At 62.0% G+C, this 55,706-nt stretch carries 57 protein-coding genes and 6 pseudogenes; 32 read left to right on the forward strand and 31 right to left on the reverse strand.

Annotation, left to right across the window (positions count from 1 at the left end; translation table 11 throughout):
• Positions 1–286: pseudogene (locus tag PH551_RS26595) on the forward strand (ArgP/LysG family DNA-binding transcriptional regulator); the annotation flags it as partial.
• A gap of 167 nt (positions 287–453) precedes the next feature.
• Here the strand turns inward: PH551_RS26595 and greA are convergent.
• A complete protein-coding gene (gene greA, locus PH551_RS26600; RefSeq protein WP_285195678.1) occupies positions 454–936 on the reverse strand; it encodes a transcription elongation factor GreA in 483 nt (160 codons plus the stop codon).
• A 239-nt stretch (positions 937–1,175) separates the two neighbouring features.
• Between greA and PH551_RS26605 the strand changes: the two genes are divergently transcribed.
• Positions 1,176–1,895 carry an MgtC/SapB family protein gene (locus tag PH551_RS26605; protein ID WP_285195679.1) on the forward strand — a complete coding sequence of 240 codons (720 nt, stop codon included), beginning with the start codon at positions 1,176–1,178 and terminating at the stop codon, positions 1,893–1,895.
• 21 nt (positions 1,896–1,916) lie between these two features.
• On the opposite strand, the gene PH551_RS26610 is transcribed toward PH551_RS26605, so the two are convergent.
• From PH551_RS26610 to PH551_RS26620, 3 genes and pseudogenes are all read right to left on the reverse strand, one after another.
• The gene (locus PH551_RS26610; RefSeq protein WP_285195680.1) at positions 1,917–2,102 is read right to left on the reverse strand and encodes a DUF3008 family protein; all 186 of its coding nucleotides are present in this window, start codon (positions 2,100–2,102) and stop codon (positions 1,917–1,919) included.
• Positions 2,103–2,181: 79 nt separating this feature from the next.
• Positions 2,182–2,415: a DUF2171 domain-containing protein gene (locus PH551_RS26615; protein ID WP_011425758.1), complete on the reverse strand. Its 234-nt coding sequence runs from the start codon at positions 2,413–2,415 to the stop codon at positions 2,182–2,184.
• Positions 2,416–2,540: 125 nt separating this feature from the next.
• Positions 2,541–2,907 (reverse strand): annotated as a pseudogene (locus PH551_RS26620) (DUF2955 domain-containing protein); the annotation flags it as partial.
• Positions 2,908–3,325: 418 nt separating this feature from the next.
• Here PH551_RS26620 and PH551_RS26625 point away from each other — a divergent pair.
• Positions 3,326–3,526, forward strand: a complete 201-nt coding sequence (locus tag PH551_RS26625; RefSeq protein WP_085778497.1) for a hypothetical protein — start codon at positions 3,326–3,328, stop codon at positions 3,524–3,526.
• Between the two features lie 282 nt (positions 3,527–3,808).
• Positions 3,809–4,828: a GlxA family transcriptional regulator gene (locus PH551_RS26630; RefSeq protein WP_041678677.1), complete on the forward strand. Its 1,020-nt coding sequence runs from the start codon at positions 3,809–3,811 to the stop codon at positions 4,826–4,828.
• Positions 4,829–4,858: 30 nt separating this feature from the next.
• Here PH551_RS26630 and PH551_RS26635 read toward each other — a convergent pair whose 3' ends face one another.
• Both PH551_RS26635 and PH551_RS26640 read right to left on the reverse strand, forming a co-directional pair.
• Positions 4,859–6,190 (reverse strand): GGDEF domain-containing response regulator, encoded by a 1,332-nt coding sequence (locus PH551_RS26635; protein WP_285195681.1) that lies wholly within the window; start codon positions 6,188–6,190, stop codon positions 4,859–4,861.
• A gap of 183 nt (positions 6,191–6,373) precedes the next feature.
• A complete protein-coding gene (locus PH551_RS26640) occupies positions 6,374–7,204 on the reverse strand; it encodes a response regulator (RefSeq protein WP_085778499.1) in 831 nt (276 codons plus the stop codon).
• 455 nt (positions 7,205–7,659) lie between these two features.
• Between PH551_RS26640 and PH551_RS26645 the strand changes: the two genes are divergently transcribed.
• On the forward strand, positions 7,660–8,643 hold the full coding sequence (locus PH551_RS26645) for a squalene cyclase (protein WP_285195682.1): 984 nt from the start codon (positions 7,660–7,662) through the stop codon (positions 8,641–8,643).
• Between the two features lie 164 nt (positions 8,644–8,807).
• On the opposite strand, the pseudogene PH551_RS26650 reads toward PH551_RS26645, so the two are convergent.
• Positions 8,808–9,331 (reverse strand): annotated as a pseudogene (locus tag PH551_RS26650) (DUF6428 family protein).
• A 42-nt stretch (positions 9,332–9,373) separates the two neighbouring features.
• Between PH551_RS26650 and PH551_RS26655 the strand changes: the two are divergent.
• The 4 genes from PH551_RS26655 to arsC are packed head-to-tail and all read left to right on the forward strand — an operon-like array spanning position 9,374 to position 11,374.
• Positions 9,374–9,730 (forward strand): ArsR/SmtB family transcription factor, encoded by a 357-nt coding sequence (locus tag PH551_RS26655; protein WP_285195683.1) that lies wholly within the window; start codon positions 9,374–9,376, stop codon positions 9,728–9,730.
• Positions 9,727–10,257, forward strand: coding sequence for an arsenate reductase ArsC (locus tag PH551_RS26660; protein ID WP_285195684.1), 531 nt, complete (start codon positions 9,727–9,729; stop codon positions 10,255–10,257). The genes PH551_RS26655 and PH551_RS26660 overlap by 4 nt, the downstream gene beginning before the upstream one ends.
• Complete coding sequence (locus PH551_RS26665; protein ID WP_285195685.1) at positions 10,257–10,958, forward strand: MIP/aquaporin family protein; 702 nt, start codon at positions 10,257–10,259, stop codon at positions 10,956–10,958. The genes PH551_RS26660 and PH551_RS26665 overlap by 1 nt, the downstream gene beginning before the upstream one ends.
• A complete protein-coding gene (gene arsC, locus PH551_RS26670; RefSeq protein ID WP_285195686.1) occupies positions 10,955–11,374 on the forward strand; it encodes an arsenate reductase (glutaredoxin) in 420 nt (139 codons plus the stop codon). The genes PH551_RS26665 and arsC overlap by 4 nt, the downstream gene beginning before the upstream one ends.
• A 27-nt stretch (positions 11,375–11,401) precedes the next feature.
• On the opposite strand, the gene PH551_RS26675 is transcribed toward arsC, so the two are convergent.
• From PH551_RS26675 to PH551_RS26695, 5 genes are all read right to left on the reverse strand, one after another.
• Complete coding sequence (locus tag PH551_RS26675) at positions 11,402–11,668, reverse strand: hypothetical protein (RefSeq protein WP_183704473.1); 267 nt, start codon at positions 11,666–11,668, stop codon at positions 11,402–11,404.
• 112 nt (positions 11,669–11,780) lie between these two features.
• Positions 11,781–14,306 (reverse strand): mechanosensitive ion channel family protein, encoded by a 2,526-nt coding sequence (locus PH551_RS26680; RefSeq protein WP_285195687.1) that lies wholly within the window; start codon positions 14,304–14,306, stop codon positions 11,781–11,783.
• Between the two features lie 136 nt (positions 14,307–14,442).
• On the reverse strand, positions 14,443–14,994 hold the full coding sequence (locus tag PH551_RS26685) for a DUF924 family protein (protein ID WP_285195688.1): 552 nt from the start codon (positions 14,992–14,994) through the stop codon (positions 14,443–14,445).
• A 271-nt stretch (positions 14,995–15,265) separates the two neighbouring features.
• Positions 15,266–16,330: a histidine kinase dimerization/phosphoacceptor domain -containing protein gene (locus PH551_RS26690; protein WP_285195689.1), complete on the reverse strand. Its 1,065-nt coding sequence runs from the start codon at positions 16,328–16,330 to the stop codon at positions 15,266–15,268.
• Positions 16,331–16,460: 130 nt separating this feature from the next.
• Complete coding sequence (locus PH551_RS26695) at positions 16,461–17,906, reverse strand: MFS transporter (protein ID WP_285195690.1); 1,446 nt, start codon at positions 17,904–17,906, stop codon at positions 16,461–16,463.
• 523 nt (positions 17,907–18,429) lie between these two features.
• On the opposite strand from PH551_RS26695, the gene PH551_RS26700 reads away from it, so the two are divergent.
• The 15 genes from PH551_RS26700 to PH551_RS26770 all read left to right on the forward strand — a co-directional run bounded on the left by PH551_RS26700 (position 18,430) and on the right by PH551_RS26770 (position 31,356).
• Positions 18,430–19,755 carry an ABC transporter substrate-binding protein gene (locus PH551_RS26700; RefSeq protein WP_285195691.1) on the forward strand — a complete coding sequence of 442 codons (1,326 nt, stop codon included), beginning with the start codon at positions 18,430–18,432 and terminating at the stop codon, positions 19,753–19,755.
• 116 nt (positions 19,756–19,871) lie between these two features.
• Positions 19,872–20,840: a carbohydrate ABC transporter permease gene (locus tag PH551_RS26705; protein ID WP_285195692.1), complete on the forward strand. Its 969-nt coding sequence runs from the start codon at positions 19,872–19,874 to the stop codon at positions 20,838–20,840.
• Positions 20,837–21,790 (forward strand): carbohydrate ABC transporter permease, encoded by a 954-nt coding sequence (locus PH551_RS26710; RefSeq protein WP_085778511.1) that lies wholly within the window; start codon positions 20,837–20,839, stop codon positions 21,788–21,790. Before PH551_RS26705 ends, PH551_RS26710 begins: the two co-directional genes overlap by 4 nt.
• Positions 21,787–22,005 (forward strand): hypothetical protein, encoded by a 219-nt coding sequence (locus PH551_RS26715; protein ID WP_085778512.1) that lies wholly within the window; start codon positions 21,787–21,789, stop codon positions 22,003–22,005. Before PH551_RS26710 ends, PH551_RS26715 begins: the two co-directional genes overlap by 4 nt.
• A 3-nt stretch (positions 22,006–22,008) precedes the next feature.
• Positions 22,009–23,106, forward strand: a complete 1,098-nt coding sequence (locus PH551_RS26720; RefSeq protein WP_285195693.1) for an ABC transporter ATP-binding protein — start codon at positions 22,009–22,011, stop codon at positions 23,104–23,106.
• On the forward strand, positions 23,099–24,127 hold the full coding sequence (locus PH551_RS26725; RefSeq protein ID WP_285195694.1) for an ABC transporter ATP-binding protein: 1,029 nt from the start codon (positions 23,099–23,101) through the stop codon (positions 24,125–24,127). The genes PH551_RS26720 and PH551_RS26725 overlap by 8 nt, the downstream gene beginning before the upstream one ends.
• A 52-nt stretch (positions 24,128–24,179) precedes the next feature.
• On the forward strand, positions 24,180–25,820 hold the full coding sequence (locus PH551_RS26730) for a dihydroxyacetone kinase subunit DhaK (protein ID WP_085778515.1): 1,641 nt from the start codon (positions 24,180–24,182) through the stop codon (positions 25,818–25,820).
• A gap of 50 nt (positions 25,821–25,870) precedes the next feature.
• On the forward strand, positions 25,871–26,488 hold the full coding sequence (dhaL, locus tag PH551_RS26735; RefSeq protein ID WP_085778516.1) for a dihydroxyacetone kinase subunit DhaL: 618 nt from the start codon (positions 25,871–25,873) through the stop codon (positions 26,486–26,488).
• Positions 26,489–26,498: 10 nt separating this feature from the next.
• A complete protein-coding gene (dhaM, locus tag PH551_RS26740) occupies positions 26,499–26,897 on the forward strand; it encodes a dihydroxyacetone kinase phosphoryl donor subunit DhaM (RefSeq protein ID WP_085780099.1) in 399 nt (132 codons plus the stop codon).
• A complete protein-coding gene (locus PH551_RS26745; RefSeq protein WP_285195695.1) occupies positions 26,897–27,241 on the forward strand; it encodes an HPr family phosphocarrier protein in 345 nt (114 codons plus the stop codon). Before dhaM ends, PH551_RS26745 begins: the two co-directional genes overlap by 1 nt.
• Positions 27,225–28,790: a putative PEP-binding protein gene (locus PH551_RS26750; RefSeq protein ID WP_285195696.1), complete on the forward strand. Its 1,566-nt coding sequence runs from the start codon at positions 27,225–27,227 to the stop codon at positions 28,788–28,790. The genes PH551_RS26745 and PH551_RS26750 overlap by 17 nt, the downstream gene beginning before the upstream one ends.
• 1 nt (position 28,791) lies before the next feature.
• Positions 28,792–29,205, forward strand: coding sequence for a hypothetical protein (locus PH551_RS26755; RefSeq protein WP_008535099.1), 414 nt, complete (start codon positions 28,792–28,794; stop codon positions 29,203–29,205).
• Between the two features lie 51 nt (positions 29,206–29,256).
• A complete protein-coding gene (locus PH551_RS26760) occupies positions 29,257–30,249 on the forward strand; it encodes a dihydroxyacetone kinase subunit DhaK (protein ID WP_285195697.1) in 993 nt (330 codons plus the stop codon).
• Positions 30,250–30,405: 156 nt separating this feature from the next.
• Positions 30,406–30,873 (forward strand): MarR family winged helix-turn-helix transcriptional regulator, encoded by a 468-nt coding sequence (locus PH551_RS26765; protein WP_483315447.1) that lies wholly within the window; start codon positions 30,406–30,408, stop codon positions 30,871–30,873.
• Positions 30,874–30,942: 69 nt separating this feature from the next.
• Positions 30,943–31,356 (forward strand): NUDIX hydrolase, encoded by a 414-nt coding sequence (locus tag PH551_RS26770; protein ID WP_285195698.1) that lies wholly within the window; start codon positions 30,943–30,945, stop codon positions 31,354–31,356.
• A gap of 21 nt (positions 31,357–31,377) precedes the next feature.
• Here PH551_RS26770 and PH551_RS26775 read toward each other — a convergent pair.
• The 7 genes and pseudogenes from PH551_RS26775 to PH551_RS26805 all read right to left on the reverse strand — a co-directional run.
• A pseudogene (locus PH551_RS26775) lies at positions 31,378–31,760 on the reverse strand (epoxide hydrolase); the annotation flags it as partial.
• Between the two features lie 8 nt (positions 31,761–31,768).
• Positions 31,769–32,839, reverse strand: a complete 1,071-nt coding sequence (locus tag PH551_RS26780) for a DUF3095 family protein (RefSeq protein ID WP_285195699.1) — start codon at positions 32,837–32,839, stop codon at positions 31,769–31,771.
• 107 nt (positions 32,840–32,946) lie between these two features.
• Complete coding sequence (locus PH551_RS26785) at positions 32,947–33,342, reverse strand: Ohr family peroxiredoxin (RefSeq protein ID WP_285195700.1); 396 nt, start codon at positions 33,340–33,342, stop codon at positions 32,947–32,949.
• 188 nt (positions 33,343–33,530) lie between these two features.
• Entirely contained in the window at positions 33,531–34,151 is a 621-nt protein-coding gene (locus PH551_RS26790) for a hypothetical protein (protein ID WP_085778522.1), read from the reverse strand.
• A 101-nt stretch (positions 34,152–34,252) separates the two neighbouring features.
• Positions 34,253–34,600 carry a CAP-Gly domain protein gene (locus PH551_RS26795; protein ID WP_285195701.1) on the reverse strand — a complete coding sequence of 116 codons (348 nt, stop codon included), beginning with the start codon at positions 34,598–34,600 and terminating at the stop codon, positions 34,253–34,255.
• Between the two features lie 117 nt (positions 34,601–34,717).
• Entirely contained in the window at positions 34,718–36,046 is a 1,329-nt protein-coding gene (locus PH551_RS26800) for an extensin-like domain-containing protein (RefSeq protein ID WP_285195702.1), read from the reverse strand.
• Between the two features lie 151 nt (positions 36,047–36,197).
• On the reverse strand, positions 36,198–38,018 hold the full coding sequence (locus tag PH551_RS26805) for a methyl-accepting chemotaxis protein (protein WP_085778524.1): 1,821 nt from the start codon (positions 38,016–38,018) through the stop codon (positions 36,198–36,200).
• Positions 38,019–38,288: 270 nt separating this feature from the next.
• On the opposite strand from PH551_RS26805, the gene PH551_RS26810 reads away from it, so the two are divergent.
• Together PH551_RS26810 and PH551_RS26815 are read left to right on the forward strand one after the other, a co-directional pair.
• Positions 38,289–38,675, forward strand: a complete 387-nt coding sequence (locus PH551_RS26810) for an acyl-CoA thioesterase (protein WP_085778525.1) — start codon at positions 38,289–38,291, stop codon at positions 38,673–38,675.
• A 26-nt stretch (positions 38,676–38,701) separates the two neighbouring features.
• A complete protein-coding gene (locus PH551_RS26815) occupies positions 38,702–39,289 on the forward strand; it encodes a hypothetical protein (protein ID WP_085778526.1) in 588 nt (195 codons plus the stop codon).
• Positions 39,290–39,379: 90 nt separating this feature from the next.
• Here PH551_RS26815 and PH551_RS26820 read toward each other — a convergent pair whose 3' ends face one another.
• The 4 genes from PH551_RS26820 to PH551_RS26835 form a co-directional block, all read right to left on the reverse strand.
• The gene (locus tag PH551_RS26820; RefSeq protein WP_285195703.1) at positions 39,380–40,552 is read right to left on the reverse strand and encodes a DUF1501 domain-containing protein; all 1,173 of its coding nucleotides are present in this window, start codon (positions 40,550–40,552) and stop codon (positions 39,380–39,382) included.
• A 10-nt stretch (positions 40,553–40,562) separates the two neighbouring features.
• Positions 40,563–42,074, reverse strand: coding sequence for a DUF1800 domain-containing protein (locus PH551_RS26825; protein WP_285195704.1), 1,512 nt, complete (start codon positions 42,072–42,074; stop codon positions 40,563–40,565).
• A 321-nt stretch (positions 42,075–42,395) separates the two neighbouring features.
• Positions 42,396–43,196 (reverse strand): class I SAM-dependent methyltransferase, encoded by an 801-nt coding sequence (locus tag PH551_RS26830; RefSeq protein WP_085778529.1) that lies wholly within the window; start codon positions 43,194–43,196, stop codon positions 42,396–42,398.
• Between the two features lie 146 nt (positions 43,197–43,342).
• Positions 43,343–44,224 (reverse strand): NmrA/HSCARG family protein, encoded by an 882-nt coding sequence (locus PH551_RS26835; RefSeq protein ID WP_285195705.1) that lies wholly within the window; start codon positions 44,222–44,224, stop codon positions 43,343–43,345.
• Between the two features lie 101 nt (positions 44,225–44,325).
• On the opposite strand from PH551_RS26835, the pseudogene PH551_RS26840 reads away from it, so the two are divergent.
• A pseudogene (locus PH551_RS26840) lies at positions 44,326–45,247 on the forward strand (LysR family transcriptional regulator).
• Between the two features lie 54 nt (positions 45,248–45,301).
• Here PH551_RS26840 and PH551_RS26845 read toward each other — a convergent pair.
• The 5 genes from PH551_RS26845 to PH551_RS26865 form a co-directional block, all read right to left on the reverse strand.
• Positions 45,302–45,556: a hypothetical protein gene (locus PH551_RS26845; RefSeq protein ID WP_085778531.1), complete on the reverse strand. Its 255-nt coding sequence runs from the start codon at positions 45,554–45,556 to the stop codon at positions 45,302–45,304.
• 52 nt (positions 45,557–45,608) lie between these two features.
• The gene (locus PH551_RS26850; RefSeq protein ID WP_097600033.1) at positions 45,609–45,986 is read right to left on the reverse strand and encodes a response regulator; all 378 of its coding nucleotides are present in this window, start codon (positions 45,984–45,986) and stop codon (positions 45,609–45,611) included.
• A 138-nt stretch (positions 45,987–46,124) separates the two neighbouring features.
• Complete coding sequence (locus PH551_RS26855) at positions 46,125–46,685, reverse strand: NuoB/complex I 20 kDa subunit family protein (RefSeq protein ID WP_285195706.1); 561 nt, start codon at positions 46,683–46,685, stop codon at positions 46,125–46,127.
• 143 nt (positions 46,686–46,828) lie between these two features.
• Entirely contained in the window at positions 46,829–47,194 is a 366-nt protein-coding gene (locus PH551_RS26860) for a DUF4087 domain-containing protein (protein WP_085778534.1), read from the reverse strand.
• A gap of 126 nt (positions 47,195–47,320) precedes the next feature.
• Positions 47,321–48,106 carry a DUF899 domain-containing protein gene (locus tag PH551_RS26865; protein WP_285195707.1) on the reverse strand — a complete coding sequence of 262 codons (786 nt, stop codon included), beginning with the start codon at positions 48,104–48,106 and terminating at the stop codon, positions 47,321–47,323.
• A gap of 325 nt (positions 48,107–48,431) precedes the next feature.
• Between PH551_RS26865 and PH551_RS26870 the strand changes: the two genes are divergently transcribed.
• Entirely contained in the window at positions 48,432–49,202 is a 771-nt protein-coding gene (locus tag PH551_RS26870) for an adenylate/guanylate cyclase domain-containing protein (RefSeq protein ID WP_285195708.1), read from the forward strand.
• A 160-nt stretch (positions 49,203–49,362) separates the two neighbouring features.
• A complete protein-coding gene (locus PH551_RS26875; RefSeq protein ID WP_285195709.1) occupies positions 49,363–49,818 on the forward strand; it encodes a DUF805 domain-containing protein in 456 nt (151 codons plus the stop codon).
• 259 nt (positions 49,819–50,077) lie between these two features.
• On the opposite strand, the gene PH551_RS26880 is transcribed toward PH551_RS26875, so the two are convergent.
• Together PH551_RS26880 and PH551_RS26885 are read right to left on the reverse strand one after the other, a co-directional pair.
• A complete protein-coding gene (locus PH551_RS26880) occupies positions 50,078–50,467 on the reverse strand; it encodes a hypothetical protein (protein WP_085778537.1) in 390 nt (129 codons plus the stop codon).
• A gap of 129 nt (positions 50,468–50,596) precedes the next feature.
• Complete coding sequence (locus PH551_RS26885) at positions 50,597–50,923, reverse strand: DUF982 domain-containing protein (RefSeq protein ID WP_350223864.1); 327 nt, start codon at positions 50,921–50,923, stop codon at positions 50,597–50,599.
• Between the two features lie 240 nt (positions 50,924–51,163).
• Here PH551_RS26885 and uvrB point away from each other — a divergent pair, with 240 nt between their 5' ends.
• On the forward strand, positions 51,164–54,100 hold the full coding sequence (uvrB, locus tag PH551_RS26890) for an excinuclease ABC subunit UvrB (RefSeq protein WP_285195710.1): 2,937 nt from the start codon (positions 51,164–51,166) through the stop codon (positions 54,098–54,100).
• Positions 54,101–54,162: 62 nt separating this feature from the next.
• A complete protein-coding gene (locus PH551_RS26895; RefSeq protein ID WP_285195711.1) occupies positions 54,163–54,612 on the forward strand; it encodes a hypothetical protein in 450 nt (149 codons plus the stop codon).
• Between the two features lie 20 nt (positions 54,613–54,632).
• Here the strand turns inward: PH551_RS26895 and PH551_RS26900 are convergent.
• A pseudogene (locus PH551_RS26900) lies at positions 54,633–54,926 on the reverse strand (SOS response-associated peptidase family protein); the annotation flags it as partial.
• A 188-nt stretch (positions 54,927–55,114) separates the two neighbouring features.
• Here PH551_RS26900 and PH551_RS26905 point away from each other — a divergent pair.
• Entirely contained in the window at positions 55,115–55,501 is a 387-nt protein-coding gene (locus PH551_RS26905) for a GNAT family N-acetyltransferase (RefSeq protein ID WP_285195712.1), read from the forward strand.
• Positions 55,502–55,706: the final 205 nt, after the last annotated feature.

Genomic DNA, 55,706 nt, shown 5'->3' on the forward strand with positions numbered 1-55,706 from the left:
GCTTCAGAGCAGCTGGGTAAGGCAAACCTTCAGCCAAGATCTGGACTACCCCACACATTGGCTGCCCTCGCCGCAAAGCTTCGTCGAAGCCACTCTTTCCGGGATGGGGTGGGGAATGAACCCGACCCAGCTCACCCGTGATCATCTCGCATCGGGGCGGCTCGTCGAACTTGTTGCCGACACGCCGCTGGACGTTCCACTATACTGGCAGATAAACCGCCTCGCCGCCGACCGCCTGGCCGAGTTGACGCGCGAGGTCGTCGCCGTAGCGAAGCGTCGGCTTTAATGACCGTCAAGATGCCTCTTCTCCAGGCTCCACCGGCAGAGGGATTTAGTCGGTCGGAACGATCACACGTAGGCCGTGCGGTTGCCGAACTCGCTGGTTTCGTCAAAATCCTTCGTACCGATCCGCTCGCTCTCGCCGGAGAACTCGGCGAACTTTGACGATCTTCTCTAGGAGATGGCGATAATCTCCAGCTCCTGGCCGCCTGTCTCCACCACATCGCCGACAGCCTTGCCCATCAGCAGCTGCGCCACCGGAGAGACGTAGGAAATCGATCCCGCCTTGGGATCTGCTTCGTCTTCTCCAACGAGCCGATAAGTCTGCACGCGTCCATCGTCGCGGCTGAAAGTGACCGTATTGCCAAAGGCAACCACGTCGGCTGACGTAGGGTTAGGCATGAGCTGGGCGGAGCGAAGTCTGGCCGATAAGTATCGGAGATCACGTACAGGATTGGCAGCCTGCCGCCGCCGCTCATTTACGTCTTCAATGGCGCTCGTCGCATCATAGGCCGCGCGCGCCTGCTGAAACTGCAATTCGAGTGCCCTCAATCCCGCTTCCGTGACGAGGTTGGGATGCGGCGAAATTGGCCGGTCCGGCAACAGGGTTTCCGAAGCGGTTTCGAAACTCTCTTCCTTGGTGAAGGTAACAGCCAATCGATGTCTCCGTTTTAAACGCAACGCACTCTTATGATTGGTGGGGGAATTGCCCCGCCGGAACCATACACCGATGACCGACAAACCGCCAATCTTGCCCTATTGCAAACGTCAACGCTCCTGGCGTTCCGGGAACGTCCTGGCCGACATTGCGTTTATCTCAACCGATGCACTGTAGCCCAGGAGGAACGAATGCTTGGCCGGCAGCGAAAGAGCGGCAACACAGTCGGGATCAGACCATGCCTTCGTTCCTGACGGAAGCGATGCCGCTCACGCCAAGCTGGTGGGAGATCGCCTTACGGATGATATTAACGGTGATCGCAGGCGGACTGATTGGCCTCGATCGCGAGCGCGGCGGTCACGCGGCGGGCTTCAGGACTACGATCCTGGTGGCTCTTGCCGCCTGCCTGGCGATGATCCAGGCAAACCTCCTTCTATCGACCTACGGAAAAACCTTTAGTTATTTCACTCAGATGGACGTGCTGCGCTTTCCCCTCGGCGTGCTGACGGGCGTCGGCTTCATCGGCGGCGGCGCCATCCTGAGGCGTGGAGACACGATGACCGGCGTCACCACGGCCGCGACCATGTGGTTCATGACCGTCGTCGGTCTCTGCTTCGGCGGCGGCCAGATTCTGACCGGAACGGCAGCGACCGCGGTCGCCTTCATTATCTTGTCGCCGATGAAGCAGCTGGACATGTGGCTGCGTTGCGAACAGAAAGCAACACTCGTCATTCACAGCTCCGAAGCCGAGTTGCCGGAACTGTCGGAGGTGCTTGGACCGTTCGGTTGCGCTGCCCAATTCGTTTCTTTTGGGAAGACCAGCGAGGGCCGCCCTGGCGTCACGTTCGAGCTGCGATGGATGGCCAAAGACCGTGACGGCTCCGCCCGCGCGATTTTCGATGCCCTATCAGAGGCCTATGACGTCGCAGGATTTTCGATGCTTTCGACCACGACATAGGTCTCGCCGGGTCTTGAACGATCATTTGGAGACATGCCCGGGTTTGCCCTTGGTCTTGGTCGACGCGAATTCCTCGAGCTGTTTTTCACTCATGGATTTTTCCATCTGCTTCGAAGCGCCCCTGAGTTCCTTCTTCGGCGTCTCTCCGCGTTTGGCTGAAAGTGCGGCACCTGCCGCTTTCTGCTGGGCCTTAGATTTGGCTGGCATTTCGATCTCCTCTCGTCCGGACGAGGAATGAGGCCCCTTGCAGGAGGAGGCCGCAGCCTAAGCCGCAGCCTCTCGCTCCTCAATTGATGGTGGCCCACTGGCTGCGGACATCCCGGGCATTCTTCGACAGGTGAACATGGGCGTCGACGTGATCGACCCAATCGAGTGGAATCAGATGATGTTTGCCGTCCTCCGAGTCGGTTTTCGTCAACTTGATGCGGGTCGGACCGTCAAGCTGATCCACCGTTCCGACGTGAGTGCCGTCGGCAGCCCGCACTTCCATATGTTCACGGATCTGATCTGCGGAAATCATCGTTTCCTCCTTGCATCAGTGGCAGTTACCAAGCGGCAACGACGTGGGAGGGACATGGTTCCAAAGCTTTTTGCAGCACGCTTACCGACATGAGCACGGCTTTCTGTGGGCGATCGACATTCGACTTAAGAGCGGCCTGATGCAGCCGGCTTGCTTCCCTCTGCCGGCGGCCACAGAATCGTCGGTAGGAGCAGCGCATCGATCAAGGCTGCCGCGACATAGGCAATACGGCTCGCCAAGGATTCCGCGGCGCTGCCCGGCAGCGGAGATACCCTGATACCGAACAGGATAAGGAATATCCAGGACGCCCGCGAACACGCGAGCGTCCTTCGAGGGAGCGGCAGCGCGCCCTCCGACGAGCAGGGCGACGACCACCAGAATCAGGAAAATAGAGAGAAGGCTTGGGCGCAGCGATAGCGCGGCATATGCAACGGGGGCCAGCACGCCGCTGAAGAGATTGACGAACACCAGTCCGATCGCCGCCAGTTGGCTGTGGTTCGGCATGTCCGCTCCGTTGGGGTTATCGGGAGTGAGGGGCAAGGCCCGAAGGCTCAGCGCCGTGCTATGCCGTTGTGCATCTCTTTAAGAAGATTAGGTGCCGTTCGTCGCTAAGACCTAAAGTTCATAAATCCGTGACGCTGGTCTCGCCGCCGACACGCAGCGAGACATTCGATTATGAACCTAGAGTGTAAGCGCATGCCGCTTCGCAAGGTCGCCAGCTGTCCTCTATTCCCAACAGTGCTCGCCATAGGCCATTGTCGGAAGGCGCTGAGATTGTTCAATCTCTTTGATGCTATCCATAAGCTCTATTCGTTTGAATGATGAGTTCCCGACGCCCATATTAACTGCGTGGACATGGACGATCCTCCCATCGATGACCATGCCGCTGACTTAGGAAAGGAACTGGATAATGACCACGCTCACCTATCGGGGTGGTGGCAAGACCCTCCCCTCCGGCGAAGGCCGCTTCGATCTGGGCCACTACGCCCATAAGCTCGTGCTTGCCTGGACGCGCTGGCGGACCGCCCGTGAAATTGAAGCCATGCCGTTTGACGTCCGCAAGGATATCGGCTGGCCGAGCACCGACGACAGCAAACACCGGACCATGTAATGAATGCGACATTCCTCCTGAGATGAGGGCGGCGTCTGCCTCGCGCAACGCCGCCTTTTTCGTACACGCTGTGCAGTGCCCCGCCGTCTTCAGTCTCGAATTTCAGCCGTCTGTGAGCCTTGTTTCTGCCCCGACCGGCGATGTGACCGGTCAAATTTCGGTCAATGTCGCATATTTGCTCTTCTCGGCCGCATTTTTCCATGCCACTGTCGCTTTTAGGACATCGGCGCGACGCATTCCGCGCAACGAATATGTCATCGCCCCTCGAGCATGGATTTCGCTATGAACAGGATGCAGATCAAGAAGCGCTCACTGGTCTTCTTTATGGTACCGCAATTCACCATGCTGCCCTTTTCGGCAGCGGTGGACACCTTGCGCATCGCCAACCGCATGCTCGGCTATCAGGCCTATACCTGGCGGCTTGCCTCGGTCGACGGAGAAAAGGTCTATTCCTCCTGCGGCATCGGCATCGAGGCGAATTCCTCGCTCGCCGAGGAACGCCGGCATCTCGGCGGCGAAAACCGTCCCGGCATGGTGCTCGTCTGTTCCGGCATCGATATCGAGGAATTCAACAACAAATCCGTCAATGCCTGGCTACGCGAATGCTACAATCGCGGCGTCGCCGTCGGCAGCCTCTGTACGGGCGCGCATGTGCTTGCGCAGGCCGGTCTTCTGAACGGCAAGCGCTGCGCCATCCACTGGGAGAACTTGCCCGGCTTTTCCGAAGCCTTTCCGCAGGCAGAGGTCTATGCCGATCTCTACGAGGTCGACGGCAATCTCTATACCTGCGCCGGCGGCACCGCCTCGCTCGATATGATGCTGAACCTGATCGGTGAGGATTTCGGCGAAAGCCTGGTCAACCGCATCTGCGAACAGCACCTGACCGACCGCGTGCGCAACCCGCACGACCGCCAGCGCCTGCCGCTGCGCGCCCGCCTCGGTGTGCAGAACGCCAAGGTCCTGTCGATCATCGAGCTGATGGAAGGCAATCTCGCCGAGCCGCTGTCGCTGATCGAGATCGCCGATGGCGCCGGCCTCTCCCGACGCCAGATCGAACGGCTGTTCCGCCAGGAGATGGGCCGTTCGCCGGCCCGCTATTATCTCGAAATCCGACTTGACCGTGCGCGCCACCTGCTGGTTCAGTCCTCGATGCCGGTTGTCGAGGTCGCCGTTGCCTGCGGCTTCGTCTCGGCCTCGCATTTCTCCAAGTGTTATCGCGAACTCTACCACCGCTCGCCGCAGCAGGAACGCGCCGAGCGCAAGATGACCATGGCAACGGCAAGGCAGGCCGTTGCGGCGTGAGGCTGATGACGCCGAGTAAGCGCAAGCAACCTACTGCGCCGCCTCCTCCGTCATCTTGGCGTCGGAATAGACCTGGTTGCGGCCGCGATGCTTGGCCATGTAGAGGAACTGGTCGGCGGCGTTGAGGTAGTTTTCGAAGGTTTCGTAACTGCCAATTTCGGCAATCCCGATCGAGATGGTGACGCCGAGTTCCTCGTCGTCGGCCGTTACCTTCAGCCGCGAAATATCCGAGCGGATCTCGTCGCAGAGCTTGGTGGCGGCGGCCGAATCCATCTGCGGGAACAGGATGGCGAACTCCTCGCCGCCGAGGCGCGAGAGCAGGTTGTCGCTGCTATCGAAGATCGTGAACAGCCTGTTTGCAACCGCCTTCAGCACCTTGTCGCCGATCTCGTGGCCATATGTGTCGTTCAGCCGTTTGAAATGGTCGATATCAAGAATGGCGACCGAGCTTGGCACTTTCAGCCGCAGGCATTCGTTCACCAGCTTCGGGCCATTGTCGTAGAAATAGCGGCGGTTATAAAGGCCGGTGAGATAGTCGCAGGCTGCAGCGGCCCTCAACTGGCGCATCTGCGCCAGTGTTTCCGCATTGTTGGCGATGCGGCATTGAAGCTCCTCGGCCACGAAGGGCCGATAGACGAAATCGCTGGCGCCGGCTTTCAGGAAACTCGCGGACAGCATACGATCGTTGGAGGAGGAGACGCCGATGACGCGTAACCGGTCTGAACCGAAGCGATGGCGGATGCGCCGCGTCAGCTCGTAACCGCTCATGTCGGGCATGTGATGATCGGTGACGACGAGTTCAATATCGCTATAGGCTTCGAGCGCCGCCAGCGCCTCGAGCCCCGAGCTTGCCTCGACGACCAGATATTGCTGTGCCTTCAGGAGATCAACGAGAACCTGGCGTACCGAGACCACATCGTCGACGACGAGCACCCGGGTTTTGCGGTTGGAGATCGCGCGGCGGACGGTGGCGACCAGATTGTCGAGCGCGAACTCATTGTCTTTAAGCACGTAATCGATGACATTGCGCTCCATGATCTTGTTGCGCGTGTTGAGATCGAACGTGGCGGTGAAGACGATTGCTGGAATATCGTGCTCGATCGTACAGTCGAGCGCCTCGCCATAAGGTGAATCCGGCAGGTTGAGATCAACGACGGCCATGGTGTAGCCGTGACCGTCTTCGGCAAGTTCCCTGCGAAGCGCTTTCAGCGACGAGCAGGATTTGACGGCAAGGCCAAGTTCCGTCTGGAACCGATGACAAAGCACGGCGGAAAACATCCGGGAATCTTCAACCAGAAGTATCTTGAGCCCGCCGGAACGCAGCCCAAGCCCATCCCGCTGAAAATCCGCCTGAAAAGCCACAGCCGCTACTCCCCCATGCGCCTGACGAGCTCGACTCGGCCCAGCCTACGGTGCGGCAGACGATAACCGAGACCCTCGTCCACGTGAAGGGGACAAATACTAGGATTACCTGTAATTGCAAAAATCCGGCACCCTGCAGCGGCCGCCACGGGCTTCATCTCAACCCTGATCCTGGAAGAGCCATCAGGCAACTGCCCGCTCCTTGCGCATGGACTGGATCTGCAGCAGCGTGTCGAGATTTTGGTTGACGCGGCAGTAGAACTCCTCGTCGATGAAGGGACGCAGCATGAAATCGTTGCCGCCGGCCTTCAGAAACCGCGCCGAAAGCAGCCGGTTCGAGGACGAGGAAACACCGATGATGCGCAATTCGTGCGAGCCGATATGGGCCCGGATACGCCGCGTCAGTTCGAAGCCGTCGATATCCGGCATATTGTAATCGGTGATCATCAGGCCGATGTCGCGATTGGACTTCAGGATCTCCAGCGCCTTGGCGCCATTTTCGGCGGTGCTCACTCGGAAATTATAGCGCTTCAGCCGGCTCGACAGCAAGGCGCGCGCTGTCGCGCTGTCGTCGACGATCAGCACGTGATGGCGATGATTGGTCAGGAACCGGCAGATCGACTCCGCCAGAAGGTCGACGGCGAAAATATTGTCCTTGAGGATGTAGTCGACAATATCCTTGGCGATCAGCTTGTCGCGCATGCCCTCATGGAAGGTGCCGGTAAAGACGATGGTCGGGATGGAGAGGTCAACCAGATATTCCAGCGCTTCGCCGTTTTCGGCACCGGGCAGGTTGATGTTTGAAATCGCCAGCGTGATGGGATCGGACGATTTGTCATAGGAAAACTGCAGATCCTCGAAGTTACGGCAGATCTCGACATCAATGTCGAACAACTCCTTGAGACGTTTGCTGATCATCGAGGTGAATACGTTTGAATCTTCCGCGACGATAATACGCGCGCCGGCAAACATCTCTCCGGAATATTGCATCCCCGAAATACCCAAAAACGCCATGGTAAACCTTTAAATTAAAATCCGTCCCCAGCCGGAACTGATACATCAATTGATTTGACTAATTATTAATCGGCACGTCCCGACATAAAACGAAGAAGCGGCCCGGTGAGATCCCCTTTGTTGACAAAGTCTCCTCCGGTCATGCTCGGCCTCGTGCCGAGCATCTGGCCACAGCGATTGCTTGACGGGAAACCATTTATTCTCAGACACTTAGTGAATGTGAAACAGATCATCGAGAGGACCGAGGATGACGCCCGGGGTTCTGCGCGTCACCAGCCTTGACCGCCGATGGGCCGCATCCAATTTCTTGCAGATATGATTGAGGATCAATGCGGCAGCGGTGGATATGGGTACTGGTCGTGCGTGTGAAAGGCCCACCCGCCCCGTCGCGCTGGCAGCACGCGGTCAAAGCGATTATAACAGGTTACCGACCGTTCCGCCGAAGAGGTCCGCCCATGACCAAACCCGACCCGGTGATCGAATGGCTTCTCGATTCCGACCCCTCAATCCGCTGGCAGGTGATGTGCGACTTGCTTGACGCCCCGGAGCCGGAATGGATGGCAGAGCGAGCCAAAGTGGAGACCGAAGGCTGGGGCGCAAAGCTCCTCTCCTTTCAGGACGACGATGGACAATGGGCAGGCGGCGCTTTTCAACCGGCCGATTTCGATCCTCGTGAGTGGCGCGAGCACGGCCAGCCCTGGACGGCCACGACATTTTCGCTGTCGCAACTGCGAGAGTTCGGCCTCGACCCGTCATCGGAACGCGCCAGACGCACAGTCGCATCGCTCGGTGCCAGCGCCCACTGGGAAGAAGGCGGCCAGCCTTACTGGGAGGGTGAAGTCGAGGAATGCATCAACGGCCGGACCGTCGCAGACGGGGCCTATTTCGGCATCGACGTCTCCCGCATCGTGGAGAGGCTCACCGACGAGCGCCTCGACGACGGCGGCTGGAACTGCGAACGAGCCCGCGGTTCCCTTCGCTCCTCTTTCGCCAGCACGATCAATGTGCTGGAAGGCTTGCTCCAATTCGAAAGATCCACGGGCGGCACGCCCCAGTCCCGCGCGGCGCGCAGCACCGGCGAGAAATTCCTGCTCGAACGCAATCTCTTCCGCCGCCTCGGCACCGGCGAACCGGCGGACGAACGCTTCCTGCGCTTCCTCCACCCCAATCGCTGGCGCTACGACACCCTGCGTGCGCTCGATTATTTCCGCTCAAGCGCCATGTTGACCGGCGCCGATCCCGATTCACGTCTCGGCGAGGCGATCGGCCACCTTCGCTCAAGGCGCTCGAACGACGGCCGATGGCTGCTGGACTGGACCTTGCCCGGGCGCGTCTGGTTCCATGTCAACGAGGCTCAAGGCCAGCCGTCGCGCTGGATCACACTGCGGGCGATGCGGGTGCTCAGATGGTGGGATAGGCAGGCATCAATCAGACACTGACGGCAAACCCAGCGAACGCAGGAAGCGCGCCTCGATCTTCTGCAGCAATTCCCAACGTACCACACGGTGAAGCGGACGACGACGACATTAAATCGGCGAGTTCCATCTACATGCCGGCGCTCAGTCATGAAATCTTCACATCGCCCGCGCGAAGTCTCATGCATTTATGCGCAGCAACCGCTCCCTGCGGCTGGCGGTCCGCAGCAAGCCGTCGTTTTCTTGTTTTCTTCGGCCAGCCAGCGGTCGCGCGGCTTACAGCTTGCCGGCCGCGGCGACAACTCGACATGCACTGCGCCGGCCCGCGAAACCGGCATCGCCGCGCAATAAAGCTGCATCGGCCCCACGCCGTCGCTGACCTCGAAGGTCAATTTGGCTGAACCGTCGAGTTCAACATGCTCCGTCACCTTGCGGATGATGGAGTAAAACTTGCCGGCCGGCAGGTGAGTGCGGTCGCCTTCCTCGATATCTAACAGCTGAATGAACATCTCAGTCCATGCCTCGGGATTGGCGCCGCAATCGAGGCCCGAGAATTGGCCTGCCTTGACCTCGGTGATATGATATCCCGGCTTCTCGGCCGGCCGTCGTAATAGAAAACCAGTGGCGCGTCCTTGTCGCCGGCGAGCGCAGTGAGCAACAGGCCGAGATTGATGTCGTCAGCATGAACTTTCGGGTTGTCGATCGCGTTCATTTGCGCTAATCCTCGTTTCAATTATTCAAGGATTATTGAAATATGGATCAACGTCAAGCCCTCGCCGCCTTCGGCGCGCTTTCGCAGGAAACGCGCCTTCATATCATTCGCATGCTTGTCGTATCGGGTCCGGAGGGATTGGCAGCGGGCATCATCGCCGAAAAAGCGGATGTTTCGCCGTCCAACGTCTCCTTCCACCTGAAGGAGCTGGAGCGAGCTGGCCTGATAACCCAGCAGCGGGAATCCCGCTCCATCATCTACACCGCCAACTACGAAGCGCTCGGCGGCCTGATCCGTTTCCTGATGGAGGACTGTTGCGGCGGAAACACGCAAATCTGCGCGCCCGCCGTCGCCATCGCCACATGCTGTGCGTCTGCAATCAAGGAGGAACTGCAATGACCGCTGACCGTGTTTACAACGTGCTCTTTCTTTGCACCGCCAATTCGTCCCGCTCAATCCTGGCCGAATCCATCCTCGAGACCGAAGGCAAGGGCCGATTCAGGGCCTATTCCGCCGGCAGCCATCCGAAGGGCGAGGTCAATCCCCTGGCGTTGAAGGAGCTTGCGGCACTGGGTTATCCCTCGACCGGCTTCCGCTCGAAGAGCTGGGACGAGTTCGCCAAGCCCGACGCACCGGAGATGGATTTCATCTTCACCGTCTGCGACACCGCCCACGGCGAAGCCTGCCCTGTCTGGATCGGCCATCCGATGACCGCTCACTGGGGCGTCGAGGATCCGGCCGCCGTCGAGGGCAGCGAGGTCGAGAAAGCCCGCGCCTTCGCACAGGCCGCCCGCTTCCTCAAGAACCGGATCATTGCCTTCCTCAGCCTGCCGCTGTCGTCGATCGACAAGTTGGCACTGGAGCAGCACCTGCGCCAGATCGGCGGTATGGAAGGCACGACCGCGAAACCGGCGAGGGACGGCTGATGGCGCCGTTCGATCTATCACGCCGGCTGGTCGCAGAGGCGCTCGGCACTGCAATGCTTGTCGCAACCGTCGTCGGCTCCGGCATCATGGCGACATCGCTGACTGACGATATCGGCCTCGCTCTCCTCGGCAACACGCTTGCGACCGGCGCGATCCTGGTGGTTCTGATTACCACCCTTGGACCGATCTCCGGCGCACATTTCAATCCGGCCGTCTCGCTGGTCTTCGCCATGTCGCGTTCGCTGCCGAGACGTGATCTGGGCGGCTATGTGCTCGCGCAGATCGCCGGCGGCATCGCAGGGACGATCGCCGCTCATCTGATGTTTGCGCTCCCCCTTCTGGAAATATCGAGCAAGGTCCGGACCGGCGGCGCGCAGTGGTTTTCCGAAGGTCTGGCGACCTTCGGCCTGGTCGCGGTCATTCTCGCCGGCATCAAGTTCGAGCAGAAGGCGGTGCCATGGCTGGTCGGTCTTTACATCACCGCCGCCTACTGGTTCACCGCCTCGACGTCATTCGCCAATCCGGCCGTTGCGTTCGCCCGCTCACTGACCGACACATTCTCTGGCATTCGCCCGGTCGATCTTCCGGGTTTCTGGATCGCTGAAATCCTGGGCGCGGCCGTCGCTCTTTTTCTGTTCACCTGGCTGCTGCAGTCAGCCGAGACATCCTCATCGAGCCTGCCATCAGAGGCGAAGCTATGAACGTCACCATCTACCATAATCCCGGCTGCGGCACCTCGCGCAACACGCTGGCAATGATCCGCAATGCCGGCATCGAGCCTGATATCATCGACTATGGGAACAACCCGCCATCGCGTGAGGAGCTGGCGAGAATGATCGCCGATGCCGGTCTCACCGTGCGCCAGGCCCTTCGCGAGAAAGATACGCCTTATAAGGAACTCGGCCTCGACAATCCTGATCTGACAGATGACCAGCTTCTCGACGTCATGCTGGCGCAGCCGATCCTGATCAACCGGCCCTTCGTCATCACGCCGCTCGGCACGCGCCTGTCGCGACCGTCCGAGGTGGTCCTGGAAATCCTGCCGGAGACGCACGAGGGTGCCTTCACCAAGGAAGACGGCGAGAAGGTCCTGGATGCGGACGGCAAGCGCGTCTGAGCCGTCCAGCCTGACAGGTCCGCAATCCTACTTGATGACCGCCGAGCCTTTGACGATGTCGATCGTCTCGCCGCCATCGAGCCCGATCCGGTCGCCGTCGGGTGTGGTCATGAAGCAGCCGGAGGAACAGAGACTTTCGGAAGCGCCGGCATCGACCACGACTTCGACGCGCTGTCCACCCTCGGTGATGACGAGCACCACGGCGGCAGGATCGGTATTCGTGATGGATGCGGCATTGACCGCGGGCGCGGCAAGCAGCGGGACAAGCAGAACGGCGGCAAATCTTGCCATCATGTGCGGCGGCGCCAACGCGCCCTCCCCTCGAAAGATCGGTGCTGCCCTCGGCAGCGATCCCGATGGAAGGGATCATGCACATAGACCTGTGAATGATGGCTGAATAAGCTGTTCAGCTCTCCGCTGCGCGCCCGCGCAGCTGGCGCACCGGCCGCACTTCTTCCTCCACTGGTCTATTCTCGGAATTCTCATGGCCGTCCGCATGTTCCTTAACCGCATGGGGAAGGACGGAGGCAGCCTCCCGATGGATGGTAAGGTCGCTCTGTGGCAGCGGAATTTCTATGCCTTCCGCCTTGAAGCGCTTGAGGATATCGATCCTGAGATTGTTGCGCACCGTCAGGCCGTCGCCCATGTCGGCGAGGAAGAAGCGAAGCTCGAAATCGAGCGAATAGGGGCCGAAGCGCAGGAATTCGACATGCGGCTCGGGATTGCGCATGACGAGCGGTATCTTCGCCGTCAACTCTAAGAGAATATCCATGACCTTTTGCGGATCGGCGTCGTAGCTGACGGAAACCGGGATTTCCGAGCGACCGATCTTGTTGCGGTGCGTCCAGTTGCCGACGAGGCCGTTGATCAGTTCCGAATTCGGCACGATGATCGCCTGCTTGCGGAAAGTCTCGATCTCGGTAGCGCGCACCGAAATGCGCTTGACGATCCCTTCGGCCGTGCCGGAGACGACGTGATCGCCGACCTTGAACGGCCGCTCGACCAGCAGGATCAGGCCTGACACGAAGTTGGAGACGATGTTCTGCAGGCCGAAACCGATACCGACCGAAAGCGCGGAGGCGACGAGCGCGAAGCTCGACAGATCGATGCCGGCGGCGGAGACGCCGATGATCGCCGCAATGCCGACGCCGAGATAGCCGATGCCTGTCTTCACCGAATTGCGTACGCCAAGATCGACATGGCTTCGAGCCATCACATTGCCGTCGAGCCAGCGCTGCAGCCAGCGAGTTAGCAGGTAGACGCCGGCAAACAGCAAGATGCCGGTGCAGATGCCGAGCAGCGAAATGCTGATGCCGCCGAGCTTGACCTCGGTGAACAGCCGGTAGGCGATCAGCTGCAGGTCCTGCACATGGAAGCCCCAAAGCAGCAGGATAAGAGGAATGCCGACGAGCAGCGCCACCGCATAGATGGCAAGGCCGACGAGCAGGCCAACCTGATCAATCGCCACGGGTCCGAGGTTGAAACGGCGTGTCAGGAAGCGCGCGAAGAAAGTATCGCCGAAGCTCTCCTGCCGAGATATCGCCTTGCCGGAGAGCAGACCGACATACATGGTGGCAACGACTGCGCCGGTGATGATGAGCTGTGTGGCGACGAAACGCGCCAGCCCCACATAACCCGCGAGCGCTGAAACGATCAGGGCAGTGCCGACGACGCGTAGGATGATTGCCATGCCGCGCGGCCAATGTCGGCCCGGCGCGTCGGGATCACCGTTCCTCGCCAACATCGGCTTGCCGAAGGAGGCTACGATCAGGATGATGCCGATGATGAGCGCGGCGACCAGGCTTCTGACCACGGTCAGCACCAGCGGCGAGCCCATCGCTTCGCCGATGCTGCTGAAGAGATAGTCGAGTCCGTTGATGACTGCCATCGCCAGCAGGCAATAACCGATTGAGCGCGCGCCCAGGTTGGAAAGCTTGACCAACCGCCAGCGCGGTTCGTGCGGCGCGAAGATAGCATTGACGAAGCGGCCGACGAAATAGACCAGCCCGATCGTCCCGAACAGAGCGCCGATGACGGGCGCGATATCCGGCCGCAGCACGTTGAAACTGTTCAGGAAGAAGAAGGACGTGACGAGCAGCACCGAGAGCGCCAGGGTGCGGATCAGCGTCGACCAGAAGGCGATCGACAGCCGGCCGATATAGGACGGGTTCTCGACAGCCTCGTCCCGGCGCAGATATGAGCCGAACAGCCGGTAGCTGCCGGAAAGCAGAATGAGTGCCGAAGCGAGCGACAGGAAGATCGCCGCAAAAAGCGGGAAGCGCTTGAACTTCCAGACGAAAGTGGCCCAGCTCGACAGCGCCGTGGCAAATTCGCCAGTCTCCCGCACGAAGGCAGTCGCCGCATCGTCGAGGACGGAGACCGAGATTTCGGTGCGCTTGAAGAGCGTATCGGCAAACAGCTGCCGCCGCATCTCGATGATCTCGTTCATGAGCTTCGTCACCGCGATCGACAGGTTTTCCGCATCGCCCGTCACCGCGTTGATTTGCGCGCGCTCGGCGGCGAGCGCATTCCGCTCGTCCGTGACGATCTGCGCCTCGGGAGGCTGCCCATCCTTCGGGGGCTCGCCGATCTCGGCCAGCCGGTTCTTGATCTGGTCGAAACGCGGCCTCAGGTTGACCGATATGGTGATGACGGCGCGGCTGAGCTCGTCGGCCTTGGTTGCAAGCCCGACCAGCGCATCGTCATTATCGGCGTTCGCCTTGACGCTGTCCTGAAGTGAGCCAAGCTGGACCTTCGCCTTCTCGATCTCCTTCGCCGCCTGGGCGGAAGGCGTATCGACAAGCGACGCCTCTGCTGCTGCCCCCTGCGGCTGCGGTTCCTGCGCGAAGGCTGCTGCGCTCTCGAAATGCGCACCGGCGAGCGCCAGCGTCACGAGAAGAATGGTGCGAAGCAGGATGGATCTCAGCCGCAAAAAAGCCTCCGAAAAGGTTGTCATCGAAATTGAATGCTCGCTTTTCATCGCAAAGAAAGGCGACAGAAAGGCGGGAGATGCCTAAAGCGCCCTGCCCACCGAGCTTGTCCATGCCGCGCTAATTCGTCCAAACAGCTCAGAACCCTGCATCGGGCTTGGAGAGATAGTCGAGTTCTGCTGCCGTCGATTCCCGCCCGAGCATGGCATTGCGGTGAGGAAAGCGCCCGTAGGCGGCGATTACCTCGCGGTGACGGATCGCATAATCGAGATATTCCTCGTCACCGAGCGCGGTGAACAGGGCCACCGAACAGTCCTGCTCGTCGAGGTTCTCGGCGTGTTCGAAGGGCAGGTAGAAGAAGGTCCGGCAAGCATGTTCAACCGCCTGGTCGGCACCGGCCGCAAGCGCAAGCTTGGCTTCCCGAAGGGCAAGCCCGTCGGTAGCAACGGCAAGCCCCGTGCCGCGATAGATGTTGCGGGGAAACTGATCGAGCACGATGACGGCCGCCAGCCGGCTCACCGGATCGGCCCGCCATTCATCGCCGACGCCCGCGGCAAGCGCCAGATGCGTATCGCGGAAAACATCCCGGATCTCGACATCGAGTTCCCGCGGGGGGCGAAACCATAGGTCGCGGCCACATCGAACGAACCAGAAATCGTAGACTTCGCGAGGTGTGCGGATCGTTGTCATGCTTTCCTCCCGCCGCGTTAGGTTCGATGACGTTATGCCGGTAAGCTCTAGTAAAAATAGGGCAAGGTGTGCCTGCGGCACCCTCATCCGCCCTACAGGCACCTTCCCCGTTGGGGAGAAGAGGGAGTCGAGACGTTGCCGCCAATCTCTTCTCCCCAGAGGGGGGCCGAAGGACGGGTCGAGACCCGTGGCTCGACCCCGGTCGTCGGTGCCGGCAGCCAGATGAGAGGGCCGCAGGCACACACCCTTCATCGTGACCTTCCACCTCTATCTACTTCTCCTCATGCAACGAAAACACCAGCATCGCCCTCGTCCCATCATGCCCGGGATCGTAAGCGAAATCCGATTTCAAGCTCGCGGCCATCGCCGTCAAAATCCGTGTGCCGAGGCCCGTTCCCCTCGCCGAGTTCTCTGGCGCAAACCCCGCTCCGTCATCTTCGACGATCAGGCGCAATTCGCCGTCGATCTGATCGACAACAACGCGGATCTCGCCTGAGACGCCGTCGGGATAGGCATATTTGAAAGCATTGGTGACGAGTTCACTGACGATCAACCCGAGCGTGATCACCTTGTCGGTCGCCAGATTGACCGGTTTTGCGGTCAGCACGATACGGTGCGGCCGCTTGTCGTCGCGCATCGAAGCTTCAAGCTCGGTCAGCAGGCTGTCCAGATATTCATCGACCTGCACCGAGCCGACCTGCCGGTTGGTGTAGAGCCGGCGGTGGACGCTCGCGATCGCGTTGATGCGCATCTGCGTCTCGTGCAGCGCATCGATCGCCACCTGGTCCTGGGTCATCGAGGATTGCATGCGGATCAGCGCGCCGACGAGGCCGAGGCTGTTGGCGATGCGGTGGTTGACTTCGGCAAGCAGCATTTCGGCATGGTCGCGCTGCTGGCGGATCACCTCCTGCGCCTGCGCCGTCTCGCGGCGGAAGCGGGCCCGCTCCAGCGCCTGTTCGAGGGCGGCGGCGAGCAGGTCGAAATAATCGGCCGAAATCCCCTTCAGCATGTAGTCATCGGCACCCGCCTTCAGCGCCGCGACCGCAATGCTGGTGTCGTCCGACCCCGTTGCATAGATGACCGGCGGATGATCCGGCACGGATGTGATGCAGGGCAGAATGTCGAGTCCGGTCTCGCCGCTCAGGAGATGATCGAGCACGACCGCATCGATGCCGCCTTCGGCGATCCGCGCCAGGCCGGCAGCACCACTCTGCGCCCACTCGACCGAAAAGCCGCAGCGCGCAAGGTTTTTCTGCATCAGGAGCGCGAGCCCCTCGTCGTCGTCGATATAGAGGATGTGGATCAGGGCATCCGCATCGCCGCTAGAATTGCTCATTCCGTCTCCCGGCGTTCTCTCTAAGCAACGACCGCCCGCAAGCGTCCGAGTCGTCGGCATGAGCACTGTCGTATTGCATTGACCGCCTGAGGTAAACATCGCTCATCGCTCGCTCTTGTCGCAGGCGACGTTAGCGCTTCCGGAATTTCCGATGGCCGGAAACTTCGGCGCCCGCCTCCTTCGGCAATTGCAGAAAGCGCAGCGACGAGACGATGCCGATTGCGCCGACCACGACGAAGGCCCATCGGAAATCGGCCATGACGGGATTGTCAGCACCTCTGAGAGCAGAGGAAATATTGAGCACGGCGGCTGCCACCGCAACGCCGAGCAGCATCGACATCTGCTGCAGCATGCTCGACAGCGTCGAGGCCGAGCTTCGCTGCGCCGGGCCGATATCGGCAAAGGCGAGCGTGTTCAGCGCCGTGAATTCCATCGACCGCGAGAGGCCGGCGAGAAAGAGCAGCGCATGGATGAAAAACGGCGGCGTCTCCGGGGTCAGGAAACCGCAAGCAACGATCGAAAGCGCGGCAATCAGTCCATTGAGCCCGAGAACGGTGCGGAAGCCAAAGAAGCGCAAGAGCGGTGTCGTCACCGCCTTCATGCTGAAATTGCCGAGAAAATACACGAGCAGATAGGCGCCGGCGGCAATCGAGCTCAGTCCGAAGCCGAGCTGGAACAAGAGAGGCAGCAGGAAAGGCGTCGCATTGATGGCCGTTCGGCAAGCCGTGCCCGCCGAGAGCGTCGACATCGAAAAGGTCTGGACGCGGAAAGCCGAGAGATCGAGCAGCGGATTGTCGACGGCAAGGAAATGCCGCGTCGCCATAACCGATAATAGGACGCCGGCCGCCAGCATGGAGATGACCGGCCAAATCCCGCCTTCCCATTTGACCGAAAGCTCCAAGGCCGCGAGCAGCAGGGTCAATCCGGCCGCGCTCAGGACAAAGCCAAGAATATCCAGCCGGCCGGGATCGGCCTCCCGCTGTTCGGGCACGAAGCGCAGCACCAGCCCCATGCCGACGATGCCGGTCGGAATATTGATCAGGAAGTTCCAGTGCCAGCTGGCATAGGTGGTGATGAAGCCCCCGAGCACAGGGCCGACCACGGGCGCCGTCAGCGCCGGCCAAGTGATGAGCGCAATCGCCTGGACGAGTTCGGATTTGCGGGCATTCTTCAGCACGATGATGCGCCCGACCGGCGTCATCAGCGCGCTCCCTGCCCCCTGCAGCGCCCGCCACAGCACGAATTCTGTGAGGCTGCCGGAGAGCCCGCAGAACAGCGAGGCGCCGGTGAAGACGCCGATCGACACCAGGAAGACGCGGCGCGCGCCGAAACGATCGCCGAGCCAGCCCGACAGCGGAATGAAGGCCGCCATCGTCAGCATGTAGACGGTGATGCCGATGCTCATCGACACCGGCTGCACGCCGAAGCTTGCCGCCATCTGCGGCAGCGAGGTGGCGACGATCGTGCCGTCAAGGATCTGCATGAAGAAGGAAACGGCAACGACCAGAGCCACGATCTTCGCCTGGCGGTCGTTTGCCGCCTCTTGTCCCTGCTCGCTCGTCTCTGCCGTGGTCATGGATCCGCCAATGAAAATTCCGGATGACGCGGCAGGGAAGCGGGAGGAAGCCGATCGGAGATATGCAGCGAGGGGAGCGCGGTTGAACCACGCCCTGGCTGAATACGCCTGTTGCATCAGGCCCGAAAGGCTAAATCTCGCACTGCACCGGAATTTCCCGAGACGGCCGGCATGGACAAAAGAAGAAGGCCTCACCGGAGGCGAGGCCAAGTTTGAACCGCTCCCGGGAAAACAGGAGCGGCGTTGAGGTCCATACCCTGCGGTCCATCCGCCAGCGAGGCCGGATTTCGTGGTATCGGTACGCCTGCACGGGAAATTTTCACGAGTTGCCAGGAGATCGGCCGAAACCCGGCCGGCAGCACCTGTGCGCCGCAGTAACTAATATCACTTGCAATGTTTATAAAATGCGCTATTACTAAACACATTGCTAAACATGATGATTGAGGAGTTCATGTGAGCATTCTCTGAAACGGGTGAACATGCGACGCCGGTGGGAAGCCGGTCTTGGTTCTGGGAGGAACTTATGCAGAAAACATCGAAAGCCCTTTTGGGGCTGGCCACGGCGTTCGTCATGTCGTCGGCATTGCCCGATCTCGCCAAAGCCGATGAACTTACGCTGTGCTGGGCCGCATGGGACCCTGCCAATGCACTCGTTGAGCTCTCGAAGGACTTCACCGCCAAGACAGGCACGCAGATGAAGTTCGAGTTCGTTCCCTGGACGAGCTACGCCGATCGCTTCCTCAACGAGCTGAATTCTCACGGCAAACTCTGTGACCTCATCATCGGCGACAGCCAGTGGATCGGCGGCTCGGCCGAGAACGGCCATTACGTCAAGCTGAACGACTTCTTCGCCAAGGAAGGCATCAAGATGGATGACTTCGTGCCGGCGACTGTTGTCGGCTACTCGGAATGGCCGAAGAACACGCCGAACTATTGGGCGCTGCCCGCCATGGGCGACGTCGTCGGCTGGACCTACCGCAAGGACTGGTTCGAAAAGCCGGAACTCCAGAAGGAGTTCAAGGCGAAATACGGCCACGATCTCGCAGCTCCGAAGACCTATGATGAGCTGAAACAGATCGCCGAGTTCTTCCAGAAGCGTGAGATCGACGGCAAGACCGTCTATGGCGCCTCGATCTATACCGAGCGCGGCTCCGAAGGCATCACCATGGGCGTCACCAACGTCCTTTACGACTGGGGCTTCCAGTACGACAACCCGAAGAAGCCCTACGAGATGGAAGGCTTCGTCAACTCGGACGACGCGGTCAAGGGCCTCGAATTCTACAAGTCGCTCTATGACTGCTGCACGCCGCCCGGCAGCTCCAACGTCTACATGGTCGAATCCGCCGACGCCTTCAAATCCGGCCAGGTCGCCATGCAGATGAACTTCGCCTTCACCTGGCCCGGCCTCTACAAGGACGAGAAGGTCGGCGGCGACAGGATCGGCTTCTTCCCCAATCCGGCGGAGAAGGCGCATTTCGCCCAGCTCGGCGGTCAGGGCATCTCGGTGGTTTCCTATTCCGACAAGCGCGACGCCGCCCTGAGTTACATCAAATGGTTCGCGCAGCCCGAAGTGCAAGCCAAGTGGTGGGAACTCGGCGGCTTCTCCTGCCTGAATTCGGTCGTCAACGCACCTGATTTCGCCAAGAGCCAGCCCTATGCCCAGGCCTTCCTGGACTCGATGGCGATCGTCAAGGACTTCTGGGCCGAGCCAAGCTATGCCTCGCTGCTGCAGGCCATGCAGAAGCGCGTCCATAACTACGTCGTCGCCGGCAACGGCACCGCCAAGGAAGCGCTCGACGGCCTGGTTAAGGACTGGAGCGACGTCTTCAAGGACGACGGCAAGATCTAGTGCCCAACGGGACTGGCGGCATCCCTCTGCACGCCATCCTTGCCAGGATGGCGGCCCGGATCGGCAGACGAGCCGGGCCGCCGGATCTTTCATATCCGAAAAGACCGGGTGAAAACTTGACCATTTCCCATCCCTCCATCGTCGAGAAAGCCGCCGACGCGACAGCAAGGGCAACGCCCGCCTCATTCGCCCGGCGCGTCCGCGGCCTCTCCGACAGGGCGATCGCCTGGCTGTTCATCGCGCCTGCCATCACCCTGCTCCTGGCGATCAACATCTTCCCGCTCATCTGGGCGGTCTATCTCTCCTTTACCAATTACCGCGCCAACCGGCCGAATGCGCCGGTCCTGGGCGTCGGCCTTGGAAATTACGAACGCGTTCTCAACGATCCCGATATATGGCAGGCGATGCAGACCACCGCCCATTTCGTCTTCTGGACGATCCTGCTGCAGACGGTGATCGGTTTTGCGCTCGCCTACCTGATCGACCGCAAGTTTCGCGGCCATGCCTTCTGGACGACGATTATCCTGATCCCGATGATGCTGTCGCCCGCCGTGGTCGGCAACTTCTGGCGCTTTCTCTACGAGCCGCAGATCGGCCTCTTCGCCTATGCCGTCTCGCTGGTGTCGGGCATTCCGACATCCGATGTCCAGATGCTCGGCAATGTCTCTCTGGCGCCCTGGGCGATCATCATCGTCGATACCTGGATGTGGACGCCTTATGTGATGCTGATCTGCCTCGCCGGACTGCGCTCGATCCCCGACTATATCTACGAGGCGGCCGAGGTCGATCGTGCATCGCCCTGGCGTCAGTTCTGGTCGATCACCGTGCCGATGGCCCTGCCCTTCATCATGCTCGCGGTGCTTTTCCGCGGCATCGAGAATTTCAAGATGTTCGACATGGTGACGCTGCTGACCGGCGGCGGACCGGGCTCGGTCACCGAGGTCGCCTCGATAACGCTGAAACGCGCCGCGTTCGAAAGCTGGGCGACCGGCCGGGCCTCGGCCTTCGCCATCGTCCTCTTCGTCGCGGTGTTCGGCCTCGCCAATATCTACGTCAAGGCATTGAACAAGGTGAAGCAAAGATGAGCGCCGCCAATACAGCCCATTCGGTCGTAGAGCCGAGCCTCAACAGCAAGCGCATCGCCGGCACGATCGTCGTCCTCTATGCGCTAGTCACCCTCATCCCGCTCGTCTGGATCTTCCTGACCAGCATCAAATCGCCGCCGGATTCGATCAGCTATCCCCCGAAGATAGTCTTCACGCCGTCGCTCGAGGGCTATTGCAATCTCTTCACCACGCGCACCCGGCAGACGCCCGATTATATCGCCTCGCTGCCGGCGCCGGTCGGCACCTGTGATGAGGTAACCCGCAAGCGCAACATGGTGATCGCGGGCCCGTCGAACTTCCTGCCGCGCTTCGTCAACTCGCTTGTCATCGCCTTCGGCTCCACCTTCCTGGCGGTCTTCCTCGGGACGCTCGCCGCCTACGGCTTCTCCCGCTTCAGGGTGCCGCTCGCCGACGACCTGCTGTTCTTCATCCTGTCGACGCGCATGATGCCGCCGATCGCCGTCGCCATCCCGATCTACCTGATGTATCGCGAGCTCGGCCTGTCGGACACGGCGCTCGGCATGATCCTGCTCTATACCGCCGTCAACGTCTCGCTCGCCGTCTGGCTGCTCAAGGGCTTCATCGACGAGATCCCGCGCGAATACGAGGAGGCGGCGATGATCGACGGCTATACGAGGCTGCAAGCCTTCCGCAAGGTCGTGTTGCCGCAGGCGACCACCGGCATTGCCGCGACTGCGATCTTCTGCCTGATCTTCGCCTGGAACGAATATGCCTTCGCCGCCCTTCTGACCTCGGGCGAGGCCCAGACCGCGCCGCCTTTCATCCCGACGATCATCGGCGAAGGCGGGCAGGACTGGCCGGCGGTCGCCGCCGGCACGACGATCTTCCTGATCCCGATCCTCGTCTTCACTATTCTCCTGCGCAAGCAGCTGCTGCGCGGCATCACCTTCGGAGCCGTCCGCAAATGAGCCACCTGATCGAGACACGCACCCGCACCCCTGCCCGCCCGAAACGGCCATTCTTGCTGCGCCGCGGTCCGATGGAGAATATCGCCACCGTGCTGATCGGGCTCGGCTTCCTCATGCTGTTCCAGCCCTTCCTGCTAGTGCTCTACACCTATTCGCTGGTGACCCTGCTGATCGGCACCGTCATGTTCATCATCGTCTCGAAATTCCCGGAGTAAACCATGGCGGACATCCGGATCGAAAATCTCCGCAAGGAATTCGGCAACTTCGTCGCCGTTGAGAATTCGACCTTCAGCGTCCATGACGGCGAATTCCTGGCGCTGCTCGGGCCTTCCGGCTGCGGCAAGACGACGACGCTTCGCATGATCGCCGGCCTCGAGTTGCCCTCGAGCGGCAAGATTCATCTCGACGGCGAGGACGTCACCTTCAACCGCGCCAGCGCCCGCGACAGCGCCTTCGTCTTCCAGCTCTTTGCGCTCTACCCGCATATGAATGTACGCAAAAACATCGGCTTCTCGCTGCTGTCGCAGGGCATGCCCAAGGCCGAGATCCGTCAGCGCGTCGAAGAGACCGCCCGCCTGCTGCAGATCGATCATATTCTCGACCGCTCGGTCTCGGGCCTTGCCGGCGGCGATCGGCAGCGCGTGGCGCTCGGCCGCGCCATCGTCCGCCGCCCGAAATGCTTCCTGATGGACGAGCCGCTCGGCACGCTTGATGCCGAGTTCCGCGAGATCATGGTTCACGAGCTCCGCGAGTTGCACAACCGCATCCATGCCACCACCGTCTACGTGACCCACGACCAGCACGAGGCGATGGCGATGGCCGATAAGATCGCCGTAATGAACCATGGCGTCATCGAGCAGTTCGGCACGCCGCAGGAGATCTATGCCAAGCCGGCGACCATGTATGTCGCCGATTTCATCGGCTCGCCGCCGATGAACTTCATGCGCTTCACCTCCGGCCTGAAGAGCGGCGACACATCCATCCTGCTCGACGGCGTCAATGTCGCCGTTCCCGAGATTCATCAGGACATGGCAGAAAGCGAACTGGCGCTCGGTGTCAGGCCCGAGCATATCCGCTTCAGCGACGCCTCGCCCCTTCGCGGCGCCGTCTATGGCAGCGAATATCTCGGCACCAACCAGGTTGTTGCCGTGGAAACCCCGGGCGGTCTGATCAAGGCCCGCGTTCCCGCCAGTCGCAGTTTCCGGATCGGCGAGACCGTCGGCCTCGAATTCAATCCGGCAAACCTCGCGCTCTTCGACTGCGTCTCGGGCCGCGCGGTGCCATCCCAGCTCTATAAGGAGACCCGGCATGGCTGATGTCGTCCTCAGAAATCTCAGCAAGCGCTTCGGCGACACCCAGGCTCTTGATGGGCTCGATCTTTTTATACGCGACGGCGAGTTCGTCGTGCTGCTCGGTCCCACAGGCGCCGGCAAGACCACGACGCTCAGGCTGATCGCCGGCCTCGAAAGGCCCGACAGCGGCCGCATCGAGATCGGCGGCCGCAATGTCGCGGCCGAAGCGCCGGCCGGGCGCGACGTCGCCTTCGTCTTCCAGCAATATTCGCTCTACCCGCACATGACGGTTTACGAGAACCTCGCCTTCCCGCTGAAAGCGCCGGTGCGCAAGCTGAGTGCGGAGGAGATCGATCGGCGCGTGCGCGAGGTCGCGCGCATGGTCCGCATCGACCACAAGCTCGAAAACCGCTCGACCAGGCTCTCCGGCGGCGAGATGCAGCGCGTCGCGATTGGCCGGGCGCTGGTGCGCCGGCCGGCGATCTATCTGATGGACGAACCGCTGTCCTCGCTCGACGCCAAGCTGCGCGCCGAACTGCGCCTAGAGTTGAAGCGCATCCAGAAGGACCTCGGTTCGACGCTGCTCTATGTCACCCACGACCAGGTGGAAGCCATGACCATGGCCGATCGCATCGGCATCGTCGCCGAGGGCCGGCTGATGCAGGTGGGAACGCCGCGCGAAATCTATGGCAATCCCGCCAACCTGCATGTCGCCGCCCGCCTCGGCCAGCCGCACATCAACCTTCTGCCGGCGGATCTGCTGCCGGGCGGCCGTCCGCCATTCGGCACAAAAACCGTCGGCGCCCGCACCGAACATCTCGATATCGTCGTCGGCAAGGATGCCAATGCCGAGGTCGACTGGATCGAGCATCTCGGCGACCAGAACCATCTGCATATCCGGGTGGCCGATCCCAAGCAGCCTGCGCGGGATCACAAACTCGTCACACTCGCGGATCCATATCTGGCGATCGCGCCGGGCGACCGCATCAGCCTGACGCTGCGCGATCCGCTTTATTTCGATGCGGCTGGACAGCGCCTGTCGTGACCGGCAAACAAAATGATGATGGCATGAAAAACAAACGGACGGGTCTCAACCGATGAAACACTTCTTCAACCGCAGGGAAACGATCGTCACCGAAGCTCTGGACGGCCTGCTTCTGACGACGAGCAGCGGCCGTCTCGCCCGTCTCGACAGCTTTCCCGACATCAAGGTGATCCTGCGTGCGGACTGGGACAAGTCAGAGGTCGCAATCATCTCGGGCGGCGGCGCCGGCCATGAACCCTCCCATGCCGGCTTCGTCGGTAAGGGCATGCTGACGGCGGCCGTCTCCGGGGAGATCTTCGCCTCGCCGAGCGTCGATGCGGTGCTGACGGCGATCCGCGCCGTGACCGGCCCGAAAGGCGCCCTGCTGATCGTCAAGAACTATACCGGCGACCGCCTGAATTTCGGCCTTGCCGCCGAAAAGGCGCGCGCCGAGGGCTTCGACGTCGAAATGGTTATCGTCGCCGATGACATCGCCATCCCCGGCATCAACCAGCCGCGCGGCGTCGCCGGCACGCTGTTCGTCCACAAGATCGCGGGCTATCACGCCGAAAGAGGCGAGGAGCTGAAGACGGTCGCGGCCCACGCCTCGGCTGCTGCCGGCGATATCGTCTCGCTCGGCATGTCGCTCTCGACCTGCAGCGTGCCCGGCCAGGCGCATGAGGATCGCCTCGGCGCTGAAGAAGGCGAACTCGGCCTCGGCATCCATGGCGAACCCGGCGCCGAGCGCATCGCGCTGCAGCCGGTCGCCGATATTGTCGCCACCATGGCGGCGCGCCTGACCCCGGCTTTGCGCGAAGGGGCAGACCACGCCCTCCTCCTCAACAATCTCGGCGCCGTGCCGCCGCTCGAAATGACCGTCATCGCCAAGACAGTGCTGTCCTCGCCGCTTGGCCGCCACATCAGGCTGATCGTCGGCCCGGCGCCGATGATGACCGCGCTCAACATGAACGGCTTCTCGCTGTCGCTGATCCGGCTGGATGCCGTGCGCGAAGCGGCGCTGACGGCAGTGGTCGAGCCGCATGCCTGGATGCCGGCCGTCAAACGCCACGAGATCAGGGTTATCGCCGCGCCGAGAACGGCGAGCCACTTGAACGGCGCAGCCACACCAGGGGAGAACAGCCGCTACCGACGCCTGATCACGGCACTCTGCGAGCACCTGATCGAACAGGAAAACGAGCTCAACCGGCTGGACGGCCGCGTCGGCGACGGCGATACCGGCTCGACGGTGGCGACAGGCGCGCGCAGCGTGCTTGCCCGCCTCGACACGCTGCCGCTCGATAAGCCGGCGGCAACGCTTGCCTCGCTCGGCGACATCCTCGGCACCAGCATGGGCGGATCGAGCGGCGTGCTGCTGTCGATCTTCTTCACCGCCGCGGCAAAAGCGATGGCCGATAGAGCGGATATATCAGCAGCGCTTCTTGCCGGGCTCGACAGGATGACGTTCTATGGAGGAGCAGGAGTCGGCGACCGGACGATGGTCGATGCACTCTCGCCTGCCCTGCAGGCGCTCGCGTCAGGCGATATCGCTGCCGCGGCAAGGGCAGCGGCATCAGGCGCGGAGTCGACGAAGACGATGACGAAGGCGAGAGCCGGACGCGCCTCCTATGTCGGCGAAAGGGATCTCGCGGGTGTCGCCGATCCCGGCGCGGTCGCGGTCGCCGGCGCGTTCGGCGTGGCGGCAAGCCTCGCCTGACCGGGTAAAGTTTGAAAGCCCGCGGGAGACGGGCGTCAGGGAGGAAGGCAGTGCAGGCGGAACCGGTGCTTGTGGCAGAACTGATCGAAGTGTGCCGCGCGACGATCGCGGAAAACGCCGATCACCTCTGCGCACTCGATCGCGCCATCGGCGATGGCGATCACGGAACCAATATGCGGCGTGGCTGCGAGGCGGTGAGCGCCGAGGGCGAAAGCCTGTCCAGCCTGCCCTTCCCCGACGCCGTCGAAAAGATCGGCCTGACGCTGGTGATGAATGTCGGCGGTGCGGCCGGCCCGCTCTACGGAACGCTGCTGATCGAGATCGGCCGCGAGCTTCGTAAAAGCGAGGAGAAGGCCGATTTTTCCCTGGTGCTGAAACAGGCGATTGACGCGGTGGCAAAACGCGGGCGGTCGCACGCCGGCGACAAGACGCTGCTCGACGTGCTCTATCCCGTCCATGCGGCGCTGGCCAAGCGGTCTCCACTCGGTGACGTCGCGCGCAAAGCCGAGCGCTCCGCCGACAGGACAGCCGCGATGAAAGCGATGCGCGGACGCGCCGCCTATCTCGGCGACCGCTCGATCGGCCATGTCGATCCCGGCGCGTCGAGCTGCGCGCTGCTGACAACGGCGATCTGCCGCTATCTCGGGGAGCGCCGCCCCGATGAATGAAAGGACCGAGATGAATGGAAAGACAGCAAATGTGGGCATCGTGATCGTCTCCCACTCGCCACTGGTGGCAAGGGGCATCGCCGACATGGTGCGGCAGATGGTCGGCGATTGCGTGCCGCTTGCCTGGTCGGGCGGCAACGTCCATGGCGATCTCGGCACCGATGCCGGCGGCATCCTGAAGGCGATCGAGGCAGCCTGGTCAGATGCCGGCGTCGCCGTCTTCGTGGATCTCGGCGGCGCCGAGACCAACAGTGAGATGGCGATCGAAATGCTCGGCCTTCCCCGTTCGGCGCTCGTCTCCATCTGCAACGCCCCGCTCGTCGAAGGCGCGGTCATCGCCGCCGCCGAAGCCTCAGGGGGCGCGTCGCTTGCCAAGGTCGTCGCCACGGCAGAGGAACTGTCGCCCTGATGCCGAACCGATTGCGTGGTGAAAAACAGGAGCCCGATCAATTGCACCTGAACTGCCAGACAGAGGTGGAAGTCAAGCACGGCGTCGGGCTGCATGCCCGCCCCTCCGTCACCTTCACGCGCCTTGCCAAATCTTTCCCCTGCTCGATCGAGGTCGCCGTCAACGGCAGTGACGTCTGGCTGAACGGCAAGAGCATCATCAAGATTATGGGCGCGAGAATCCGCAAAGGTTCGATCCTTAGAATACGCGCGGACGGCATTCTCGCCGAAGAGGCGATCCGTGCCCTAAAGGACCTCATCGAGCGCAACTTCGATGAGGATAAGAAACATGGCAGAACCGCTTAGGCTGAAAGCAAAGAGCGCATCCCCGGGAATCGCATTCGGCCCTGCCTTTCTCGCGGAAGAGCCGAGGGCTGCTTCCGCGCCCGAGACTGCCGGCGGCTATGGCGCGCTTGAAAAGGCGATCGATATCTCGATCGGCGAACTCGAGCGCCTCGCCGAGGGCGCCGATGCAGAAAGCCGCGATATCATTGATTTCCAGATCGAGGTGCTGCGCGATCCGACGATCCCGGAAGCAACGAGCGCGCGCATGCAAGCCGACGAGAATGTCGTCTTCGCCTGGGTCGCCACGCTCGACGCCTATATCGGCGAACTCGAAACGGCCGACGAGGAACAGATGCGAGCGCGCGCCATCGACATTCTCGACATCAAGAACCGCGTGCTCGGGGCGCTTGCCGGCACCCCGGTCGCCGATTTCCCGCCCGGCTCGGTCTTCGTCGGCAAGGATATGGAGCCGAGCCGCTTCCTCGCCCATGACTGGTCGAAGGGCGGTGGTATTGCGTTGTTTGCAGGCAGCGCCGCAGGCCACGTCGCTTTGCTCGCCCGGGCAAAATCAGTGCCGATGGTGGTCGGCACAGGCCGTTTTTCAGTCGCGGACCGCGATCCTGTGGGCGTCGATGGCGACGCCGGCGTCGTCATTCTCAAGGCGGGTGGCATGCTGATCCCGCCGCTCGCGCCAGCCGGCGACACCAAGACCGAAAGCCGCGAACTGCACACGGCGGACGGCGTACCGATCCTCGTCTCCATTAATATCAACGACCCCGCCGAGATCGACGCGCTCGATCCGGCAACGGCGGGCGTTGGCCTGATGCGCTCGGAATTTTCAGTCACCTCGATCGCCGATGCCGCCAATGAGGAACGCCAGCTGGCGATCTATCGCCGCGTGCTGGAGCAGGCGGGCGAAAAGCCGGTAATCATAAGAATGCTGGATATAGGCGGAGACAAGCCGCTTGCCGGCCTCGAAGACCTGCCGGCTCTCGAGCCGGGCCTGCGCGGCATCCGGCTGCTGCTTGCCCGGCCGGAAATCGCCCGCGTCCAGGCCCGCGCCCTGCTGCGCGCTGCCGTCTTCGGCAAGCTTTCGGTGATGTTGCCGATGGTGACCTTTCCCGATGAGATCGCCAGGATGCGCGAACTGTTCCGCGAGGAAGCCGAAAAGCTCGGCCGCCGCGCCCTACCGCACCGGATGCCGCCGATCGGCATGATGGTGGAGGTGCCATCGGCCGCATTTATGCTCGACACTTTCAGATCGGCCGCCTTCTTCTCCTTCGGCACAAACGACCTCACGCAATACCTCGTCGCCTCCGCCCGCGACGGCAACGAGGCCGATGCCGGCAAGGCAGCACCCGCCGTACTCCGGCTGATCGAGCTGGCGGTAAAACTTGCCGGTGGCAAGCCCGTCAGCATCTGCGGCGACATGGCCGGCGATCCCCGCTATCTCCCGGGGCTGCTTGCCGCCGGCCTCCGGAATTTTTCCGTGGCGCCGGCCCGCCGTCCCGCGATAAGATCGGCGATAACAGGCCTCAACGCCGATGGCACAAGGGCAGCCGGAGAGTAGGATGGCGCGCGAAGACACCGAAGACGCCATAATCGCCTACAAGTCCATTCTGGCGCAGATCATCGACAATAGGCCGTCCGGCACGCGCCAGCGTCTGGCCACGGCGCTGGGCAAGCACCGCAGCTTCGTCACGCAGATCACCAGCCCGACTTATGCGACACCGCTGCCGGCACGCCATCTCGCGACAATCGTGCGCGTCTGCCACTTCAGCGCCGCCGAAGAAGAACGCTTTCTCGAAGCCTATCAGGCCGCCCATCCCGGCAAGCTCCCGGATCTCGGCCATTCCGAGAAATTGCGGCACTTGTCGCTGATGGTGCCCGACTTCGGCGACGACAGGAAAAACCGCCTCCTGGAAGAGGCGATCTCCGATCTGGTGCAGAAGATCGTCGCGATATCAGGGGCGAGCGAGCAGTGAAGAGTGAGAGAACTGACGTAGCGTAATGTTTTTGGCCTTGGGAGGGGCTTGATGAAGAAGTTCATGAACACCGCGGAAACCATGGTCGCCGAAAGCGTCGAAGGCTTTGTGCGCGCCCATGAGGCCTTGGTGGTGTTCGGGGCCGAGCGCAAATGCGTCCGCCGCAGCCAACTGACATCAGGCAAGGTGGCGCTGATATCAGGCGGCGGCGCCGGCCACGAGCCGATGCATATTGGCTTCGTTGGCCAGGGCATGCTGGACGCCGCCTGCGTCGGCCATATCTTCACCTCGCCGACGCCCGCCCAGATCATTGCCGCCATCGAAGAGACCGATACCGGCGCCGGCTGCCTGCTCGTGGTCAAGAACTATGATGGCGACCTGATGAATTTCGAAATGGCGATCGAGATGGCCGGTGACCGCCACGGCCTCGACATGATCGTCGTCAGCGACGATATCGAGACGTCGAGAACAGGCGAAGGCCGTGGCCGGCGTGGCGTTGCGGGGACGCTGATTGTCGAAAAGATTCTGGGTGCCGCCGCTGAACGCGGCATGCCGCTCGCCCAATTGAAGCAGCTTGGCGAGAGGTTGAACACCCGCATCCGCTCGATGGGGGTCGCGCTGAACGGCGTGACGGTGCCGCAGACCGAGCGCACGACGTTTTCGCTCGGACCCGACGAGATGGAAATGGGCGTCGGAATCCACGGTGAGCCCGGCCATGCCAGGCAGCCCTTCACCGCCGCGGACGCCATTATCGGGCATCTTTGCGAGACCATCATCGCCGACATCACGGTCACGCCGGGTGCCCGGGCGCTGCTCTTCATCAACGGCCTCGGCGGCACGCCGCCTGCCGAACTCTACCTCGCCTATGCCTGCGCCCGCCGTGTCATCGAGGAGATAGCCGTCCCGATCGAGCGCTCGCTTGTCGGAACCTACGTCACCTCGCTCGACATGCAGGGACTGTCCGTCACCCTCGCCTTACTGAGCGACGAGGAGATCGCGCTCTGGGACGCACCGGTGGCGACGGCGGCTTTGCGCTGGCCGTGAAGGCGGAAGTTGCAATTAACAATCACCAGCGCTTCGTTCATGTGGAATGAGGAATCAAAGCTTGCGATTTAATCGGACGCGATGTATATGTATCGGCATTCATCAAGCTGGACGGATAAAGCCATGCCCGCATTTAAAAACACAAAAGCACCCGACATGCCCGCCTCCCCGCAACCCCGCGAGAGCGGCAAGAAGCTTTCGAACTTCCTGTGCTTCGCCGTCTATTCCGCCAATCTCGCCTTCGGCCGCGCCTATAAACCGATCCTGGACGAGCTTGGCCTGACCTACACGCAATATATCGCCCTGGTCGCCCTTTCCGAGGAGGATGGCCAGACGGTCAGCATGCTGGGGGAAAAACTGTTCCTCGAATCCAACACGCTGACGCCGATCCTCAAGAAGCTGGAATCGGCAGGCTATCTCACGCGCCATCGCGATCCCGCCGATGAACGGCAGGTCCGCGTAAGCCTGACGCCGGCTGGGCGCGATCTCCTCGTCGAGGTCGACCCCGGCGGCACGCTGATTGCCGCCAGTGGCCTCGGCGATGATTTCCCCGTCGTACGGCAATCGGTGACGAGGTTGCGCGACAACCTGTTGCGAGCGCAGGCCGAACCGGAAAAGCCATGATGGCGACAGCAGTCACAAGCTGGTGACATGTTTGCGGCGACGCATTTTCTTCCGCAGCGAGGAGACCACATGCCCGAGATCGCGATGGGTGCCTTGAACCGCAACGGGATGCTGCTTCTCGCAAGGCGAAATTCGGAGCGCAGGATCTATCCGGGTCGCTGGAGCCTCCCCGGCGGCCATATCGAGGATGGCGAAGACGCCGAGACGGCCATGCGCCGGGAATTAATGGAGGAAATAGGCATCACGCCGGAGCGGTGGCGGCTTGCGGCAAAGTTCGTATCGCAAGCTCCGCCTGAGTCATCGGCCACCTTTCACGTCTATCACGTCGATCAATGGCAGGGATTGCCGCAACTCGTCGGCGATGAACATACCGAACTCAGATGGTTCACTGGCGCCGTGATCGAACAGGAAACCGAGTTGGCGCCGTCCCAGCTCGGTGACATCCTCTCAAGCCTCGTGATACGAGGAACCGCCAAGGACTGAAAGCGCGGCGCGCTTCGTGATCTACTGCCGCAGCGGCCGGAATGCCGTCCTGAGTTCGGCAGCGAAAGCCATCGGCTGCTCCCATGCGGCGAAGTGACCGCCTTTCTCCAGCCTGTTGTAGTGAATGAGCTTCGGAGAGGCCTTCTCCGCCCAGCTCTTCGGCGCCTGGTAGATCTCGTCGGGAAAAGCACTGACGGCGACCGGGATCTTGATGCCCCTGGCGTCGAAGAAACCTCCAGTCGGATCATACGCGTTTTTCCAATAGAGGCGTCCCGAGATTGCCGTGTTCGTCAGCCAGTAGAGCGTGACATTGTCTGGAATATCGTCCTTCGTGAGCCCCTCGCTCTCTCCGTCGAATAGCCGCGCGATCATCCGTAGCTGCGGATGTCGCGGTCGAGCATCCACGGTCGGGCTATGCCTCTGCTGCCCTGATTGCTCTTTCAGGCTGGCGCGACGACGTTGCTGCAAGCGCGCCCTCCTCCATCATCTCGGCCGCTTTCGCGTAGCCGCCGCCCATTCCGTCCAGAAAATGCAGATGCGAATCCGGCCGGCCCGATGGCACGAGGCAGGTCATCAGCGCATGCGACTGGCGGTGCAGGCCGAAATCGATCTCGCCACGCGCTCTTGCCGCAACGAGAATGGCTTCGACCCTGTCGATCTCCTCCGGCGTGCAGTCCAGCGTCAGGCGCAGACCGTCGTCGAATTTGCGGAAATCCGAATTGGAGGCGACTTCGGACCAGGCTGTCGCACTGACTTGCTTTGCGCCATCCCTCGGCACCGCGCTCTCTGCCGAAATCGGATAAGACCGGTGCGATGCAGTATCGAAAGCAGCAAGCAAGCGCTTCGCCAGCGCCGCAAAAATCTCCGGGCTGGTGTGGTCGCGAGGCTCGACCAACAGCGACAGAATCTCGCCCTGCCGGCTCGGGAACGGTGCCCAATCACAGCTGAGGCCTGTGAGGTCCGGCCTCGCTGCGCAGCGCCCAGGCTTGACCAGATAGCGGCCATTCTTGATCTGCTGCTCCGCCCATTTGAGGCCGCCGCCTGCAAACATTGCATAAGTCGCGGTCTCGGAGGCGGCATAGCGCGCGATCTTTACGTCGCGACCGGCGGCGCGGATCTCGCGCACGGTCAGCAGCCCGACACGAAGGTCGAGGTGAAGATCGGTCGCAGCGAAGCCCGCCACCTGCCGCAATGCCGATGTCGCAGCCATGATCCCGTGCGGCGGCAGGGCGAAAGCCGCCCCGTCCCCGCGGAACACGAAGGGGAAATCGAACGAGCCCCAGGCATTGCCGAGTGCCGCGATGATCGAGGCGCCGGCATAATTGACGTCTTCGTAGCGCCCTGCCCCGATTGCCACGGTCGAACTGATGACGTCGGTGATGCCGATCAGCCAATCATCGGGCAGCGGCTCGTAGACATCGGGGTCGACGACGAGCGAAAACTCGTCATAGGCCCGGTGTGGCTCTGTATGGCTGTCGATCATGGCATGTTCTCCGGATCGGTCGATAGAGACTGGTTTAGGAACGGGTCTGCCGCAAAACGGTAGACCCCCGCTTCGAAGATGACGGCGAAAGGCGCCGGCCCTTCCGGTCAGACAAGCCGGGTCTCGACGTCGATATTGCCGTGCGTCGCCTTGGAATAAGGGCAGATGCCATGGGCTGCTTCGATCAGTTCCTCGGCGACACCGCGTTCGATGCCGGGCAGGCTGACGTCGAGACGCGCACGCAGGAAGAAGGAGCCGTTGCGGGTATTGAGGGTGATCTCGGCGTCGACCTCGGGACCGGCGGGCAGCGCGATCTTGCGCTGCGAGGCGGCAAGCCCGATCGCCCCGATATAGCAGGCCGACCAGGCTGCGCCGAACAGGTTCTCGGCCGCCGGATGCGGCTGCGGCAGCTTGATGTCGAGCGTGCCGTCGCTGCTGCGTGCATAGCCCTCGCGGCCGCCGGCGATGTGGGTCTTGCCAGTGAAAAGAAGCTTCTCGGTCATAATGGTGTCCTTTCGATGAATTTATATCGCATCCGCTTTATTCGGATGCGCCTTAATATGCCTATTGGAAATCGATGTCAACACCATTCCGATTTAATCGGATACGATTTATTTTGACCGCAGGTGAAAGGCTGCCTCGCGAGCGCGTTGTTGCTGAGCCGGAAAACGGCCTGATTGGCGTTACGGTCTCAAGACCGCGGCCGGCCGTCGTCGAAGAGGGTGGCGAGCCACTGATAATATCGCGGCTGCTTCTGACGCAACTGGCTGCGCGAATAGGGCGGCCGTTCGATATCGCCGAACAGGTACACGCTCGCCGTGACCGCGAAGAATTCCCGATCGTTGCTCATCATGTAGGAATCGCCGGGCCAAAGCCCGCGGCCGTTGTTGAAGAATTGCCCGACATCGCCATTGCCGAATCCGCCGGGCAGCATCCGGTCGTTATAGGCGTGCAGAAGCTCGTGCAGGATGATCGGTTTGTCGGGATCGAGGCTCCTGACACGCAGGTCGATGCCGGTCTTGCTGCTGTAATGGCCGGGACCGAAGCCGGCGACGGCGGCGTTGGCCCAGATCGGAATCGTCCGCATGAAGGCGAGGACATCGGGCTTCAGACTGACATGCTCGACGATGTCGAGCTGCCTTTTGACGGCCGCGACCATCTCCTTGTCGGGCTCCGCACCTCTGGCATTGGTGAGATCGACCCGCCATCCATGATAGCTGAAAACGAGCGGATCGGCGGCCGCCACTCCTGCTGTCGCAACACTCATGGCGATGGCGGTACAAAGCTCCAGGATCGTCGAAATCGTCCGCACCGGCCCCTCCTCGGCGTGTCACGCTGCCGACTGTCGCACAGGCGACCAGAGGGTACAATCATGTCGCCGCAGCATTGATGCCGTTGACGTAAGTCCGGCGCTCAGACCTTCTCTTTCTTCCGAACCTTTTCCTTCGGCTCCGCCGGCGCATCCGGTGTCGGGGCGAGCAGCTTGCGCAGCGATGCGATCTTGTCCTTCACCAGCGGCCGGAACCGCGTCGCGCGATAGGGCATGTCGGCAGCGCCATAACCTTCCGGGCCGTCATCATTGCCGCGGTGGATTTCCGCGTGCTTGACGCCGATGAAGGTGCCGTCGACATAATGGGTATATTCGCCCACCCAGCGGATCGTATAGATCTCACCCTTGCGAATAAGCTGGTCGATGCTGACATGCTTGAAGGTATCGTTGATGCAGACGACCTTCTGGCCGACATGGAATTCATAGCTCATGGATCAGACTTTCCAATAGCAATCCGCCTCGCCGGTCCATAGCGCGTCCGGCGGCTGGGATGAACTCTTTTCTTGGAACCAGGGCCCAATTGCCGCGGCGGGCAACCGCGCCTTCGCCTAATCGCAATAGACCTTGCCGCTCTTGCGGGAGCGCAGATCAAAGTGGAAGTGGTTCCAGTGTTCCGGGTTGCTGCCCGGCCCGAGCACGGTATTGAAATAGCGGCAGCTGTCGGTGCGCACCGCCTTCAGAAGCCGGCCCTCGCGATAGGAGAACAGGCCCTTCTTGCGCACGTCGATCGCGTGGCCGTTCTTCAGCACGAACTTGCCGACGTCGATCGCGTTGCCGCGGGCATGTTCCGACATCGGATTATATCTCTGCCGGCTGTTGTTCATGCGCCGGCAGGAATAACCGCCGAGCGGCTGGATCGTCTTGATGCCGCTCCAGTAGCGAAAGCGGGCCGACGGCGCCAGCTCGTTCTTCACCCATTTGGCGAAGGCGAGCGTCACCTGGCAGTTCAGCGTCACGGCCGGCTTGACGCCGATATTGCCGGAAAGCCCCTTCAGCGATACCGGATAGGGCACCTGGCAGGCCGGCCCTTGCGAGATCGGCGGCTTCTCGTCGAAGAGCACGCCCAGGCGCTTCAACTCGCGCCGGCAGGCAAGCTCGGAGGCCGGCATGACGCTCGGGTCGACAGGCGCAACGGGCTCGCTCATCATCGGGTTGTTCGGCCGCAGCATCGCGACTTCTTCGCTCTCGTCCTCTTCGGGAACGCGGGTTGGCTCCAAGACCGGGCTGCCGTCGTTCCAGGCCGGCGCTCGACTCATCTCAGCCTGCGCTGCCGGATGCGGCATTGACCGGGGTGCGGACTGGCGCATTGGCTGATTGATCTGAGCCGGGTTGTCGGTGCCGATGCCGTCGACGACGGGTTCGCTGGCATTGCCCTCGGCAATCTGCTGCTGCTGTTCCTGCGCCAGCCCGACGACCGGTTCGGCCCCAAGCTCTTCATCCATGTTGACGCCGCCGGACGGGACAGCAAGGTTCTGCGTCCCGCCCCAGTTGCCGTTCGGCTGGCCTGCCGCCAGCGCCTCATCGCTATCGATCATCGGCAGCTTGCGGCCCTGGGATTCCGGCGCGGCCAGCGTCTGCGGCGCCTGTGCCGCGTGCCCGGTGCCGGCAAGGTTCGGCGTATCGAGATAATCGACCGAGCCCTGGCTGCTGCCGACAGGCCGGCCGAAGACAGGATAAGAGGCCTGACTTTCCGCCGGCGCAAGGCGCTCCGCCCGCGCCATACGCGCTGCACCGCGAGACGGTGAAATCGAACTGACCCGGGTGCCATTGTCGACATTGGCCGGGGGCACTAGCCCGTCGCTGATCGAACAGGTGGTCAGCGCCGCCGAGAGCAGCACGGGCAGGAAGGCTCGCCGCGGAAAGGAAACAAACGCCATACTCTTATCGCTTCCATGGGCCGGCCGCAGAGTGACCGAAAAAACTCGGTCCAATTTTAGTTAAAAACGGTGAATGAAAACTTACCGGCACAATCTGAAGGCGGTGGAAATGAAAAAGGCCGGTCGCCCGGCCTTTTATCTTTGCTGTTTTTCACGCTGCCCGTGTGTACCGGCTCTCGGCCGGCCGCCCCGCCTCGCGCAGGCGGAAGTTCGAAAGCAGGGTCTTCAGCTGGGTACTCTCGTCAGCGAGCGTGCGGCTTGCCGCCGTCGTCTCCTCGACCATCGCCGCATTCTGCTGCGTCATCTGGTCCATGTGGTTGACGGAGCTGTTGATCTCGTTGAGGCCCGTCGACTGCTCGCGCGCCGCCGTCGCGATCGAAGCGACATGGTCGTTCACCTGGTTTACCAGCGCCTCGATCTCCAGCAGAGCCTCACCCGTCGAGCGCACCAGCGCAACCCCGCCCTCGACTTCCGCAGCCGACCGGCTGATCAACTCCTTGATCTCCTTGGCGGCGTTGGCCGAGCGTTGCGCGAGTTCGCGCACTTCCTGGGCAACGACGGCAAAGCCGCGGCCAGCCTCGCCGGCCCGCGCAGCCTCGACGCCGGCGTTCAGCGCCAGCAGATTCGTCTGGAAGGCAATCTCGTCGATAACAGAGATAATCTGGTTGATGCGGCTCGACGATTCCTCGATCCGGCCCATCGCCGTCACGGCGTTGCGGACGATGTCGCCGGAGCGGCCGGCGCTCGCTTTGGTTTCGGCCACCATCTCGCGCGCCTCGTTCGCCCGCTCGGATGCGGTCTTGACCGTGGCTGTGATCTCATCGAGTGCCGCCGCCGTCTCTTCGAGTGCCGCTGCCTGCTGTTCCGTACGCTTCGACAGGTTGCCGGTCGCCTCGCTGATGTCGGATGCGCTGTCGTTGACCACCCGGCTCGATTCAGCAATCGCGTGGATGACGCCGTTCAGCGCATCGACGGCGGCGTTGAAATCATTCCTGAGCTTGGCGTAGTCCTCACCGATATCGCCGATTGCAACGGTGAGGTCGCCGCTTGCAAGCCTCTCCAGGCCGACGCCGAGCGCCTGCATGGCGCGGTTTTGCCGCTCGGAAGCCGAGCGCAGGCTCGCTTCGTTGCCGCGGCGTTCGTCCTCGATCTGCCGCTGCCTTTCGTCTTCACGGCCGCGCAGCGCGCTGCGTTCGTCGACGGAGTCGCGCAGCACCAGCAGCGCCTTGGCCATCTGGCCGACTTCGTCGCGGCACGCACTGCCGGCAATCTCCACCGATGCTTCCTCGGCGGCGATCGCATTCATCGCCGTCTTCAGCCGGGCGATCGGCGCCGTAACACTGCGCACGATGGCGTAGGCGATCGCGATCGTAAGTGCTGCGCCGAGCAGGCAGAGCGCTGCCGCCCAGAACGCATTCTGGCGATAGAGCGCCGCCAGGTCATCGGCGTAGACGCCAGTTCCGACGATCCAGCCCCAGGGCTCGAAGCCGGCGACATAGGAATATTTCAACACCGGCTCATCGGCGCCGGGCTTCGGCCAGTAATAATCGACGAAACCCTTGCCGTCCTTCTTCACCTTGTTGACGAACTCGACGAACAGGAACTTACCGGTCGGGTCCTTCATCTGGGAGATATCGGTGCCGTTCAGTTGCGGCTTGATCGGGTGCATCACCATGGCGGGGCGCATGTCGTTGATCCAGAAATAGCCGTCGGCGCCGTAGCGCATCGCGCCGATCACGTCCTTGGCCGCCGCCTGCGCCTGCTCGCGGGTCATGGTGCCCGCCTGTTCCATCTTGTAATATTTGTCGAAAATGCCGAGCGCCGTCGCCTCCATCTTCTCCAGCCCCGCCTTCCGCTCCGCTTGCAACTCGGAATAGGAATAGTTCAGAAAGAAGACCATCGTCGCCGCCAGCACGGCAAGCGTGAAGCCGACGAGGCAGTAAAGACGGGTGGAGATCTTGACGTTGCGCATGAGTGTTCCCGGCGATTCTTACATTTGTAGTTCGTCACATACTGGAACAGCTGAATTACCGGACGGTAAAGTTGGATTAGTGGATTCTCACATAACGTAAGGTGAGGCGACGGGTTGCAAAATTCAACCACCTGAATTTGAAGGGAATTTAAATCGCTGCGAGCTGCGAATATTAGTTCCGCAGCGGCCGTCCCACTGAAAGGCATTGGTAAGGACACGGAGTTCGCCTAACGTCACGACAGAATCGATCCAGACAGTGAGGGATTTTCCATGACCGACACCGCCAAGCCCAGAGGCGAACTGACGCTGCGCACGCTCGCCATGCCGGGCGATGCCAATCCGGCCGGCGATATCTTCGGCGGCTGGGTCATGGCGCAGATGGACCTTGCATCCGGCATCCGCGCCGCCGAGCGCGCCAAGGGCCGCGTCGTCACCGCAGCGGTTAAGGAAATGGCCTTTGAGCTGCCGGTCAAGATCGGCGATACGCTGTCGGTTTATACCGATGTCGAGCGTGTCGGGCGTACCTCGATCACGCTGATCGTCGAAGCCTGGGCGCATCGCTCGCGCTACGCCAAGATGGAAAAGGTAACCGCCGGCACCTTCATCATGGTGGCGCTCGACGAGGAGGGCAAACCCAAGGCCGTCCCCGCGGAGTGACAAGCTTGAACCCGAGGGGATAAGGCATGGAAACGGTCAGCTCGCCGGAGGTCTTCCTTCACATCAAGGTGGTGATGGGCATGGTCATCAGCCTTTCACTCGCGAGGCTGCTAACTGGCATCGCCGGCATCGTCCAGCATCCGGCCAAGGCGGAGGTTTATCCCGTTCACCTTGGCTGGGCCCTGTCCCTGTTCCTCTTCATCATCCATATCTGGTGGTGGGAATACCGGCTGCAGGCCGTGCCCGCCATCGGCTTCGGCATCTATCTCTTCCTCGTCTGCTTCTGCAGCCTGTTCTTCCTGCTCTGTGCCCTGCTCTTTCCGGCAAGCCTCGACGAATATGGCGGCTACGAGGAATATTTCATTTCGCGGCGCAAATGGTTCTTCGGCGTCCTCGGCCTGATCTATGCCGTCGATATCCTCGATACGGCGATCAAAGGTCCGGAGCGCATCCTATCACTCGGCTGGGAATATCCCGTCCGCAATCTCGTCTACATCCTCCTCTGCGCCCTCGCCGCCTGGACCGCGAACCGCCGCTTCCACACGACCTTCGTCATCGTCAACCTGGTCTATCAGGTCAGTTTCATCTTCCGGCTTTACGATGTGTTGGGGTGAGGAGCGGTCGGGCGAAGCCCGAGCAATCGATCCAGTGAATCGATTGCAGCGACGAACGCCCTGAGCCCAAGCGAAGGGCCGGGCAGCGCCTCACACCTTCAAAAACTGCGACCCCTTATCAAACGCCAGCCCGGAAAATATCTTCCCTGTCAGATCATCCACGCCGACATCGAACTGCCGGTAGAGCATCGCCGCCGCCACCTCGCGCACGTCAGCCGTCGGCATCAGGTCGCGGTTGTCGAGCAGCTGACCATCGCCGATCCCCGGCCAGCGGCCGAGGATGCGCCCGCCGTTGATCGCGCCGCCGGCAAGGACAGCGCAGCCGCCGGTGCCGTGGTCGGTGCCGGCGGAGCCGTTCTGGCGGACGGTGCGGCCGAATTCCGTCATTGCGAGCACCACCGTCTTTGCCCAGATCTCCGAGCCCAGCGCCGCCTTCAGCGTGTTGATCGCCTGGGCGAGCTCCCCTGCCGGCCGCTTGAACTGGCTGGCCTGGCCGATATGGGTGTCCCATCCGGTGATTGAGAAGCTGGCGATGCGGTAATCGCCCTTCAGCATGTTGGCCGCGAGCGCCGCGACGTCGCCGATCTTCTCGCCGCGCTCACCGTCCGGCTCGACCATCATCGCGGCGCTGTCGGCCCGCGTCGCCTCGGCAAGTGCAGCCGCGAAGGGCGGATCGCCGGCATAGAGCCGCGCAAGGAACTGCATCTCGTCACGCGCCGGCGCCAGATTGGAATCCGATGCCCAGACGTCGACATTGTTCGGCCCGGAGAGGATCAGCTCCGTCGACGTATTGACGTCGATCGCCTTGCGCGCATCCGAGCGGGGAATGACCGCGAGCACCCGGTTCAGCCAGCCGGTTTTTTCCTCGGCGACATGTTCGCCGCCGGACTCAAGCATGTCCTGCCCGTCGAAATGGCTGCGCTGGTCGCGATAGGGCGTCGACACCGCATGGATGAAGGCGAGTTCTCGGCTCTTCCAGAGCGGCATCAGGTCGGCGGCGGCGGGATTGAGGCCGAAATGCCCATCGAGATCGAGAAGTCCGCTGTCCGGCGTCAGCGCCAAGGTTGGCCTGATCGCGGCAAAACCGGCGTCGCCGTAAGGCTGCACCAAGTCGAGCCCGTCCATCGCGCCGCGCAGGACGATGGTGACAAAACGATTATCGCCCGGCATCGCCGCAAAGGTGACCGGCGTGAAGACGGGGGCAGCGGCAAGACAGCAGGCAGAGGTCAGAAAGCCGCGGCGGGAAAGCAAAATCCGGTTCATTGGGAGCCTCCTATCGGCGGTTGAATTCCGGCGATGCCAGCACCAGCGTCAAACCGCTGATCTTGTTCGGCGCCTGCGACACCACGCGGATCGTTTCATCGCGCGCGGCATCGGCAAGCGTCGATCTCAGGAACGCGCGCGGATCCTCGTCTCGGCCGAACTGCGCAGCAGCCCGCCTTGCCCAGGCCAAGCGCTCGGCAAGCTGGCTGCCGGTGATCCAGGCGGAAAAGCCTTCCTCGAAACCGGCCGGGCTCGGCGGCTGCCAGGTCGGCTGGCCCATGCGCTTCAGCGCCCCCTGCCCCAGTGCGCGCGCCGCCCGAAAGGCCTTGAGCCGCTTGTCCCGCGCCTCTCCGGCGGGATCCGTCGTCACTGGCGCTCCCGCCATGCCGGGCGTATTGGCCGCCATATCGCCCTCATCCGTTCCTTGCTGATTGGCCGCCAGGAAGCTGCCGACGACGCCGTTGACAGGTCCTGCATTCAGCGCCCTCAGACCAGCAACAACAAAATCGAAAGGCTGACGTGCTTTGGCGCCCTCGTTTTGCCAGGCGGCGGGATGATCGAGCATGGCGGTATAGACGGCGATGAGGTCGCCATCCGTCTTCTTCCACGCGGCCGCCATATCGGAGATCATCCCCTCGTCTGGTTGGTCGGAGACGAAATGCACCGCGAGCTTACGGCTGATATGGGCCGCCGTCTTCGGATGGACCGAGAGGTCATCGAGCATGTCGAGATAATCCTCGCGCGAGCGCCGCCGCCCGCCATAACTGACGCCGAGCACCTCATGCGTGCCGGGCTCCGAAATGTTCGGCCGAAAGGCAATATCCATCTCCTTGCGGTCGATAGTGAGCCCCGTCAGCACCATGGCCGCGGCAGTAACATCCGCCTGGGTATAGCCGCTGCCGGCGCCGAGCGTGTGGAGTTCCAGGAGCTCGCGTCCGAGATTTTCGTTCAGCCCCTTGTTGCGCTTGACGCCGCCGGCCGAATCCGGCCCGAGCGAATCCGCCTGATCGAGGTAGATCAGCATGGCGGGATGAGCGGTGGCGCTACGCAGAAGATCGCCGAACCTGCCCGAAATGAACGGCCGGATCGCCTCGGCCTCGTAGAGCGGCACGATAAGGCGCATCGGCAGGCTCTTGTTGGCGCTGGTGGAGAAATGATCGGCCCAGAAGGTCGAAAGCCGCTCGTAAAAGCCGTAGGGCGACAGCACCGCCTGCATCAGCCGCAGGTTCGCATCGTGCTGGAACTGCTGCTGCGCCTGGCGCTGCACAGCCTTGCGCATCTCGCGCCGCGTGGGATCGTCGGTGACTGTGTTGGCATCTTCCCGGATCTGCTTCAGCTGGTCCTGCAGGCTGAGGATCGCCCGATGACGCATGTCGGGGCCGCCGAGCGGAAAATCCGGCGTTGCCGCCGCGCCTTTGGACAACTGCCCGATCAGCTCATCCTTGCTTTGCGGCGCCGCCTCGCCCGGCCGGAAACCATAACCGAACCGGATCGCCGCCATCGTCGGGAAAGAGAGGCTCATGCCCGATCACCTCCTGATCACTTGATGTTGACAGGCTGACAGCCGATTGCGACGGGAATCTGTATGAAATGCGGCGATATCACGACATGGACGATTTGTAATCTGCTGAAAAGGCTCAGGTTTCATGCAGCACAGAGAAGGCGGGAACGTCTGTATGGAATTCCTCGCCGATATTTTTGAGCACGAAGACGATGATGAAAAATGAAACACATCGTCCAGCCGAGATAGCTGGCAATCCGCTACTGTGCTGCTGCGGCCCTCGCCCTTCGAGGCCCCTGCGGGGCACATCAGGATGAGATTTTAGAGCCGTGGCGCACCTGCTTAAACCACCTTGCCCCGGCACGCCCAAGCTACAGACGCGAACGACCGCGGCCCGTCCGGCTCGCCCGCTTCGTAGGCTGCCCTGAGGGCGGCATCGACCGCTTTGCGCTTCTCCGGCTCGAGCCCGGAGACATATCTCCCAAGCGGTCCCTCGCCGGCCGCGATCGGCTGCCAGTAATCGTCGAAGGAACGGTAATTCATCCGGATCAGAAGCGACGTCTCCTCGACATCAGCGAGGCCCTCCGCCATGAAGCTCTGCTTCATCTCCCCCGGCCGCATCATTGGCTGGAAGCAATATTTGCGGCGTAGCGGCAGCGCGTTCTCGTCGAGCATGACGACCGTATCCCACATCATCCGCATGCCCGACATGCCACCGTAATGGTCCCAGACCGCGGCGGCGACCGTGCCGCCGGGCCGCACGACGCGGGCCATCTCGGCCACCGCTTTGCCCGCCTCGGGCACGAAATGCAGGACGAGCAACGACATCGCTCTGTCGAAACGGTCATTCTCGAAGGGCAGCGCGCAGGCATCCGCCTGCTGGATCGTGACCCGCGGATCGCTGTTGGCCCGCTTTGCCGCCTCGACAAACACAGGCGAATAGTCGATAGCGGCGATTTCCCGCAGCCCCGGCCTCTGCGCAAGCGTGAACGTCAGGCTGCCGGTGCCGCAGCCGACATCGAGCACGCGATCCCCATCCGCCAGCCCCGCGAAGTCGATCAGCATCGGCGCCAACGTCCGGCTCCACCGGCCCATAAGCCGCTCATAGCCATCTGCACTTTCGACATGGAAACTCGACGGCATGGAAGCCTCCCCTCCAAGGACGACGGCTCATTATGACCTGGCCGCCGCCCGCCGCAAGGGGATAGTGGTTCTGAAACCGGAGGGGTTTCTCCGTGATCCTCGGGCCGCGCCGAGGATCTGCCATTCTTGATGGCCGCGAGAACGCCTCACCCGGTCGCCCTGTCGAGAACGCTCCAGTCAAACGCGCGCGCCCAATCGCGGTAGCGGTGCCAGCCGACCTCAGGGAAATCCCGGCGCAGGGCGGCGATGTCGGCGTCGTAGCCGGTGCGGTCGAACCATTCGAACATCAGCGCCGCATCCTCGCTCTGCTGCCGCATTGCGGCAATCGGTAACTCCTGGTAGGCGATCGGGCGCCCTAGCGTTTCGGAGAGGATCCTCACCTGCTCCTCGCCCGACAATTCGTCACCCGCAATGTCGAAACGCTGGCCGAACACCTTTTCGCGCCGTTCGGCCAAGGCCGCGACGAAGGCGCCGATATCGGCGAGGCAGATTTGCTGCAGCACGCGCGCGGGCGGCAGCGCCGCGGCATAGACACCCTGGCGCAGCCGGTTGATAGCCCACGGCGCCGCGGTGTTTTCCATGAAGGCGACGGGTGCACTGACCGTGTAGGGAATGCCTGGACCGGCAATATGTTGCTCGACTAGATATTTGCTGTCGAAATGCGGAATGCCGGTCTTCTTGTCGGCATCGCCGACGGAGGAATAGATCAGGTGGCCGATGCCGGCGGCCTTCGCCCCATTGGCGGCGGTTATGCCCTGGCGGGTTTCCGCTTCCGTTCCGGCCTCATAGCTGTTGCCCATCAGGAACATCGTGTCGACGCCGCTTGCGGCCTTCGTCACCGACGCCGCATCATCGAGATCGCCCCCGACGATCTCCACTCCGGCCGCGGCCAGCCGATTTGCGGCGTCACTGTCCGGCCTGCGGCTGATCGCCTTGACGCGATGCCCCCGCGCCATCAGTGCGCGCGCGACCGCGCCGCCCTGCTGGCCGGTGGCGCCGGCTACCAGAACGCTTCTTCCATTGCTCATCTCTCTGCTCCTTGTGGTTGGCGATGAGCCAGAAGATAAGACCTGTCGAATTGAACCATTATAGGCTACATCAGGGAAACATCGTGCCACTGGTGAATACAATGCTGGATCTCAACGACATCCTTATCTTCGCCCGCGTCGTCGAGGCCGGCAGCTTCACCGCCGCCGCCCGCCTGCTTGCCATGCCGAAGACGACGGTCAGCCGCCGTATCGCCGCGCTTGAGCGCGAGGTGGGTGTGCGGCTGCTGCAGCGCACCACCCGCAGCCTCAGGCTGACGGATGCGGGGCGCCTTTATTACGAGGAGTGCAGCGCGGCGCTCGGCGCCTTCGAGCAGGCAAATCTGCGCCTGGCCGAGGCGCGGGCGGAGCCCGCCGGCACGATCCGCATCTCCGCACCGGTCGGCTTCGGCGGTCATTTCCTTTCCGCCGCCATCTCCGAATTCCTGGCAATCTACCCCAAGACGAAGGTGGAATTGCGCCTGACCGACGACAGGCTCAATCTCATCGAGAACGGCATAGACCTCGCCTTCCGCACCGGCATTCTGGAGGATTCGACGCTGATCGCCCGCAAGCTCGGCTCGACCTACAGGATTTTTTGCGCCAGCCCCGACTATCTCGCCCGCTGCGGCGCGCCGGATCGGCCGGCGGACCTCGCCCATCACGCCTGCGTCATCGCGGGTCCGTCGGCGGCTGGTGCGCACTGGGTGCTGGAGAGCGCCGGCATCCAGGAAACGGTCACGGTGTCCGGACGTTTCGCCGCCAACGAAATTCAGGCGGTCATGACTGCCGCGATCGCCGGCTTCGGCATCGCACAGTTGCCGCAAAGAATGGCTGCGGCTTGCATCGGACGGCCGGCTGCGGCGCGTCCTCGACGGCTACACGACCCCGCCCGGCGGTCTGCATGTCGTCTATCCCAGCAACCAGCACGTGTCGCCGCTGGTCAAGGCATTCATCCAACTGGCGATCGATCACCTGAACGTCGGAAAAGACGCAATCGAGGCACCGGCGATCACACCTCGATGAGCCCGCGGGCCCAGCGGGATAAAGAGGAAGGCCCAGCCGTCGCTAGGCGCCCTTTCACCGCCAAAGGAAATCTGGCCCCGTGCTTTGCGACGTCAATTTGAGCGTCCCGTCCGGTTGAACAACATAGGTCTCGAAGACACGATAGCCGAACGCGCCGAGAAAGGTGTGGTTGACCACCGTTCCCGGGCGATAGGGCGAATGAATGACCTTACCGCCATAGGTGAGACTGCCCTGTAGCGGCTGCGGTTCGCCTGAAGTACTGGCGCAGGCCGTGAGGGCGAAGAAAACGGCAATGAGCGCGTGCTTCATCCTGGCATCTCCTCCGGTGACAATGGCAGCGGAAGAATACGACTTTACGCAGTCAGAAGACAGCGTTCTTGCCTTCGTAATCTCTGCGCAGGGACTGCGCGCGCGAAAGCGCGCTGGCGATCCTCTCGTCGGTGAAGGGCTTGGCGATCACATCGAGAGCGCCCTCGATGCCGTTTCCGACGCTTTCCGGACTGCCAGTGACGAAGATCACGTCGACCCCGTGGCGATCGATCAGCCGGCGTGCGAGCCGCGCGCCGCTCAAGCCGTCGGCAAGGCTGAGATCGACCAGTGCGACATCGCTTCTCTGAGCATAGGCGAGCGCTTGCTCGATTGTCGAAACCGGCCCGACAGTCTGGTGGCCAGCATCCTGCGCGATACGCTCGAGTTCCATGGCAATGATGTTCTCGTCTTCAACGATCAGGACTTTCATGGATCTTCCTCCTCCCATGGGCACGCGGGCCGCCGGGCACACCGACGGCAACCGCTCCAACGCAACTTGCCCTCGAAAGTTTCCGAGGTAAAAGGGATGCGTGTCGAGATGGTAACTGACTTCCTCGTGTCATCGGCGCTACCGTTCGATGCTACCATTGCGCCGGATCTTCCTTTGCAGGAGCAGGATGCCATAGAGCAGCGCTTCGGCCGTCGGCGGACAGCCGGGAACATAGATGTCGACCGGCACCACGCGGTCGCAGCCGCGCACGACAGAATAGGAATAATGGTAGTAGCCACCGCCATTGGCGCAGGAGCCCATGGAGATTACGTAGCGCGGTTCCGGCATCTGGTCATAAACCTTGCGCAGCGCAGGCGCCATCTTGTTGCACAGTGTGCCCGCGACGATCATCAGGTCCGACTGCCTTGGGCTTGCGCGCGGGGCGACGCCGAAGCGCTCGACATCGTAGCGCGGCATGGACATCTGCATCATTTCGATTGCGCAGCAGGCCAGACCGAAGGTCATCCACATCAGCGAGCCCGTGCGCGCCCAGGTGATGAGTTCGTCGGTGCTGGTGACGAGAAAACCCTTGTCGGCAAGCTCGGCATTGATCGTGCCCATCATCGGGTCGCCCTGCCGCTGTTCGCCGGGGAATTGGAAATTGCCGGACGCCGGGCGCGGTTGCGTGAAGGACGGCATCGTATTCTCCTGTGAGCCGACCTCAAACCCAGCGCACACGACAAAGTTCCTGCCGCGCCGGTCCCGGTGCGATAACGGACACGCGTCCTGATTTCTGTTCTGAGATGAGGCGCTCAACGGCGAAGGATTGCCCGGCCCGATCGCTAGTCCTTATCGAGGAACCAACGGATGGCGGCGTCGTTCCGACACCGCGAGAGCGGCAATTGCCGCACGGAGTAAATACGGGTGATTCCCTCCTCACCGTCCGTGTCGACGTCCATGCAGGCGCAGGCATAACCATGCGCGGCATAGGTGTAGACAAATTCGCCGGTCGTCAGGTCCGGGATCTTGTCCATTCCCTCGGCCGCCTTGTAGCCGCTGCCATTGTCCATGATGGTCCAGCCGCCGCCGGCATCCATGAGCAACCATTTGGCCATCGAGGGATTGTCCAGCCAGCCGCAGCGGCGTTCGGCATGCGCCGCGGCGGGCAGGAGAAGCATCATCAGAACAAGCGCAGGCAATCTGGCCATCGGCCCCTCCAAGTCACCTCCCACTATGCATGGTCGGTGCCCGGCAAGGCAACAGCGGTTTTCCGATTGGCCTGGGACGATCTCCACAGGTGTCATCCATCCGCCCTCGCCCTTCGAGGCTCCGGCCTACGATTTCGCCTTTGCCGCTTCCTCCCGGAACGCCGCCTCGCCGGCATCGGAGACTTCGACCCATTTCTTGTCGGGCTCGGCGTCGGCAACGTAACTGTCGTGCCAGTTCCACCATTTGTAGGTCGGGGTCTGCGGATAGCCAGCAGGGGAGTCCTCCCAGACTTCCTGGCGCCCGAGCGGCGTGATGTCGAGATAATTCCAGGTGCCGCCCATCTGCTCGTCGCCGCGGTTGTTGACGAAATAGGTGCGGAAGATGCGCTCGCCGTCGCGGTAGAAGACATTGGTGCCGTGCCACTCGTCGACGCCGAAATCCTTGTCGAAGTCGTCGGTGATCGTCACCCACGGCATCGTCCATCCCATCCGTTGCTTCAGCCGCGCTATGTCGGTCCGCGGCGCGCGCGAGGCGAAGACCAGCGTCGTGTCGCGGGCGTTGAGATGGGCGACATGGGCGACCTGATCGGCAACCATCGAGCAGCCGCGGCAGGCATGCTCGGGCCAGCCGAAGACGCCGGGCTCGTAAAAGGCGCGGTAGACGATGAGCTGGTGCCGGCCTTCGAACAGGTCGAGCAGGCTGATCCTGCCCTGCGGCGCTTCGAAAGCATATTGCTTTGCGACGGCCATCCACGGCATGCGCCGCCGCTCGGCGGCAAGCGCGTCACGAGCACGCGTATGCGCCTTTTCCTTCACCAGAAGCTGCCTGTGAGCCGCCTCCCAGGCCCGTTGCGGCACGACAGGCGGCCGCTGCATGGCCTGTCCGCCCTTTCCATTCTCTGTTGCAGTCATCGCTTCAATCTCCTCTATGGGGCGAGTTCCCGCGCCTCCTTGTCCGAAGGCCGGTGCATCGCGATTGGTCGGACATAGTTTCGCATCGGGCACCGAACAGTGGGAGTAACAAGTGTGTCTGTTATCCCGCGGCCAACGCAGTTGGTCCGCAGGCCAACGCAGTTGGTCCGTAAGCCAACCCAGTTGGCCCGTAAGCCGACGCAGTTGGTCCGTTGGCCAAAGCAACTGTTCCGCCCGCGGCTGACGAAACCTGCTCAACCAACACAACAGTTGCCAAAACCCACATGTTGACGGAAGCTTCACCACGGCCATTGGATCGTACGACATGACAACAGAATCCACCTTCACGGAGCAGGCAAGGCACGGCAGCGCCAGGATCTGCCGCGGCTGCTGGGATCAGATGCATATGCCGATCCCGATCGGCGGCCCGCTTGCGCTTCCCTTCCGCGCCTTCGGCATTACCCGCAGCAAGATGAATCCCGATATCTGCACGATCTGCGAGCGCTCGTTCCAATATGTGAAGAAGCAGCGCCAGATCACTGTCGACGCCACCATTCTGTTCGCCGACATCAGGGGCTTTACCGATCTTTCCGAGCGTATTGCGGCAGTGCACTTGAGCGAAATCGTCAGCCTGTTCCAGGATCGCTGCGCCCAGGCGATTTGGGCGCATGACGGCATCGTCAACAAGCAGATGGGCGATGGCCTGATGGCGATCTTCAATTTCCCGATCATCCGCAAGGATCACGCCGGCGCGGCGATCAGCGCCGCCCAGGAGATCCAGCGCAACTGCGCCGCGGCGCTGAGCGGGCTGGCGCTCGACGCCCTGTCCGGCCGCACCTTGGGCGTCGGCGTCGGCATCCATTCCGGCGAGGTGCAGATCGGCGAATTCTCGAGCTTCCGCAGCGATTTCACCGCGATCGGCGGCGTCGTCAACCAGGCCGCAAGGCTCGAATCCCAGGCCGCCGCCGGCGAAATCCTGATCTCGGCCGAAACGGCCGCCAAGGCTCCCGAACTCGTGGCAGGCGCCGAAACGCGCATGCTGGCGCTGAAGGGCATCGAGCAGCCGGTGCGAGCAAGCGTGCTGCTCAAACGCTGAGCGACGGCGATACAGCCTTCTCAAAGCATCATCGCGCCGTCAACATGGCAGCTGTAATTTCTCAAGCTGTGATTGCGAACACATCGAATCACAAGCAAGTTAATCCTCCAGAAACAAAATCGCTTATCTCTGAGCTGTTCTCTAACAGCTGGGGTATCTCATGGGCAGTTTTTCACTGTTTCATTGGTTGATCGTCTTGATCCTGATCGGTGTGCCATTGATCTTCGTCTTCCGAAAACCGCTGGTTGGGCCGAACCGCTTCGGCGGCCCGCCGCCGGCCATGGGTTTCGGCCAGGCCATCGGAAGCTTTTTCAAGAACTATGTGAACTTTAGCGGCAGAGCGGGCCGATCGGAATTCTGGTATTCTTTTCTCTTCTCCTTTCTTGTCTCCATCGTTTTGTACTTCGTGGATCGGAGCGAAACCTTGAGACTGATCTGGTCGCTGGCCACGTTTCTTCCATGGATATCCATGGCCGCCCGACGCCTTCATGACATCAACCGAAGCGGATGGTGGCAGCTTCTCGGACTGTTAGTTCCCATTGGATCGGTCGTCCTGCTCGTATGGTACTGCAGGGCGTCGACAATGGATGATTCCAGGGAAGCCGTCTTTGCTTGAGCAAGGTGTGAGGATGGTCCTCGCGGGTTAGCTGTTGCCTTCGCTGGCACGGCTTATCCGCTGCGCGGACTGCGGGATGCGCAGTCCGCTTCCAGCAGCGGGAGGTTGGAAGATGCCGCAGCCCCTACCGGCGCGCCGCGGCTATGTCGGCAAGGCCCACGAGAGCCTCACCGAGGTGCCTCGAACGGCGAGGCGGGCGCGCCGGCGGTCGATGGCTACAAGCAGCAAAACCGACGCGGGCGGAGCCCTCGCAGCCGCGTCAGGTCTTCATGCCGGTCAGCTCAGGAAACGGATAGTAGTGCAGCCGCTTGTCCTTGCAACGATAGTCATTCGCCGTCGCGCCGAGGATTTGACCATCCGTGAAGGAGACGCCGAGATAGGCCCAGTCGCCCCAGCTGTGCTTGGGCACCACACGCACACAGTAAGCATAGATCTTTTTCTCAGGCTCAAGCAGCACCACGCTGGAAATCCGCGCCCAAACCACTTCTCCCGCTTCGTGTCTGTAACTTCTCTTGAATACGATGTTGATGAAGTTCTGTCGGACGTCACTGGAGGGCGCACGTTGGGAATCCGCAACGGATTGCGACACTGGGGCATTGCAGCCGACCAGCATCAGCAGGGCAGCGCAAGCGAGGATTTTTATTCTCATTCGGTTGTTTCTCCAAAGAATCGGAGCGTGATAAACGCTGCGCATTTGTACAAACACAGCGCGAATAATATTTGCAATACATAAAATTGTTCGACGCCGCGGATTAGACGCGGGGCTGGCTGAATAGCTCTATTTATGCCCGGGGTTTGAAACCGAACTTGTGGTCCCATTCCCATCATCATCATTGATCGCCACGCCAGCCTCCAGCGCCGCGAGGATAAAGGCCTGCCGCACCGTTTCAGCCGGCATGCGCCCGGCAAGCCAGGCACGGCAGAAATCGATCGCCCTCTGCTGATGGACGCCGCCATTGATCGGCCAGTCGGAGACGAGTGCATAAAGCGCATCCTGCGGTGAGCGGAGAACCAGCCGCTCGCCGGTATCAAGTTCGATCGAGATCGATTTTTTCCAGAAGGCGGAATGGTCGCTAATGGCAGTCGCACCTGAAGCTGAAATGATATCCGATTAACTGCCGAGGGCCGATCCCGGTTCCAGCGCAGGCGAGACGATGGCAACGGTGCCCCCGCCCAAGAGAGCCTCATCCTCAGGCCGCCCCGCAGGGGGCCTCGAAGGACGAGGCGGGTGCCCGCTGACAGCCACAACTCGAGGAATTGTTGAGCCAATCCGAACGATTCATTCGTTTCCCTTTTGTACTCTTTCCCTCTTCCCTTTCGCGCTGACTCTCTCCATATTCGCGCCATGGCCAAAGCTCCGAAAAAATCTCCGACCTCGAATGGTTTCGAGGAAGCCCAGCAATCGTCCTTTGAGGGCGCCCCCCTCTCCGGCTCCGTCGCCGATTGGGTGAGGCAGTTGGAGGCCGATGCCGAAGCCTCCGGCGTCGAGAGCCAGCGCGAGATTGCCTCCAAGGCTGGCAAGCACCGCAAGAAGGTTGAGAACGAGGCGCGCAAGCATACCGAAGCCGTCAGCGTCAACAAGAAGGCGACGGCAAGCAAGACCGCACGCGGCGTCTCGATCGGTGGCTCCTCCGACCCGAAGACCCGCGCCGCCGCCGGCCTGAACCCGGTGGCGGGTCTCGATATTTCGCTCGAGGATGCCGGCAGCATCTCGCCCGGCGGCGTCACGGCCACTGTCGAGGCGCTGTCGAAGCTGATCGAGAGCGGCAATCCGCTGCACAAGAACGGCAAGATCTGGACGCCGCACCGCCCTGCCCGTCCGGACAAATCCGAAGGCGGCATCACCATCCGCATGGCTTCCGAATACAAGCCGGCCGGCGACCAGCCGACGGCGATCCGCGATCTCGTCGAAGGCCTGCAGAGCGGCGAGCGCAGCCAGGTGCTGCTCGGCGTCACCGGATCGGGCAAGACCTTCACCATGGCCAAGGTGATCGAGGAAACGCAACGCCCGGCCGTCATCCTGGCGCCGAACAAGACGCTGGCCGCCCAGCTCTATTCCGAATTCAAGAACTTCTTCCCCGACAATGCGGTGGAATATTTCGTTTCCTACTACGATTATTACCAGCCGGAAGCCTATGTGCCGCGCTCCGACACCTATATCGAGAAGGAAAGCTCGATCAACGAGCAGATCGACCGCATGCGCCACTCGGCGACGCGCTCGCTGCTCGAACGCGACGATTGCATCATCGTCGCCTCGGTCTCCTGCATCTACGGCATCGGCTCGGTCGAGACCTATACGGCGATGACCTTCCAGATGAATGTCGGCGACCGGCTAGACCAGCGCCAACTGCTGGCCGATCTCGTCGCCCAGCAATACAAGCGCCGCGACATGGATTTCACCCGCGGCAGTTTTCGCGTGCGCGGTGACACCATTGAGATCTTCCCCGCCCACTTGGAAGATGCGGCCTGGCGCATAAGCATGTTCGGCGACGAGATCGACGCCATCACCGAATTCGATCCGCTGACCGGACAGAAGACCGGCGACCTGAAATCGGTGAAGATCTACGCCAACTCGCATTATGTCACGCCGCGCCCGACCCTTAACGGCGCCATCAAGGCGATCAAGGAAGAGCTCAGGCTGCGCCTTGCCGAGCTGGAAAAGGCCGGCCGCCTGCTGGAGGCGCAGCGCCTGGAGCAGCGCACCCGCTACGATATCGAGATGCTGGAAGCCACCGGCTCCTGCCAGGGCATCGAGAACTATTCGCGCTACCTCACCGGCCGCGACCCCGGCGATCCGCCGCCGACGCTGTTCGAATACATTCCCGACAATGCCATCGTGTTCATCGACGAGAGCCATGTCACTGTGCCGCAGATCGGCGGCATGTATCGCGGCGACTTCCGCCGCAAGGCAACGCTGGCCGAATACGGCTTCCGCCTGCCCTCCTGCATGGACAACCGGCCGCTGCGCTTCGAGGAATGGGACGCCATGCGGCCCGACACGATCGCCGTCTCGGCGACGCCGGGCAGCTGGGAGCTGGAACAATCAGGCGGCGTCTTCGCCGAACAGGTGATCCGCCCGACCGGCCTGATCGACCCGCCGGTCGAAGTCCGCTCGGCCCGCACCCAGGTCGACGACGTGCTCGGCGAGATCCGAGAGACCGCCGCCAAGGGCTATCGTACGCTCTGCACCGTGCTGACCAAGCGCATGGCCGAGGACCTGACCGAATATCTGCATGAGCAGGGCGTGCGCGTGCGCTACATGCACTCCGATATCGACACGCTGGAACGCATCGAGATCATCCGCGATCTACGCCTCGGCGCCTTCGACGTGCTCGTCGGCATCAACCTGCTGCGTGAGGGCCTCGACATCCCCGAATGCGGCTTCGTCGCCATCCTCGACGCCGACAAGGAAGGCTTCCTGCGCTCGGAAACCTCGCTGATCCAGACCATTGGTCGTGCAGCGCGTAACGTCGACGGCAAGGTCATCCTCTATGCCGACAACGTCACCGGCTCCATGCAGCGCGCCATGGACGAGACCGCCCGCCGTCGCGAAAAGCAGATGGCCTATAACCTCGAAAACGGCATCACGCCGGAATCGGTCAAGGCCAAGATCTCCGACATCCTCGACAGCGTCTACGAACGCGACCACGTCCGCGCCGACATCTCGGGCGTCTCGGGCAAAGGCTTCGCCGACGGTGGCAACCTCGTCGGCAACAACCTGCAGGCCCACCTCAACGCGCTCGAAAAAAGCATGCGCGACGCGGCCGCCGACCTCGACTTCGAAAAAGCCGCCCGCCTCCGCGACGAAATCAAACGCCTCAAGGCCGTGGAACTGGCCGCAATGGACGACCCGATGGCGCGGGAGGAAGCCAAGTCAATGGAAACAAAAGGCCGAGGCAAATCGATCTCCCCCCTTGTGGGGGAGATGTCCGGCAGGACAGAGGGGGGGGCCACACCCTCCTACTTCGCCAAACCGGAACTCGACGAAATGGGCCGCCATGTCGCCACTCCCGCCGACAACAAGAGCCTCTTCCGCCGCAACACCCTCGACGAAATGACCGTCGGCCGCACGGAAAAACCGGTGACCGGCCATGTTCCTGATAAGCCCGACGCCGCCAAGGGCACGAAGCGCTTCTCACCACTGCTGGAAGGGCAGCCGGAACGCGACGATGGTGTCAGGCCGGTCGTGCGCGGCCGGGTTGGAGCCGGCAGTTATGAGGAGCCGGGCGAGCAGAAGCGCAAGGGTCGGACGAAGGGCAAGACCGGACGGCCGGGACGCTAGCGCATTCCGCTCTTTTGGTGCAGTAACACCCAGCGATGTTTTAAGCACAAAGGAGCGCGCCGATGTCCGAAACCTTCCTGCGCTATGTCCCCGCAGATCCTTATTGGCAGCCCTCCCCCGACGTCGCAGACAGTGCGGTCTCCCTGCTAAAAGCCATCGCCACCAGTGCGGACGAAGTGACTGCAAGTTTCGAAGATGAGGTCAGATTCTACGATCCCGGCGAGAACTGGTCCGGCGTGGAATGCAGCGCCTGCGGCGCGGACGCCGAGGAATGGTGGGGAGACGCCATGGATACCGCTTCTGCCGATGGCTTCAAAGACCTGAACACCGAAGCCCCCTGCTGCGGCGGCACCGTCTTACTGAACGACCTGCGTTACATCTGCCCCGCCGCGTTCGGCCGCTTTGCGCTTGAGGCGCGAAATCCGAATATTACCGATACGACTGAGGAGCAGGATCGGAAGATGGCCGAGTGTGTTGGCATGCCGCTTCGGAAGATATGGGGACGCGTTTAGGTTCTCGTCGGGCGCTTGACGCGAAACAGGCCATTGGAAGCGATGCTCTCGCAGCGGACATTGACCGGCGGCGGCCGGCCGCCTGATTTGGCCCAGGAGCGCAACAAACCCCAGCGTGCCGACACGAAGATGGGGCCTGTTATATGAGGCTCGCGCACGACATCCCTTACGATGATGGGGTAATTAAGCGACGGCGCGCCGTTCCATCTGGGAAAGCGATATCCGAGCCCGTGAATATCCCCGCCCCTGACAGCAAATGGGAAATTGCTGATCAGCTCTTCAAGCGAGGTCTTGACGAATATGCGTCCGCACATGGACCTTCTCCGCAGCCGAGTGATTAGATCTTCTTATTATGTTCCGGAACAGGATCCGGTCAACAAAGCGTCAGCTGTGCGCTGCTGGGATACGCTTCCCGTCCGGGACCGATGTGGCAGATCGGTTGCGAAGCGGGCGAAATTGTCGGAAAACACTCCCGGCAACTGATGAGCGAACGGGAGCAGCCATGCCAGAACTGCGCATCGACCCTTTTCCCTCGCCCGCCGAACTCACCAGCCTCTGGTCCGCAGCGTGGAATACGCCGGAAACACCTGACTTCTCCCGCATCCTGCCTCGCAGCCTCGCACACATTGGCGCCTATCACGCCAACAGGCTCGTCGGCTTCGTCAATGTCGCCTGGGATGGCGGCATTCATGCCTTCCTCCTCGATACCTCGGTCCATCCCGATATGCGGCGGCAGGGCATCGCGACGCGCATGGTCAGGCAGGCTACGGGCATCGCCCGCGAGCGCGGCGCTGAATGGCTGCATGTCGATTTCGAGCCGCATCTCGCCGGCTTCTACCGCGCCTGCGGATTTACCCCGACCGCGGCGGGCCTCATCAAGCTCGCATGAGAGGTCTCACTGGAAGCCGTCCTCTTATGGCAGGCGCCAAGCCCGTCATTAGACGGAAAAGCGACACCGACGACGCGCAGTTCGAGTGCGCCCCAGGGGAATACAATTTTCCCGCTTATACGCGAGCTTATCTCCGCACAGGACGCTTGTGAATTAAAAGACTAAAATACGAGTTTTGGTTTGCAAATTCAAAATCCTTCCGCAG

It is taken from the genome of Rhizobium atlanticum (genome assembly GCF_030182485.1).
Lineage (GTDB): Bacteria > Pseudomonadota > Alphaproteobacteria > Rhizobiales > Rhizobiaceae > Rhizobium.

Excerpts from the sequence above, each read along its gene's own strand:
- PH551_RS26605 (WP_285195679.1), top strand. The coding sequence starts at position 1,176 with ATGCCTTCGTTCCTGACGGAAGCGATGCCGCTCACGCCAAGCTGGTGG.
- PH551_RS26610 (WP_285195680.1), bottom strand. The coding sequence starts at position 2,102 with ATGCCAGCCAAATCTAAGGCCCAGCAGAAAGCGGCAGGTGCCGCACTT.
- PH551_RS26615 (WP_011425758.1), bottom strand. The coding sequence starts at position 2,415 with ATGATTTCCGCAGATCAGATCCGTGAACATATGGAAGTGCGGGCTGCC.
- PH551_RS26625 (WP_085778497.1), top strand. The coding sequence starts at position 3,326 with ATGACCACGCTCACCTATCGGGGTGGTGGCAAGACCCTCCCCTCCGGC.
- PH551_RS26630 (WP_041678677.1), top strand. The coding sequence starts at position 3,809 with ATGAACAGGATGCAGATCAAGAAGCGCTCACTGGTCTTCTTTATGGTA.
- PH551_RS26640 (WP_085778499.1), bottom strand. The coding sequence starts at position 7,204 with ATGGCGTTTTTGGGTATTTCGGGGATGCAATATTCCGGAGAGATGTTT.
- PH551_RS26645 (WP_285195682.1), top strand. The coding sequence starts at position 7,660 with ATGACCAAACCCGACCCGGTGATCGAATGGCTTCTCGATTCCGACCCC.
- PH551_RS26655 (WP_285195683.1), top strand. The coding sequence starts at position 9,374 with ATGGATCAACGTCAAGCCCTCGCCGCCTTCGGCGCGCTTTCGCAGGAA.
- PH551_RS26660 (WP_285195684.1), top strand. The coding sequence starts at position 9,727 with ATGACCGCTGACCGTGTTTACAACGTGCTCTTTCTTTGCACCGCCAAT.
- PH551_RS26665 (WP_285195685.1), top strand. The coding sequence starts at position 10,257 with ATGGCGCCGTTCGATCTATCACGCCGGCTGGTCGCAGAGGCGCTCGGC.
- arsC (WP_285195686.1), top strand. The coding sequence starts at position 10,955 with ATGAACGTCACCATCTACCATAATCCCGGCTGCGGCACCTCGCGCAAC.
- PH551_RS26675 (WP_183704473.1), bottom strand. The coding sequence starts at position 11,668 with ATGATGGCAAGATTTGCCGCCGTTCTGCTTGTCCCGCTGCTTGCCGCG.
- PH551_RS26685 (WP_285195688.1), bottom strand. The coding sequence starts at position 14,994 with ATGACAACGATCCGCACACCTCGCGAAGTCTACGATTTCTGGTTCGTT.
- PH551_RS26690 (WP_285195689.1), bottom strand. The coding sequence starts at position 16,330 with ATGAGCAATTCTAGCGGCGATGCGGATGCCCTGATCCACATCCTCTAT.
- PH551_RS26695 (WP_285195690.1), bottom strand. The coding sequence starts at position 17,906 with ATGACCACGGCAGAGACGAGCGAGCAGGGACAAGAGGCGGCAAACGAC.
- PH551_RS26700 (WP_285195691.1), top strand. The coding sequence starts at position 18,430 with ATGCAGAAAACATCGAAAGCCCTTTTGGGGCTGGCCACGGCGTTCGTC.
- PH551_RS26710 (WP_085778511.1), top strand. The coding sequence starts at position 20,837 with ATGAGCGCCGCCAATACAGCCCATTCGGTCGTAGAGCCGAGCCTCAAC.
- PH551_RS26715 (WP_085778512.1), top strand. The coding sequence starts at position 21,787 with ATGAGCCACCTGATCGAGACACGCACCCGCACCCCTGCCCGCCCGAAA.
- PH551_RS26720 (WP_285195693.1), top strand. The coding sequence starts at position 22,009 with ATGGCGGACATCCGGATCGAAAATCTCCGCAAGGAATTCGGCAACTTC.
- PH551_RS26725 (WP_285195694.1), top strand. The coding sequence starts at position 23,099 with ATGGCTGATGTCGTCCTCAGAAATCTCAGCAAGCGCTTCGGCGACACC.
- PH551_RS26730 (WP_085778515.1), top strand. The coding sequence starts at position 24,180 with ATGAAACACTTCTTCAACCGCAGGGAAACGATCGTCACCGAAGCTCTG.
- dhaM (WP_085780099.1), top strand. The coding sequence starts at position 26,499 with ATGAATGGAAAGACAGCAAATGTGGGCATCGTGATCGTCTCCCACTCG.
- PH551_RS26745 (WP_285195695.1), top strand. The coding sequence starts at position 26,897 with ATGCCGAACCGATTGCGTGGTGAAAAACAGGAGCCCGATCAATTGCAC.
- PH551_RS26750 (WP_285195696.1), top strand. The coding sequence starts at position 27,225 with ATGGCAGAACCGCTTAGGCTGAAAGCAAAGAGCGCATCCCCGGGAATC.
- PH551_RS26755 (WP_008535099.1), top strand. The coding sequence starts at position 28,792 with ATGGCGCGCGAAGACACCGAAGACGCCATAATCGCCTACAAGTCCATT.
- PH551_RS26760 (WP_285195697.1), top strand. The coding sequence starts at position 29,257 with ATGAAGAAGTTCATGAACACCGCGGAAACCATGGTCGCCGAAAGCGTC.
- PH551_RS26765 (WP_483315447.1), top strand. The coding sequence starts at position 30,406 with ATGCCCGCCTCCCCGCAACCCCGCGAGAGCGGCAAGAAGCTTTCGAAC.
- PH551_RS26770 (WP_285195698.1), top strand. The coding sequence starts at position 30,943 with ATGCCCGAGATCGCGATGGGTGCCTTGAACCGCAACGGGATGCTGCTT.
- PH551_RS26780 (WP_285195699.1), bottom strand. The coding sequence starts at position 32,839 with ATGATCGACAGCCATACAGAGCCACACCGGGCCTATGACGAGTTTTCG.
- PH551_RS26785 (WP_285195700.1), bottom strand. The coding sequence starts at position 33,342 with ATGACCGAGAAGCTTCTTTTCACTGGCAAGACCCACATCGCCGGCGGC.
- PH551_RS26795 (WP_285195701.1), bottom strand. The coding sequence starts at position 34,600 with ATGAGCTATGAATTCCATGTCGGCCAGAAGGTCGTCTGCATCAACGAT.
- PH551_RS26800 (WP_285195702.1), bottom strand. The coding sequence starts at position 36,046 with ATGGCGTTTGTTTCCTTTCCGCGGCGAGCCTTCCTGCCCGTGCTGCTC.
- PH551_RS26805 (WP_085778524.1), bottom strand. The coding sequence starts at position 38,018 with ATGCGCAACGTCAAGATCTCCACCCGTCTTTACTGCCTCGTCGGCTTC.
- PH551_RS26810 (WP_085778525.1), top strand. The coding sequence starts at position 38,289 with ATGACCGACACCGCCAAGCCCAGAGGCGAACTGACGCTGCGCACGCTC.
- PH551_RS26815 (WP_085778526.1), top strand. The coding sequence starts at position 38,702 with ATGGAAACGGTCAGCTCGCCGGAGGTCTTCCTTCACATCAAGGTGGTG.
- PH551_RS26820 (WP_285195703.1), bottom strand. The coding sequence starts at position 40,552 with ATGAACCGGATTTTGCTTTCCCGCCGCGGCTTTCTGACCTCTGCCTGC.
- PH551_RS26825 (WP_285195704.1), bottom strand. The coding sequence starts at position 42,074 with ATGAGCCTCTCTTTCCCGACGATGGCGGCGATCCGGTTCGGTTATGGT.
- PH551_RS26830 (WP_085778529.1), bottom strand. The coding sequence starts at position 43,196 with ATGCCGTCGAGTTTCCATGTCGAAAGTGCAGATGGCTATGAGCGGCTT.
- PH551_RS26835 (WP_285195705.1), bottom strand. The coding sequence starts at position 44,224 with ATGAGCAATGGAAGAAGCGTTCTGGTAGCCGGCGCCACCGGCCAGCAG.
- PH551_RS26845 (WP_085778531.1), bottom strand. The coding sequence starts at position 45,556 with ATGAAGCACGCGCTCATTGCCGTTTTCTTCGCCCTCACGGCCTGCGCC.
- PH551_RS26850 (WP_097600033.1), bottom strand. The coding sequence starts at position 45,986 with ATGAAAGTCCTGATCGTTGAAGACGAGAACATCATTGCCATGGAACTC.
- PH551_RS26855 (WP_285195706.1), bottom strand. The coding sequence starts at position 46,685 with ATGCCGTCCTTCACGCAACCGCGCCCGGCGTCCGGCAATTTCCAATTC.
- PH551_RS26860 (WP_085778534.1), bottom strand. The coding sequence starts at position 47,194 with ATGGCCAGATTGCCTGCGCTTGTTCTGATGATGCTTCTCCTGCCCGCC.
- PH551_RS26865 (WP_285195707.1), bottom strand. The coding sequence starts at position 48,106 with ATGACTGCAACAGAGAATGGAAAGGGCGGACAGGCCATGCAGCGGCCG.
- PH551_RS26870 (WP_285195708.1), top strand. The coding sequence starts at position 48,432 with ATGACAACAGAATCCACCTTCACGGAGCAGGCAAGGCACGGCAGCGCC.
- PH551_RS26875 (WP_285195709.1), top strand. The coding sequence starts at position 49,363 with ATGGGCAGTTTTTCACTGTTTCATTGGTTGATCGTCTTGATCCTGATC.
- PH551_RS26880 (WP_085778537.1), bottom strand. The coding sequence starts at position 50,467 with ATGAGAATAAAAATCCTCGCTTGCGCTGCCCTGCTGATGCTGGTCGGC.
- uvrB (WP_285195710.1), top strand. The coding sequence starts at position 51,164 with ATGGCCAAAGCTCCGAAAAAATCTCCGACCTCGAATGGTTTCGAGGAA.
- PH551_RS26895 (WP_285195711.1), top strand. The coding sequence starts at position 54,163 with ATGTCCGAAACCTTCCTGCGCTATGTCCCCGCAGATCCTTATTGGCAG.
- PH551_RS26905 (WP_285195712.1), top strand. The coding sequence starts at position 55,115 with ATGCCAGAACTGCGCATCGACCCTTTTCCCTCGCCCGCCGAACTCACC.